Origin of the sequence: Glutamicibacter sp. NPDC127525, from assembly GCF_042672105.1 — a bacterium.
GTDB lineage: Bacteria > Actinomycetota > Actinomycetes > Actinomycetales > Micrococcaceae > Glutamicibacter.
In genome coordinates this window covers 1-56,772 of sequence record NZ_JBHXVN010000009.1, presented here as the reverse complement: position 1 = coordinate 56,772, position 56,772 = coordinate 1, and the positions used below count along the sequence as shown (strand labels likewise).

58 protein-coding genes (1 of these 58 only partly in view) are annotated in these 56,772 nt (G+C 54.8%); 35 read left to right on the top strand and 23 right to left on the bottom strand.

Annotated features, from left to right (window positions below):
* The 8 genes in view from ACFVHU_RS17075 to ACFVHU_RS17040 are tightly spaced (at most 14 nt apart) and all read right to left on the bottom strand, a layout consistent with a single transcriptional unit that may run on beyond the window.
* Positions 1-232 carry the beginning of a hypothetical protein gene (locus tag ACFVHU_RS17075; protein ID WP_388025536.1) on the bottom strand. Its footprint begins 374 nt before the window's first position, so 232 of the gene's 606 nt are visible here — the first part of the coding sequence; the start codon lies at positions 230-232; the stop codon falls past the left edge of the window.
* Positions 225-1,871 carry a M23 family metallopeptidase gene (locus ACFVHU_RS17070; RefSeq protein ID WP_388025533.1) on the bottom strand — a complete coding sequence of 549 codons (1,647 nt, stop codon included), beginning with the start codon at positions 1,869-1,871 and terminating at the stop codon, positions 225-227. The genes ACFVHU_RS17075 and ACFVHU_RS17070 overlap by 8 nt, the downstream gene beginning before the upstream one ends.
* A complete protein-coding gene (locus tag ACFVHU_RS17065; RefSeq protein WP_388025531.1) occupies positions 1,868-3,988 on the bottom strand; it encodes a hypothetical protein in 2,121 nt (706 codons plus the stop codon). Before ACFVHU_RS17065 ends, ACFVHU_RS17070 begins: the two co-directional genes overlap by 4 nt.
* Before the next feature lies 1 nt (position 3,989).
* On the bottom strand, positions 3,990-6,494 hold the full coding sequence (locus ACFVHU_RS17060) for an ATP-binding protein (RefSeq protein ID WP_388025528.1): 2,505 nt from the start codon (positions 6,492-6,494) through the stop codon (positions 3,990-3,992).
* A 14-nt stretch (positions 6,495-6,508) separates the two neighbouring features.
* Positions 6,509-7,069 carry a hypothetical protein gene (locus ACFVHU_RS17055; protein WP_388025525.1) on the bottom strand — a complete coding sequence of 187 codons (561 nt, stop codon included), beginning with the start codon at positions 7,067-7,069 and terminating at the stop codon, positions 6,509-6,511.
* Positions 7,070-7,078: 9 nt separating this feature from the next.
* On the bottom strand, positions 7,079-7,411 hold the full coding sequence (locus ACFVHU_RS17050; RefSeq protein ID WP_388025522.1) for a hypothetical protein: 333 nt from the start codon (positions 7,409-7,411) through the stop codon (positions 7,079-7,081).
* Complete coding sequence (locus ACFVHU_RS17045; RefSeq protein WP_388025520.1) at positions 7,408-8,403, bottom strand: conjugal transfer protein; 996 nt, start codon at positions 8,401-8,403, stop codon at positions 7,408-7,410. The genes ACFVHU_RS17050 and ACFVHU_RS17045 overlap by 4 nt, the downstream gene beginning before the upstream one ends.
* The gene (locus ACFVHU_RS17040; RefSeq protein WP_133834575.1) at positions 8,400-8,651 is read right to left on the bottom strand and encodes a hypothetical protein; all 252 of its coding nucleotides are present in this window, start codon (positions 8,649-8,651) and stop codon (positions 8,400-8,402) included. The genes ACFVHU_RS17045 and ACFVHU_RS17040 overlap by 4 nt, the downstream gene beginning before the upstream one ends.
* 224 nt (positions 8,652-8,875) lie before the next feature.
* Here ACFVHU_RS17040 and ACFVHU_RS17035 point away from each other — a divergent pair, with 224 nt between their 5' ends.
* Positions 8,876-9,661, top strand: coding sequence for a hypothetical protein (locus tag ACFVHU_RS17035; protein WP_388025517.1), 786 nt, complete (start codon positions 8,876-8,878; stop codon positions 9,659-9,661).
* Positions 9,662-9,982: 321 nt separating this feature from the next.
* Entirely contained in the window at positions 9,983-10,867 is an 885-nt protein-coding gene (locus ACFVHU_RS17030; protein WP_133834573.1) for a replication protein RepA, read from the top strand.
* A gap of 577 nt (positions 10,868-11,444) precedes the next feature.
* On the opposite strand, the gene ACFVHU_RS17025 is transcribed toward ACFVHU_RS17030, so the two are convergent.
* Both ACFVHU_RS17025 and ACFVHU_RS17020 read right to left on the bottom strand, forming a co-directional pair.
* Positions 11,445-12,386: a ParA family protein gene (locus tag ACFVHU_RS17025; protein ID WP_388025513.1), complete on the bottom strand. Its 942-nt coding sequence runs from the start codon at positions 12,384-12,386 to the stop codon at positions 11,445-11,447.
* Between the two features lie 712 nt (positions 12,387-13,098).
* Positions 13,099-13,422, bottom strand: a complete 324-nt coding sequence (locus ACFVHU_RS17020) for a helix-turn-helix domain-containing protein (protein WP_388025510.1) — start codon at positions 13,420-13,422, stop codon at positions 13,099-13,101.
* 107 nt (positions 13,423-13,529) lie between these two features.
* On the opposite strand from ACFVHU_RS17020, the gene ACFVHU_RS17015 reads away from it, so the two are divergent.
* Genes ACFVHU_RS17015 through ACFVHU_RS16965 form a run of 11 tightly spaced genes read left to right on the top strand, consistent with a single transcriptional unit; the run spans position 13,530 to position 21,418 of the window.
* The gene (locus ACFVHU_RS17015) at positions 13,530-14,207 is read left to right on the top strand and encodes an SAF domain-containing protein (protein WP_388025507.1); all 678 of its coding nucleotides are present in this window, start codon (positions 13,530-13,532) and stop codon (positions 14,205-14,207) included.
* Positions 14,208-14,213: 6 nt separating this feature from the next.
* Positions 14,214-15,023 carry a hypothetical protein gene (locus ACFVHU_RS17010; RefSeq protein WP_388025504.1) on the top strand — a complete coding sequence of 270 codons (810 nt, stop codon included), beginning with the start codon at positions 14,214-14,216 and terminating at the stop codon, positions 15,021-15,023.
* A complete protein-coding gene (locus tag ACFVHU_RS17005) occupies positions 15,013-16,521 on the top strand; it encodes a CpaF family protein (protein WP_388025501.1) in 1,509 nt (502 codons plus the stop codon). Before ACFVHU_RS17010 ends, ACFVHU_RS17005 begins: the two co-directional genes overlap by 11 nt.
* Complete coding sequence (locus tag ACFVHU_RS17000; protein ID WP_388025498.1) at positions 16,521-17,378, top strand: type II secretion system F family protein; 858 nt, start codon at positions 16,521-16,523, stop codon at positions 17,376-17,378. Before ACFVHU_RS17005 ends, ACFVHU_RS17000 begins: the two co-directional genes overlap by 1 nt.
* Positions 17,375-18,265: a type II secretion system F family protein gene (locus ACFVHU_RS16995; protein WP_388025495.1), complete on the top strand. Its 891-nt coding sequence runs from the start codon at positions 17,375-17,377 to the stop codon at positions 18,263-18,265. The genes ACFVHU_RS17000 and ACFVHU_RS16995 overlap by 4 nt, the downstream gene beginning before the upstream one ends.
* Before the next feature lie 12 nt (positions 18,266-18,277).
* Complete coding sequence (locus tag ACFVHU_RS16990) at positions 18,278-18,505, top strand: hypothetical protein (protein WP_388025492.1); 228 nt, start codon at positions 18,278-18,280, stop codon at positions 18,503-18,505.
* A gap of 6 nt (positions 18,506-18,511) precedes the next feature.
* Positions 18,512-18,907 (top strand): TadE/TadG family type IV pilus assembly protein, encoded by a 396-nt coding sequence (locus tag ACFVHU_RS16985; protein WP_388025490.1) that lies wholly within the window; start codon positions 18,512-18,514, stop codon positions 18,905-18,907.
* Complete coding sequence (locus ACFVHU_RS16980; protein ID WP_388025488.1) at positions 18,904-19,335, top strand: TadE/TadG family type IV pilus assembly protein; 432 nt, start codon at positions 18,904-18,906, stop codon at positions 19,333-19,335. Before ACFVHU_RS16985 ends, ACFVHU_RS16980 begins: the two co-directional genes overlap by 4 nt.
* 9 nt (positions 19,336-19,344) lie before the next feature.
* Positions 19,345-19,734, top strand: coding sequence for a TadE/TadG family type IV pilus assembly protein (locus ACFVHU_RS16975; RefSeq protein WP_388025485.1), 390 nt, complete (start codon positions 19,345-19,347; stop codon positions 19,732-19,734).
* 5 nt (positions 19,735-19,739) lie between these two features.
* Entirely contained in the window at positions 19,740-20,414 is a 675-nt protein-coding gene (locus tag ACFVHU_RS16970; protein WP_388025482.1) for a hypothetical protein, read from the top strand.
* Positions 20,408-21,418, top strand: a complete 1,011-nt coding sequence (locus ACFVHU_RS16965; protein WP_388025480.1) for a hypothetical protein — start codon at positions 20,408-20,410, stop codon at positions 21,416-21,418. Before ACFVHU_RS16970 ends, ACFVHU_RS16965 begins: the two co-directional genes overlap by 7 nt.
* An 86-nt stretch (positions 21,419-21,504) precedes the next feature.
* Here ACFVHU_RS16965 and ACFVHU_RS16960 read toward each other — a convergent pair whose 3' ends face one another.
* Positions 21,505-22,305 (bottom strand): hypothetical protein, encoded by an 801-nt coding sequence (locus ACFVHU_RS16960; protein ID WP_388025478.1) that lies wholly within the window; start codon positions 22,303-22,305, stop codon positions 21,505-21,507.
* Between the two features lie 175 nt (positions 22,306-22,480).
* On the opposite strand from ACFVHU_RS16960, the gene ACFVHU_RS16955 reads away from it, so the two are divergent.
* The 8 genes from ACFVHU_RS16955 (at position 22,481) to ACFVHU_RS16920 (ending at position 30,488) form a co-directional block, all read left to right on the top strand.
* Positions 22,481-24,292, top strand: a complete 1,812-nt coding sequence (locus ACFVHU_RS16955; protein WP_388025476.1) for a hypothetical protein — start codon at positions 22,481-22,483, stop codon at positions 24,290-24,292.
* Positions 24,293-24,517: a hypothetical protein gene (locus ACFVHU_RS16950; protein WP_388025474.1), complete on the top strand. Its 225-nt coding sequence runs from the start codon at positions 24,293-24,295 to the stop codon at positions 24,515-24,517. It begins immediately after the preceding gene.
* A 142-nt stretch (positions 24,518-24,659) separates the two neighbouring features.
* Positions 24,660-27,677, top strand: coding sequence for a LysM peptidoglycan-binding domain-containing protein (locus ACFVHU_RS16945; RefSeq protein WP_388025472.1), 3,018 nt, complete (start codon positions 24,660-24,662; stop codon positions 27,675-27,677).
* 40 nt (positions 27,678-27,717) lie between these two features.
* On the top strand, positions 27,718-28,305 hold the full coding sequence (locus tag ACFVHU_RS16940; RefSeq protein ID WP_388025469.1) for a prepilin peptidase: 588 nt from the start codon (positions 27,718-27,720) through the stop codon (positions 28,303-28,305).
* A 15-nt stretch (positions 28,306-28,320) separates the two neighbouring features.
* Positions 28,321-28,557, top strand: coding sequence for a DUF3263 domain-containing protein (locus ACFVHU_RS16935; RefSeq protein WP_388025467.1), 237 nt, complete (start codon positions 28,321-28,323; stop codon positions 28,555-28,557).
* A gap of 107 nt (positions 28,558-28,664) precedes the next feature.
* Positions 28,665-29,327, top strand: a complete 663-nt coding sequence (locus ACFVHU_RS16930) for a hypothetical protein (protein WP_388025466.1) — start codon at positions 28,665-28,667, stop codon at positions 29,325-29,327.
* Positions 29,328-29,368: 41 nt separating this feature from the next.
* Positions 29,369-29,626 (top strand): glutaredoxin family protein, encoded by a 258-nt coding sequence (locus ACFVHU_RS16925; protein WP_388025464.1) that lies wholly within the window; start codon positions 29,369-29,371, stop codon positions 29,624-29,626.
* A gap of 262 nt (positions 29,627-29,888) precedes the next feature.
* Positions 29,889-30,488 carry a hypothetical protein gene (locus ACFVHU_RS16920; RefSeq protein WP_388025462.1) on the top strand — a complete coding sequence of 200 codons (600 nt, stop codon included), beginning with the start codon at positions 29,889-29,891 and terminating at the stop codon, positions 30,486-30,488.
* 362 nt (positions 30,489-30,850) lie between these two features.
* Here the strand turns inward: ACFVHU_RS16920 and ACFVHU_RS16915 are convergent, their stop codons facing one another.
* Positions 30,851-31,462 carry a hypothetical protein gene (locus ACFVHU_RS16915; protein WP_388025460.1) on the bottom strand — a complete coding sequence of 204 codons (612 nt, stop codon included), beginning with the start codon at positions 31,460-31,462 and terminating at the stop codon, positions 30,851-30,853.
* An 81-nt stretch (positions 31,463-31,543) separates the two neighbouring features.
* Between ACFVHU_RS16915 and ACFVHU_RS16910 the strand changes: the two genes are divergently transcribed.
* A complete protein-coding gene (locus ACFVHU_RS16910; protein WP_388025458.1) occupies positions 31,544-32,530 on the top strand; it encodes a Shedu anti-phage system protein SduA domain-containing protein in 987 nt (328 codons plus the stop codon).
* A 168-nt stretch (positions 32,531-32,698) separates the two neighbouring features.
* On the opposite strand, the gene ACFVHU_RS16905 is transcribed toward ACFVHU_RS16910, so the two are convergent.
* From ACFVHU_RS16905 to ACFVHU_RS16885, 5 genes are all read right to left on the bottom strand, one after another.
* On the bottom strand, positions 32,699-32,881 hold the full coding sequence (locus tag ACFVHU_RS16905; RefSeq protein WP_388025681.1) for a histone-like nucleoid-structuring protein Lsr2: 183 nt from the start codon (positions 32,879-32,881) through the stop codon (positions 32,699-32,701).
* Positions 32,882-32,961: 80 nt separating this feature from the next.
* Positions 32,962-33,339 carry a hypothetical protein gene (locus tag ACFVHU_RS16900; RefSeq protein WP_388025457.1) on the bottom strand — a complete coding sequence of 126 codons (378 nt, stop codon included), beginning with the start codon at positions 33,337-33,339 and terminating at the stop codon, positions 32,962-32,964.
* 32 nt (positions 33,340-33,371) lie between these two features.
* Positions 33,372-33,635, bottom strand: a complete 264-nt coding sequence (locus ACFVHU_RS16895; RefSeq protein ID WP_388025455.1) for a hypothetical protein — start codon at positions 33,633-33,635, stop codon at positions 33,372-33,374.
* A gap of 130 nt (positions 33,636-33,765) precedes the next feature.
* Entirely contained in the window at positions 33,766-34,488 is a 723-nt protein-coding gene (locus ACFVHU_RS16890; protein WP_388025454.1) for an HNH endonuclease family protein, read from the bottom strand.
* A complete protein-coding gene (locus ACFVHU_RS16885; protein ID WP_388025452.1) occupies positions 34,478-34,843 on the bottom strand; it encodes a hypothetical protein in 366 nt (121 codons plus the stop codon). Before ACFVHU_RS16885 ends, ACFVHU_RS16890 begins: the two co-directional genes overlap by 11 nt.
* A 215-nt stretch (positions 34,844-35,058) precedes the next feature.
* Between ACFVHU_RS16885 and ACFVHU_RS16880 the strand changes: the two genes are divergently transcribed.
* The 10 genes from ACFVHU_RS16880 to ACFVHU_RS16835 all read left to right on the top strand — a co-directional run bounded on the left by ACFVHU_RS16880 (position 35,059) and on the right by ACFVHU_RS16835 (position 45,550).
* Positions 35,059-35,265 (top strand): hypothetical protein, encoded by a 207-nt coding sequence (locus tag ACFVHU_RS16880; protein WP_060700378.1) that lies wholly within the window; start codon positions 35,059-35,061, stop codon positions 35,263-35,265.
* A 61-nt stretch (positions 35,266-35,326) separates the two neighbouring features.
* Positions 35,327-35,821 (top strand): hypothetical protein, encoded by a 495-nt coding sequence (locus tag ACFVHU_RS16875; RefSeq protein WP_388025451.1) that lies wholly within the window; start codon positions 35,327-35,329, stop codon positions 35,819-35,821.
* 76 nt (positions 35,822-35,897) lie between these two features.
* On the top strand, positions 35,898-36,161 hold the full coding sequence (locus ACFVHU_RS16870) for a hypothetical protein (RefSeq protein ID WP_388025449.1): 264 nt from the start codon (positions 35,898-35,900) through the stop codon (positions 36,159-36,161).
* Entirely contained in the window at positions 36,158-36,571 is a 414-nt protein-coding gene (locus ACFVHU_RS16865) for a hypothetical protein (RefSeq protein ID WP_388025447.1), read from the top strand. The genes ACFVHU_RS16870 and ACFVHU_RS16865 overlap by 4 nt, the downstream gene beginning before the upstream one ends.
* 13 nt (positions 36,572-36,584) lie before the next feature.
* Positions 36,585-37,547, top strand: coding sequence for a DUF3560 domain-containing protein (locus tag ACFVHU_RS16860; RefSeq protein ID WP_388025446.1), 963 nt, complete (start codon positions 36,585-36,587; stop codon positions 37,545-37,547).
* 80 nt (positions 37,548-37,627) lie between these two features.
* Positions 37,628-37,900 (top strand): hypothetical protein, encoded by a 273-nt coding sequence (locus ACFVHU_RS16855; RefSeq protein ID WP_388025444.1) that lies wholly within the window; start codon positions 37,628-37,630, stop codon positions 37,898-37,900.
* A 481-nt stretch (positions 37,901-38,381) separates the two neighbouring features.
* Positions 38,382-38,585, top strand: a complete 204-nt coding sequence (locus ACFVHU_RS16850; RefSeq protein ID WP_388025442.1) for a hypothetical protein — start codon at positions 38,382-38,384, stop codon at positions 38,583-38,585.
* A 389-nt stretch (positions 38,586-38,974) separates the two neighbouring features.
* Positions 38,975-42,793 (top strand): P-loop NTPase fold protein, encoded by a 3,819-nt coding sequence (locus ACFVHU_RS16845; protein WP_388025440.1) that lies wholly within the window; start codon positions 38,975-38,977, stop codon positions 42,791-42,793.
* A 1,199-nt stretch (positions 42,794-43,992) separates the two neighbouring features.
* Positions 43,993-44,382, top strand: coding sequence for a DUF1016 N-terminal domain-containing protein (locus ACFVHU_RS16840; protein WP_388025438.1), 390 nt, complete (start codon positions 43,993-43,995; stop codon positions 44,380-44,382).
* Positions 44,383-44,512: 130 nt separating this feature from the next.
* A complete protein-coding gene (locus tag ACFVHU_RS16835; RefSeq protein ID WP_388025436.1) occupies positions 44,513-45,550 on the top strand; it encodes a hypothetical protein in 1,038 nt (345 codons plus the stop codon).
* A 60-nt stretch (positions 45,551-45,610) separates the two neighbouring features.
* On the opposite strand, the gene ACFVHU_RS16830 is transcribed toward ACFVHU_RS16835, so the two are convergent.
* Positions 45,611-46,930: a helix-turn-helix domain-containing protein gene (locus ACFVHU_RS16830; RefSeq protein ID WP_388025435.1), complete on the bottom strand. Its 1,320-nt coding sequence runs from the start codon at positions 46,928-46,930 to the stop codon at positions 45,611-45,613.
* Positions 46,931-47,831: 901 nt separating this feature from the next.
* Here ACFVHU_RS16830 and ACFVHU_RS16825 point away from each other — a divergent pair.
* The gene (locus tag ACFVHU_RS16825; protein ID WP_388025433.1) at positions 47,832-48,095 is read left to right on the top strand and encodes a hypothetical protein; all 264 of its coding nucleotides are present in this window, start codon (positions 47,832-47,834) and stop codon (positions 48,093-48,095) included.
* Positions 48,096-48,416: 321 nt separating this feature from the next.
* Here the strand turns inward: ACFVHU_RS16825 and ACFVHU_RS16820 are convergent, their stop codons facing one another.
* Both ACFVHU_RS16820 and ACFVHU_RS16815 read right to left on the bottom strand, forming a co-directional pair.
* Complete coding sequence (locus tag ACFVHU_RS16820; protein ID WP_388025432.1) at positions 48,417-49,367, bottom strand: nucleotidyl transferase AbiEii/AbiGii toxin family protein; 951 nt, start codon at positions 49,365-49,367, stop codon at positions 48,417-48,419.
* Positions 49,367-50,458 carry a type IV toxin-antitoxin system AbiEi family antitoxin domain-containing protein gene (locus tag ACFVHU_RS16815; RefSeq protein WP_388025431.1) on the bottom strand — a complete coding sequence of 364 codons (1,092 nt, stop codon included), beginning with the start codon at positions 50,456-50,458 and terminating at the stop codon, positions 49,367-49,369. The genes ACFVHU_RS16820 and ACFVHU_RS16815 overlap by 1 nt, the downstream gene beginning before the upstream one ends.
* A 16-nt stretch (positions 50,459-50,474) precedes the next feature.
* On the opposite strand from ACFVHU_RS16815, the gene ACFVHU_RS16810 reads away from it, so the two are divergent.
* Complete coding sequence (locus tag ACFVHU_RS16810) at positions 50,475-51,344, top strand: hypothetical protein (RefSeq protein ID WP_388025430.1); 870 nt, start codon at positions 50,475-50,477, stop codon at positions 51,342-51,344.
* A gap of 425 nt (positions 51,345-51,769) precedes the next feature.
* Here the strand turns inward: ACFVHU_RS16810 and ACFVHU_RS16805 are convergent, their stop codons facing one another.
* The 3 genes from ACFVHU_RS16805 to ACFVHU_RS16795 all read right to left on the bottom strand — a co-directional run bounded on the left by ACFVHU_RS16805 (position 51,770) and on the right by ACFVHU_RS16795 (position 55,969).
* Positions 51,770-52,930: a hypothetical protein gene (locus ACFVHU_RS16805; protein ID WP_388025429.1), complete on the bottom strand. Its 1,161-nt coding sequence runs from the start codon at positions 52,928-52,930 to the stop codon at positions 51,770-51,772.
* Positions 52,931-53,161: 231 nt separating this feature from the next.
* A complete protein-coding gene (locus ACFVHU_RS16800) occupies positions 53,162-54,106 on the bottom strand; it encodes a hypothetical protein (RefSeq protein ID WP_388025427.1) in 945 nt (314 codons plus the stop codon).
* 849 nt (positions 54,107-54,955) lie between these two features.
* A complete protein-coding gene (locus ACFVHU_RS16795) occupies positions 54,956-55,969 on the bottom strand; it encodes a DUF932 domain-containing protein (protein WP_388025426.1) in 1,014 nt (337 codons plus the stop codon).
* A 506-nt stretch (positions 55,970-56,475) separates the two neighbouring features.
* Here ACFVHU_RS16795 and ACFVHU_RS16790 point away from each other — a divergent pair.
* The coding region (locus tag ACFVHU_RS16790; protein ID WP_388025425.1) for a hypothetical protein at positions 56,476-56,772 on the top strand (297 nt) is incomplete at its 3' end.

Sequence of the window (56,772 nt, the reverse complement as noted above, 5' to 3'; positions counted from 1 at the left end):
CCGCCGAGGAATCTTGGTAGGACCAGGAGTAGTATCCCTCGACAAAACCGTGAATCGTCATCGTGATTTGAGGAGTAATTGGATTGGTGGGATCTACTTGGGGAGCTGGTGATTCCACTTCCCAGGTCGTAGAAGATTCTGACTGCTGTGCGTGATCTTTAGGAGCTACTAGCCAGATAAGCAGGAGAGCTGCAACTGCGCTTAGGGCAATAATCCATCCTCGCTTATTCATGGCCTTCAACCTCCTCAACGATTGGGGTCGCCGACTCAGGTATTAGGCTATAGCCGACCGGATTCTTTGGCAGCGGCACCTCGATTGTTCCTTTATTAGTTACGGTCACCATTGTTTGTTGATCGATCATGATTCCAACCTGGTCCCATTTCCCTTGCGCAACCTTGCCCATGACGATGAGATCTCCGGGGGCTAAATCATCTGTTTGGCGGCCGGCCGCCCACGGGTCGACATATGGAACCCCGCGGATCTCTGCTTTCTGAGTTGCCCAGTAGACAAAGCCATCGTCGTCCCATTTTTTGAATTCACGTCCGCCTCGGACATGAGAGCCACCTAGGCCCTCTTTCGCGGCATCGACTAAAGCACTGCGTACTTCGGTGAGATCTACTGTTGAACCCGCAGCGAGTGCTGTTGTTGCACCCATCGCAGGGCACTCGGTGTTGATCGGCGCTTCTCCACCAGGTGCACCTTTGAGCATCTGTGTAGCTACGGGTTCCCAATTGTCATACAGATCCGGGAATTTGCTGACCTGAACTGCCTGGGCAGCTTCCCCAAGGCCAAGCTGTTCCCAATTCTTTATCGCGAAGAGCCGCTTGATGAATTGTTCAGTGGAGTACTCCACCTGCATTAAGCTCTTCACCGGCCCCCATCCCTGTGATGGACGCTGCTGGAATAGCCCTACTGAATCATGATCATGACCTGACCCATCGTTTGGGTACCCTAACGATTCGGGAACTGTAGTATTCGCTAGAATTTTTCCCTTAGATTCCTGCAGTACGGTCATCAACGTGATCACCACAGCCCGGTCATTTCCTTTGAGCTTTCGAACGGCGCTGATCACTCCTGCAAGGTTTTTGGCTTGTTTCTCATCGGCCACATATTTTTGCCCATCAGTACGTCGGTATGTCCCTGCCAAACCTCCACCAGTCTCTGGAATTTCTTGCTTGGGTGAATCTGGATTTTCTTCTTGATTATTAACTGTCTGGACCTGTTGTGTCTCGTCAATCCCAAGATTCACCCCCTTCTTCTTCATCCATGGGACGGGAGGAGTCGGCTGCCCGTTAATACGAATCTCGAAATGTAGATGCGGGCCAGTGGCGTTGCCTGAAGCTCCCACATCAGAAATGTGCTGTCCCTTTTGGACCTTCTCGCCGACCTTGACATGAATACCCTTGGGCCACGAATGTACATATCGGCTTTGGAGCCCACCACCATGATCAATCGCGACCATATAGCCGGAATTTCCGCCAGTCGATTTGCCTGCAATTGAGACAACGCCGTCAGCCGCAGCCAAAATTGGGGTGCCATCTGGTGCAGAAATGTCCTGCCCAGAATGTACTTGAAATATGCCTAGAACCGGGTGTACTCGGCCACCATACGACGAAGTGAGTTTCCCTTTGAGCGGGTTGAGCCATTCGCCAGTGTAAGCCTGATCCGGGCTCACTACATTCGGCCCATCCCCAACCTGGCACTGGAGCCCATTGTCATTGTTCGTCCCCGACCCATTCTTGGCTGCTCCGCTGAAGCCGGCCACCATCACAACCGGGAGAATAAGCGCTGACCCTGCCAACAAGATGGCGATGAGGAAACACCCTATACCAAGACCAGCACCGGTCTTTTTAGCACTGTTATTGGTCATCTGCTGACTTTCACAGGCTCGGGAGTATGAGCAGCACGACGCTGCTCAGCTCGTTGTTTCAGAAGTTCTTCGTTGGCTTTATGCTTCGATACAACCTGTGCTGCAGTATCACGTGCCTTCTGAGCCGTTGCTAGCTTGGCCTGAACGCGCTCACGCCGTTTCGGCATATGCTTAGCAACTTGAGCTGATTTAGTTGTCTTTGCAGCCATCTTGTTGGTCAGCTTCTCCATCTTTTCTGGAGCTGATGGAGTGCCAGGACGTTGAGTATCCTTTCGCTGAGCAGTGGTCAGTTTCCGGTCGACACGATCCATCGATCGCTGGACACGTTCTTGCTTACGGTTCTTGCTATTTTCAAAACGCTCCTCACGGCCTTGATAGCGGTCTACTTTTCGCTGCTTCAGGTCAGTCTTCAGCTGTCCTGAAGATACGTGCGTTTTAGCAGCGCTAACTGTTTTACCCACCTTGCTTGCAGCCTTTCCTGCCACAGTTGCTGCAGTGACTGCAGTGCCTACGCCAGGTACGCGTTTGGCAGCTAGCAATGCTGCCGCTTTTACCTTTCCCCGTGCGTTACTTTGAGATCGACGCTCGTTAGTTTGCCCTGTGCCCGCAGGAGCGTCTTGAGGCATTTTTGATGGGGCTTCTTTAGACACCTGAACATCAGAATTTTGGCCAGCTGATCGAGCGGTGCGGGACATAGTCCTCGCGGAAGCGACATTTGAAACCGTGTGAGCGGCACTGCGCACTTTAGAGATAGCGCCGCCAACGTTTACTGGCTGGCTTTGGCCGCCACGGTCTCCGAGAGTGTTCTTCATCCGCTCAGCTAGCTTTTTAGCTCTTGTTACCAACCACGAACGGTATTTGAACAACAGAACAGCAGAAACAACGGTGAAGATCATCACGACCGTGAATTTGTTGCGTCCCAGAGGTGCCAGGAAATCTAGGAAGCCGACGATCGCTAGAAGGACAATGACAAAGAGCGCGAGGGCGAACCCAGTGAGGAACAGTCCGTAGAGGACCATGACCAGGCATTCCCAAAGGCCGCCTCGTTCGCCTCCAGGCAACAAGCCGATGAACAGCTGATACAGCAGAACACACGTGCGCCATGCAAGAAACAGGACCGCGCCGGCCAGAATGGCAAAGAAAACGATCACGAAAATTAGCATCCCCGAGAGCATCATGACTGATCCAGCCATCACGTCCAGAGTGCCGTTCGGAGTCTCTAAATAGGCTTTGGCCTGTGGGTCGCATTTAGAAATGGCATCACGAACGCGGGTGTCAGCACCGTCTCCAGTAGCTACTTCCTGGATCTTTCGAGTGAACGTTTCCGCACATTTCCCATCGAGGGTTTTACCGAATGCTACATATTGCAGAGGTTCTCGGAGCATCACGTCAGTGAGTTTGCTACCTACTGAATCTGTGATGACCTGATTGGCCGTGAGATTATCAGAATTTTGCTCTCCGTTAGTAGCGATGGTGATGGCTACTTCGTTACCTGCGTTCCGGAACTTATCGAACGCTCCATCAGTACCGAATACTGAGTTCATCGGATTAGACAATGAGCCCATCAGAAGTACGAGTATTCCGATCGTTACGGCGATATTCATCAACGCGCTTCCGGCCTTGCCTCGGATCAAAGAAATACCGTAAACGGCGCCTGAAAGCGCCATTGCGAATCCGATGTAGCTGGATTTGATGGGAGACACGACTGCAGAGATGTTGTCGGAAATCCCCTTGACAGGCGAAATTAGCCAATCGACCCATGTGAACGAGAAGACAAAGTGGATCAACCACATCATCGTTTTAAAGGACCCCGTGTAGGGACCCCACAACAGATCAATAAACCAACCGTCGATGACATGGCGCGGGTGCCAAATATCTCCGCGGTCGACGGGAGTAGTTAGATACTTTTCTGCTGGAACGCCTTGTGAGTCTTTCAGCGAGCTCATAGGGTCGGCAGGGATCTCCCCCTCAGCTGGGGTACTGAGCGGAGAATCCTCACTTGTAGCTGCTGTCGAATATGAAGGAGCCGTCGCGGCCAAGGACGAAGGCGCGCCGATTGCTACGCTGCTGATGGCTAAAAGGAGCGCAAAACTGAAAAGCATGTAGAGGCGCTTCATTCTAGCCTCCGATTCGTGCTGCTTGTGGGGTGGTGAGGATGGCTGCAGCGATCTCAGGATCTGCTGGCAGAGTGACCTTTATTTCCCCGTGGTTACCTGACTGGTCGATAATCATCGCTTCGCCTTCTCGCCCAGGAACGATTTTTCCGTCGGCTTGCTGGGGCGAGAATCCGCGCACTTTCTCCACTTTTTCCTCGTCGTCGGGATCAAGCCCAAGAAAAGCTAGGCCCTTCTTTGCTTCTTCTTCATCGGTGTGGCGCATCAAGATACGGAACGGGATGAGTCCGCGTTTGTCTCCGAACTCGACTGGATCGTGTGAATCCATCCCAAGAACAGCTTTGGCCTTTCGCCCCTCGCGGAGGAAGGAGTTAACGATTTCAAGTCCCTGAGGATTGCTGGTGAGGTGGTGGGCCTCTGAAGCCATGAAAAGAGCAAGATCCGAGTCGTCTTCAAAGCACACCTGGTGAGCGATCCTAGCGATGAGCGCATACAAAGCCCGACCGTAGATTTTCTCCAAGCTGAGCTGTTTGAAGAGGAAACCTTGGCTGAGCTCTTCAGGAGACGGAAGTTCCAGACCGTAGGTACAAAACACGATTCCCCGCGCATCTTTGTTGAGCGGTGGCAATGTCTCGTCGAATAAGACCCGGCCCTGCTTCTTCTTCGAGAAGGCCTGCATGGTACGTCCCAATCTCCGCTGTTCAGGATCATCTGTTTCTCCCTGGAGGAATTCGACGAGCTTTCCTAATGAATCGATCCCGTGCTCTTCAAGATGAACCGGATTGAGCATTTCGTTGAGGACGATCCCCATTTCGTCTGAGGGAGAGATGTTCATCAACATGGCAGCTAGGGACTCCACATGTGAGGCGCCTTCTTCAACACCGAAAACACGTAGAGGATCCAGAGAATACTCTGGTTCAACTAGGTTGATTGCGGTGCTTGGGATGCCCTTTTTATCTAATGCACCAGCCACGGAAAGCCACTCATGAGTCGCTGATTTATCGATCACCAGATAACGTCCACCACGTTCCGCAACGAATGCTGTGATCTTCTTGAGCGTCAAGGTTTTACCGGCACCGAGTTCTGCGACGACAGCGAAACAGCCAGACTTATTACCCATCACGGCGCTTTCGATATCGTGCAAAACGGGAGTACGCCGGCCGCCAGTGGTATTGATTCCCAGCATTGGTCCACGTTCAGCTCCCAATGAGTCAGAAGCGATAGGGATTGATGCTGACAGGTCATAACTGGTGGTGGGTGGCAACGCATATTCTTTGACAATTGGAGTCATCGGGGTGCCGATCATCATGGACTTCCACAGCTCTTCCATGAGCTTTGGCAAAGGGGCCTCGACGCCGACTTCCATCTGCTTGTAGAAGTCGATGATCTGCTTACCGTAGGACGTTACTTCCTCTGCTGAAGAACCACCGACGGCCAAAAGTACTGTCGGCGTTATGGAGACTTCTTTTTCATTGCGGCTCAGGGCTTGCTGGTACAACTGCAAATCACGCTGGTGGACATCGAGCTCAGCATTAGACCCCGTAACCGATTCGTCTGTTCTCTGATCACGCTGATCGTTCAGGCGTGATTCGTTAGTCGCATTTTGTTTCTTTGCTTCACGCGCATCGATCGTGGTGAATCGCCATACCCAATCCACTGGGAACGCGAGTTGGTCAATGGCGCTCATCCACTCGCCGCCAGGGAATTCGAATCCACCGAGCGGCATGGAGCGGATAGCCAGGACCTGTTGGTATGAAGGCTCGGTGCTGGCTGCCACTTTGATGTAACGACGACGGAAGATACGGTCTTTGTTCTCTTCACGCGGATCAGTTTGCGCTCCCTGATCCATCCAAGGTTCAGGAATGATCTGTGCCTGGCCCTCAACCAGGGATTTGTCATGACCATGCAGGCCGATAGCTTCGTCTAAATACAGCCCTCTCTGCATATGGTGAAGCGCCAGCCAGACATGTTCCTCTGGGGTGGCCGGCCGAGCACGGAACATCGTCGGGAGGTTTTTCAACGCTTGTGTACTCGACAAGCTGCTGGATTCTAAAAGTTTCAGGTCCGGGGACATACCAGGAAGGGCCAGGGCGTCGTGGAACTTCCGACGCAGGACAGTGCCGTGACGACGCAGTGTCTCTTTGAAGGAAGAAGACTTCAACGGAATGGACAGCCAGAAAGTACGAGTGCCGAACTCGATGTCATCCCATGATTCAAGGGTTTTAGCGACTTCATGGAACCAGTGCGGACACTGCTCTGGGTCGACGCCTTCGATCATTGCTTCGACCATTGCTGAAGGGTCAAGAGATGCCGTGATGCCCATGAGCATTGATTCGCCGCGGAGGCTCTGGAACAGGTCCTCATGAAGCTTTTTGATCATTGAGCGCTTCTTGAAGGGTGCGTATCCATATTTCTGCGGTTCTAACCGCCAAGTAGCCCAGACGGTACCAGTATCTGTGAATGCAAGATTCTCAGTGAGATCGGTATAGTGGAGGATACGCCTAGACATGATTGAGACTCCTTTTAGTGAGTGCCGGTTTGAGCAAGAAGATGCTTCAACGCGCTGGAAGCTTGTATGGGTGACTGCGAAGCTGACTGTTGAACTTCAGGCGGGGTAGGTTCCGGCAATGAGATAGGGGCCGGTTCGGGCACAAGCTCTTGATAGAGAGAAGTAGTGCTGCTGTTGATGAGCACAGTGCGTGCCCGTGCCCGAGCCGGCTTATCGAATTTCAATGGTTTCCCGCGGTATGTCCCCTGCCTGCTGAAGTACCGGGAGTTGATTGCGCCGGAGAACCCATCGAACTGTACGAAAGGGTTGCCATCGAGCTTTTCGAGCTTTCCTGCCAGAATTCCTGAGCCGAGGACTAGTCCAGCCGCGAGAAGCAGATTGATCCCGAGGGAGTCAGTCCGCCACAGCGCGTAGCTTTTGTAGAGCAACATGCTGACCGCAGCGACAGTCACGATCTGAGCTGCCGTATAGGGTCCGCCGATGATCTTTTCACCGCTGGGAAGACGCCCGATCATAATCGGGATACGGACAACCCGGTAAAAGCGTGTGACTATCCGAGGAGATTCTTCTGACATGACGTGGCCTTAGCCCAAGGAACCTGAAGGGTCATCTGCTGCGTGGGCGATGGACACAGAATGCGCTGCAGAAGGCACGGTGCCCTCCACTTCTTCCTTAACGGTGTTGTACCCGCCAACGATGTACCAGCCGACAACACCTCCCAAGACCATGGCGCTAAGCGTCTTGCCCCAAGACCCCTTGGACTGCCAGAACACGACGCCGCAGATGAGGACGATGATCACACCCACGCCGATGATGATCGTTCCTTTGCCCTGGTTGAACAGGGAGTTCACGGTTTCAAAAACGTTGCCGACGACAATGTTGGATGTCAGAGCACCGTTCAGTTCGTTGAGATTCATTGCTTTGGTTCCTTTCGTGGTGTCTGGGCCTTAGCGAAGGTTTCGTCAAGCCCAAGAGTGGAAACTTCCCATCGGCCGGCTCGTGCCGTGAGGGTCAGTTGGAAATCCCCGAGTGTCTCGGTGGTTTTGTTTGTCAGCAGCATGCGCGCGTTGACGTGTATTAGATCCCCATCAGGGGCCTTCTCTCCTGGTTCTTTGTCTCCGACCACATACTCGATGCGTGCGGAAGAGTAAGGGGCTGGAGAGATGGGAGCAATAGTTGTGCCTGGGGAAACGAAGCGCGTGAGGTCTCCGCTGCCGCTGAGATACGACTGCAGAAATCCTTCGACTGAGCTCGTGACGGCCTTATTAGCCGAGAGGTCTTTTGAGTAGCCTTCGAATTTCTTGCTTTTGGCAGCGGGGTGCGCCCTTTCGCTAGGAAACCCGAGAATCGATAATTCTTGCTTCTCTGCGGTGATGAGCAGCACGTCAAATGCCCTTGGCTGCCATTGTCCGGACGGGTCTTTTACTTCAACCGAAACAGTGACTCGGAACGTCGATTCGTTAACGAGCCCAAGTTCAGACACACTAACTTCTCTGATCTCCGAGCCCTTTTTGGGAAGTCGAAGACTGGTGGTCTGTGTATAGCGGGATAGCCGTGAGGCATCGTCCTTAGTCGCGGTCAACCAGGAAGAAACGAAACCTTGGGCTACCGACTGCGCTTGTTGAGCTAGGGCAGGTGGTACTCCTGGCTTCTGCTCAACTACCTGAGCTGCAGCCGGTGGGGACATACCTTCAGAGATTTGGTATGACACGAATGGGTAGGCCAATAGACCGACCACAATCAGACCTGACACCATCTTGTTTGAGATGCTGTGCCCCTGAGTCCAAGGTTCACCTTGGATAACTTCCGAAGCCTGCTGGTCCGCCACACCATCGGTTGAGTTCTTCTCGCGCTTGAACCGAGCGAAAAATCCAGCGTTTGGTTTCTTCGCTTTGCGTTGGGCTTTCATGGTCTTCCCTCCTCTCGGATGTATTCGGCTGCTTCTCGGCCGAGCTTCATTTCTTCTGACATCAGGAACCGTGCCAGTTCCTCTGCTGCCTCTGAACTGAATGGGCTTTCTAAGACATCGGCAACTCGTTTCTCTAAGCTCTCTTCGGCGTTGATGACCACTTCGCTGTGCTGAAAGAAGGAGTGGAGATTGTCCTCAAGAGAGGGCGAATTAGCATGCTCTGAGGCATCTCTAGCCTGATCTTTCATTGAGGTCCCCTGTCGAGATTTTCTAGTTCTGCCTATAGACAGCCCACTGAAATGCCAAAAGCGGTCAAATGATTTTCAAAATTTTTTCACTGCAAGAAGACCCAAGTCAGAAGCAGGAACTACAAGTCAGAAGAGTGCAGCTTGATGGCTGGGATCCAGAGTGATCCAGATTCGAATCTAGGGGCGCTGAGGAGCGTGGATCATGACGAAAGGACGTGATCCACATGGGTACTATCACCCGAATCAACACTCGCTTGAACTTGGAATGGGAAGCGCAGCACGCGCATGAAAAGGCCGACCATGGCACCGCCGGGTTTATCACTGGAGACGAGTATCTGGCTTTTCTCTCTAATAGCGACCAGGCGACTTTGCATGACTGCCTCCAGGACGCTGTGAGTGGCAACAGCACAGTCGAAAGAGCATTGCTTCATTACTTCCAGGGCATGGCTGTCAACGCTGCACGCACCTGCAAAGGACTGCGGTACCTGAAGAGTATTGGGCAGCAAGACGAAGCACTGACCATCGCAGTCCATGCTTTATGGGAAACCATCAAGACATACCCGCTCCAGCGGACCTCCTCCGTGACTGGAAATCTGCAAATGGAAATGCTGAAAAGAATCACCCGGTCAGTCAGCGCGAAGCTGCCGCAGATCATGGCAGAGCAAACCTACGGTGATTTCGAAATCGCAGAATCAATTCATTCTGAAAACTGCACTAGTGCCGCTATGGAAGCTCATCCCATGGAGTGCCGTCCTCATGAAGAAAGCATAGGATCGCCATGGATTGAGGTCATGCGCGTACTTGAATGGTCAGTCAAGACTCATGCCTTAAGCGTCAGCGAAGCTAAGCTCCTCGGACAGTACACGTCGGCTACTACGAAAGAACGCCACAAGCTTGCCGATGAGCTGGCAATGAGCAGCTCCGAACTCAGCGATAAGATCTCAGTCCTCAAACGACGGCTAGCACGTCGTCTAGCAAGTGCTGGTGTCGAGCGAGGATCACTGATGTGAACCGTTATCCACGAATCCACAGAACCGGGTGCCCCTACTTATGAGAATCCCCCATGTTAATTAACTTAAATGGGCCTCTCATTTTGACGGAACTGACTAGGCAAAACATAGATCAGGCGTCACCGATCGCACGTGGTTAAGCGTCACCGATTGCACGTGGAAAACTTCCCTCACTGAGATGAAGCGTCACCGATTGCACGTGCTGCATCCCTGGAATCACGCGGATTAACTCCCCCAAAGAAATATCCACACCCACTGAAATACGGGCGTCACCGATTGCACGTGGATAACTTGCTCTATCCACAGAAAGTACTTCGCATCATGTCAACTGCAGCAGAGCTTATGACCAACCGCCAGCTTCGGCTAGTTGATTTGGCCTGTGACCTTGAGGGAGAACTTTTCTCAGGGCACTACGCTTCACGGATCATGGCGCAGCTCTCACTGCCCTATAAAGACCCCAAAGACGCCCCAGAATGGGTCCGGCGAAACAATGCCCTCACCCTTACTCTCACGCCGGGTCAGGTGACTGCTCAGGACGGGTCACGTCAACGCCTCTACCCATACGGAGTGATCCCCCGGTATTTGATGACCTGGATGACTACTGAGGCTTATCGCACGCGGTCGCGACAGCTCTATCTGGGCGACTCACTGACTCAATTCCTCGCCACTCTAGGAATGAATGGATCCGGCGCTTCCGGCCGACGAGTTCTAGATCAGCTGCACCGGCTAGCCGTCGCCAATATCAATATCGAAGATGTACGTGACCAGAAGTCCAGATGGAATATCACCGGAGAAAATTTCCACATTGCATCCCGTTATGACCTCTGGTTCTCGGCCAAGGACGTACCCAACCAGGAACAGCTTCTGGGGTCAACCATTACCCTGTCAGAGCAGTTCTATGAGGAAGCCATCAAATCCCCCGTCAAACTACACCCTCAGATATTGAGAGAGCTCGCGGGATCGGCAATGAGGCTGGATCTGTATGTATGGCTTTCCTACCGGTTACGAAACCTGTCGAAGCCGACTACTGTCACTTGGTCTCAGCTAGAAGCCCAATTCGGCTCAGAGTACAAACATCAGCGCCAGTTCAAAGCAAAATTTCTCGCGCACTTACGAGAAGTGCAGATCTTCTTCCCCCACAACGCAGTAGCGGCCCAAGTCCAAGGCTTGCGCCTGAACCGGGCCGCTAAGGTACTTACCTATTAGAGCGATGAATTACGAATACTGTGGGACATCAACTTTCAAATCCAAAGCGAAGAGGGATGAAATAAGTGCACTGCGAGTTGGTGCGCCCACTTCCGCGCAGTAGACATCGTCGATCCATGCAACTTGGTCCGAAGTCAAGCGCAGCTGTATCTGCGTGCCTCCCTCTCCCCCGCCACGGCGCTTACGCAAAGGAGCGGCGCCAGGCATCCCCTCGGGCAGGCCAGAAGCTACTACTCCCCCAAAGCAAGACGCCAACTTTTCTTTTGAGACTCGACTAAGTGCACGGAAAAGTAGTTCTGTATAACTCTGCGACGCCGCAAGAGATTCTTTGCGCAGGGCCTTATATACATTGGCCGGCAAATAGACCGACGAGTGCGGCTGCTTCACATTGCGCTTCCGGGAAGACGGTGTGCCCGCGGTAGCTTCCACCTCGACTTCCCTCGGAACCTCTTCCTGGACTGCGCGATCCGCTAGTGGTGGTGCCTTGCGCTTGGTTGGCTTTGGTGGCAGAAACCCTTTTAGTGAATCTGCAGGGTCCTCTGAAGCGCCTGGCTCAAACATGCTGCCCAAATTTTTCCTAGTCATTGCTAACCTCGGCTTCAATTTCCAACAGACGGGCAAAAATTTCACGTGTCAAGGCCGTGTATTCCTTTGCCAAGTTCCCAACGTCTGTGGCTAGTAGCGCTTTATCCTCCTCGACAGCTTCACCGTTCTTGAAGGCAACGAAGCGCTGTTTGACTGATTCCTCAACAGCGGGTGAAAGCTCATGGATCAGCATTCCCCGGCGACGTGAATCAACAGCTGCAGTTTCCATGTAGCGAATGCGGGTCTCGAAGACCGGTGCTGCCTCCCCCAGTGATTCAGTGAGGCGTTCTCGTGTCTGACGTGCAATGCGGCGACTTGCCCCACCGATGCCGAACATAACGGCCCCTGCTAGTCGAAGGTCGGGGTTGAAATGACGGGCACGCATGAATTTCTTGGCGGTGTTTTCAACGGCGTCAAGGGTGCCGTCATCTGGTCGAGCCGGGATCACTAATGCTGAAGCCACACAGAGGGCACCTTCGGTGATCCATGGATCACCAGGCGGGGTATCAATGATGATCAGGTCGTAAGGCTCGGCAATTGCACCCAAGCTAGCCGACAAAAGTGAAGCGAAGGCCTCCATTGGAGCCTGACCCCTGGAGAACAAGATTCCTTGTAGGTCTCGAAGTTCCGCTCCGCCTGGAACTACATCCAGATTTGGGCGAACGTCCTTGATGACAGGCAAAGGGTGCCCCTTGCGAAGTGCATCAAACAGTCGCGCCCCATCCTCTTTGTCGTAACCAAGGTCGTTGTGCATGGCACCTACGGGATCAAGATCGATAATGAGCGTCTTGTATCCAGCGGCTGCAGCCTGACCAGCGACGTTGCATGAGCAAGAGGTTTTACCGACCCCGCCCTTGTCAATACCGAAGACTACGGCGCGAGCGATCTGCGTGATTTGCGGGCTGGTTCCAGCGAGAGAAAAAGAGCTAGACATGCTTCCTCCAAGAGATGATCTGACTTGAAGATCATAACACTATTCATAGGTAATTCAACAGTGGGCTAACTAGTTCGAAAGTAATTTCATATCTATGCGCATAACTGTGTATATAACTATGTACCTAACTAATATTCCATTAGGTAAGCAACTAGGTAACATGACAATTAAGATCATAGTTTCCTAACTATCCAGTAAGTAAGGTGTTATCTATGTGGTCTATTAGCCGCCCCGTGCTTGATGGTTGAAGCGAAGTCAGCGGGCGCTGTTGGTCTCAATCTACCGATCAGCATGACTCTAATGGGGATTACTGTCCCTGCGTGCCGGGCCGCACTGAGGCAACTAGGCGGATGCTTATGATCATCACGATGTAGAGAACTAGGTAACAAAATCTTCAGTTACCTAGTTGCACCAATAGTTGCCCAACTAGTTACGTTCATATGTATATAACCTGCGGCCCGGGGATGCTTTTGAGGCTCCAGGGTGCTTTGGCTCAAGGCCGACATCAGTTATTCGAGTAGGTGCGGTTATATCTGCCGTTTTGTGATCCCAGGTCGTCAATCTTTGCCCATGTCGGGCGGGTGATCCCATGAGGGACGCAGGGGATGGCGTGGGTTTGCAGGAATTTCGCGCAGCAAACTGGGGGAGAATGAGGTAAAGGAAAATTCTATGGCAGGTTTTCTGTCAGCACTGGGCTACCTGTAAGTATCAGTCAGTCCGACGGGAGTAAGAGGATGTTTGTTCGAAGGAGCATGAGTAACTCGGCGCATCGAGATCGTTGTGCTTGGTACGTTACTGCGGTGCTTCCTCGAAGCTCTGGCGGTATGTCCCCTTTGACGGCGCCTGCTGCTTCTAGTGCCCTTAGGTTGGCCCTTACGGTGTGTTCGTTTAGATCCAGGCGTCCAGCAAGAGTGGGGATGGAAGCAGGGCCTCGCCGCTGGAGGTCCCTGATCAGTTGCACTCGTGCCGCGGACCCAAAGGCATCAATTGCGAATTGGAGTTCTGCAGGGAGGCCTGTATCTATTTTGCGCGGCATGATCCCATCATGACTTTTCCTTGTGCTCATGACCAATAAGCCTAGATTTAAAATCTAGGCAGTGCTACCGTTTTCTTGTCAGATCATCCATAAAGAGGAGAATCCCAGTGACTACTGAAGTCACCAGCGAAGAGACCCAGAAGAAGCAGATGCCTGCGGGTCTTCCCCATCGCGGTAAGAACCCTAAGCTGCCTTCGCGCCGTAAAGGCTTTGTCGCCGCTGTATTGGCCATGGCTGTCCTCGGTGCATCTTTAGCCTGGGTGGGAACGAGGTCTACCGGAAGCCACCAGGTTCTGACAGTAAAGAATGACGTTTTTCGGGGACAAACTATCAAGCAGGAGGACCTCACTTCGCTGTCGGTGGAGGGGGAGCAGCCACAATACATCGATATCAATCGTCAAGGTGATGTCGTAGGTACTAAGGCTCAGACAAATCTGCTCGCCGGCACACCTGTGGTCGAGGGTTCGTTTGCATTTGCAATGCCGGTTCCTGAGGACATGAGCATCGTGGGACTAGGCCTGAAGCCTGCCAACATGCCAGGGCGCGAACTGGTGCCTGGTGACAAAGTTCGAGTAGTTCACACCCCAGCAGGCGAACAGCTTACAGGCGATGAGACTCTCAAAACCGTTGCGGCTGTCATAGAGAGGTACCCGACTGCCAGCGAAGATGCAGAAGGTAACAGCAACTTCATCGTAGATATACGAGTGAAGAAGGCTGATGCACCGCAGATCGTTACCTGGAGTTCATCTGGGTTGGTGGGCATCGTGTTGGACGGTGAAAAATAAATGGCTATGGTCACGCTCACCAGCATCGGTACGTCCCCGGGAATAACGACAACAGCGGTGGCCCTGGCAGTTGAATGGCCAAAGCCAGTCATCTTGGTAGAAGCGGACATTTCTAAGCCATCATCTGTGATTGCCGGCTACATGCAATGTCAGATATCAGGTAAGCGGGGACTCAGCACGTTAGCGGAAATTTCTGCCATGAGCTCTGTTGACCGAGAATCCATCCTGGGATCATGCGTGCCACTAACCAGCACGGGAGAAGATGAGGGAACCGAGAATCTACTCCTACCTGCGATTTCAAACCCGGAAGCTGGCCACGGTATCACCACCATGTGGGGAGAGCTCGCGGAGGAACTGACAGCTTTTGAAGCCTCCGGCTACGACGTGATCGTTGATCTTGGGCGTTGGACGGGAAGCAAAGACCGCCGCATTGCTTTGGCTGAACGTTCAGACGTTATGTTGTATGGTCTGCAACCTACATTCTCCGCACTTGCTGCTCTCGACTATGGGAAAAAGTCCATAGAACCTCTTCGCGATGCAGTAGGGAGGGGCGACTCTTCTTCTGCTGTTTTGTACCAGCCAGCTGTAGGTGGCTCTAGCACGCGGGAAGTCAAGAAGTTCCTCAATATGGGGATTTCTGGGGAAATTCCATTTGCTCCCAAGCAAGCCGCAGTCTTTTCACAAGGCGAACCTAGCTCGAAACGAATGATGATGCGGGATAGCTACATGTCAGCTATCCGTGCACTGCGGGCCAAGATCTTCAAAGATCTTGATAAGACCAGAGAACTGATCCAGGAGGAAAGCGATGCCGGATAACATGACTAGCGACTCTGACCAGGATCTCCGCTCTCTGCCATTTTTCGCTTCTGAATTGACGGCGCAGCCATCACTCAAAGTGCCCACTTCAGTGAAAGAACATCTCAATGCAGGACAGAGCGGGCGCCGTGCGGCGAAAATCCAAAGTGAAGCCCGAGTAGAAGGATCCCAAGAGTTCTCGGAAGAGAACGAAGAATATTGGGAAACCATTCAGCACCTGCGCAGCCAAGCAGCAGAGCTTCAATCCCAGAAGCTGATGGAGCGCCCGGACCTCGATAACGACGCCCGAGAGCAAATGGGACGCCAGCACATTAAGCAGGTGGTACTTGATCACGTTAAGCTCCAGATCCGGACCCAAGGACAAGAAGGCAGCTGGAGCGCGCTCACGCAAGAAGAAGTCGAACGTACTCTGCGTGACTACATGTTCGGGTTGGGTCCATTCCAGAAATATGTCGATGATGAAACCGTAGAAAACATCACCGTGAATGGGTGCGACGAAGTATGGACAGAGCACGCCGGGGGCGAAATGCGCCGCCAACCGCCTATTGCGCCAAGCGACCGTGTGCTGGTTGACGATGTTCAATTTCTCCTCAACCGTAAAGAAGAAGAAGCCCGCCCATTCGACCAGGCCCACCCAGACGTGGACGCCGATCTCATGGAAATGGTCCGCCTTGCGGCTGTCACGAAGCCTGTGACGACGCGGCCCGTAATCGTGCTGCGCGTCCACCGATTCCTCAACATCACTCTTGACGAAATGGTGCAAATGGGAAACCTTACCGAGTCCGCAGCACACTTCCTCCGGGCCGTGATCGCTGCCAAACGTTCGGTAGTTTTCAGCGGCTATGCAGGTGATGGAAAAACTACCATGTTGCGAGCAGTCGTCAATGAATTCGACCCCTACGAACCAGTGATCACCATGGAGATGGAACGAGAACTTCACCTCCATCACCTATCTAGCCGCGCTGTTTCCCCAATCTCGCTTCAGTATCGTCCCGCAGGCGAGGCCGGCGGCGCCGGCGAATATTCCATGTGGGCCGCCAGCCGTAAAGCACTGCGTCTAAATGCTTTCCGATTCATCGTGGGTGAAGTCCGCGGTGACGAAATCGGCCCCATGATTCGAGCCATGCAAACAGGAGCAGGAAGTCTTTCAACTGCACATGCTGAAGATCCGGAAGATTGCGTAGAAGCCCTCGTTGGCCTCGCTAGCCAGGAATACTCCGAAGAATATGCCAAGCGCCAGATCGCCCGTCATATCGACTTCATCGTGCAGCTCAACCGTGTAGAGCAGGAAGACGGAAGCAAACTTCGAAAAGTAACCCATATTACTGAAGTACTGCCACACGAAACTCATGGAGTGACTACCTTGGACCTCTTTCACCTAGATGAAGAGGAAAACGACGAACACGCGAAGTTTCTTCGCCTTCCAAGCGATTCACGAATGCGCCGCCGACTCGCACGTCACGGTTTGAAAGAAGAAGTTCTGAGGAGGGGATTCTAATGCAGCAAATGATGCTCCCCATTGGGGTTTTCCTCCTGACTACAAGCCTTGGGTTAGCGGTCTCATATTTGCTGCTTCAGCCTAAAAAGAAGCTCAAGACGGTAGCAGTTCCGGCGCGTTTCCAGTGGGTGAACACGAAATTCTCGAAAGCTGAGAAAGTCCGTACCGCTGCTGCATTCGGCGCAGCGGTCATCCTTTGCTTCTTTACCCGTTGGTTCCCTGCTCTTATTCTCTTTCCGCTCGCTGTTCTTACAATCCCAGCACTTTTCTCGAACCGCGCTGATCGGCTGGTGATGGAACGACTGGAGGCCCTGGAAGCTTGGACACGTTCGCTTTCGGGTCTCATCGGGGTTGGAACTGCGCTAGAAACCGCGTTGAAGGCTTCGCTTTCAAGTGCTGCAGAATCCATCCGCCCAATGGTGAAACGCCTCATTGCTCGACTTGAAGGCGGGTGGATGCTGAAAGATGCCCTCGAATCATTTGCTGATGAAATCGACGACCCAACAGCTGACATCATCATCATGAATCTCATGCTTGCTGCTGAACAAAGGGGAGCGGGTCTAAGCACCGCCCTGGAGAACATCGCTGAAAGCGTGCATGACGAAATCAAAGCGCGTCATCAAATCGATACAGATCGCTCCAAGACCCGCTCAGATATCCGGATCATCATCGTGGGCGTGGCAGTCATGCTCGCCATCATGCCCTTTATGCCGATGGTTTCAGAGCCCTATAAAACTACAACAGGTCAGATCCTGTATCTAGTGTGGGTAGCGCTGCTTTGCTACATCGTGTATGGGATGTACCAGCTGGCTAAGCCATACCGTGCAGCGCGACTCTTAGGAAGGACAACCAAATGATACTCATCATTCTTGGCGGTACCCTCATTGGACTAGCAGTTGCTCTATTGGCTGAGCCTCTATTTACTGCGAAACCAAAATTGGCAGTAGCTATGGATAATTTCGGTTCCGAAGTTCTCATTGACAAAGAATCTAAATTGGCCCCAGTCGACTGGAAGAGCAAGATTGGGCTTTGGGGCATGAAACTTCCACCGGTTCCAATGACCCCAAAGGTTTCAAAAGAAGACTTGCAACTAATTGGACGCACGGAGCTAGATCATTCTTTCCAGAAAATGCTATACGGCTTTGGGATTGCCGGAATTGCAAGTATTGGAGCAATTCTCTTATCTATAGCTGGCATTGAAAACACCATGTTTCCTTTGCTCGTGGTCGTCGCTTTTATGATGGGACAAGCTGTGCCGGACCGTCGAGCCCGCACCATGGCACACCATGCTCGTAAAGAGTTCGGTCGTGGTGTAGGAAGCTTCATCGAGCTCGTCGCTACTGAGGTACGACGTGGGGCCCATGTCACGGCAGCAGTCACTAGCGCTTCTACAATCAGTAACGATTCGTGGGTCTTCGTTCGAATCAGGCAAGTTCTCACCAGAGCTCAATACCAACAGCAGCAGGTATGGGATGCACTTGAAGAATTGGCTAACGAGATTCAAGTCCCGGAACTCTCGGAGGCAGCAAGAATTGTACGACTAAGCGGAAAGGACGGAGCCAGGATCTATGAAGCACTACGCGCTTCAGGCAAGAATCTCAGAATGAGAGCCCTTGCGGAAGAGCACGAACAAGCCAACCTAGTAAGCAACAAGATTTCAAGACGCGTGCAGGCAATCGTGATGGTCTTCCTAGGAATGATCCTCACCGCACTCTTTATCAATATCTCTAATTCCCCTTTTTGAAAGGAAATAACAATGCGCAAGACAATCGCAGATAAGGCAGCTCTGACAACATTGACCGCTGTAGCTTTCATGACCTCACAGCTCAAAAGTGTTGCTCCGCGCAACGAACGAGGCAGCAACGATACCTCCAACTTCAGCTGGATCTGGATCGCTGTAATTGTGGCAGCTGTTGCAATTTCCTTCATGACTGGCAAAGCCCAGGAATGGATGGAAAAGATCAATCAAAGCGCTTGGTGGTAAACCACAATGATTCATGCACCCAAGAATCAGTGGCGTTGTGAGAAAGGGAGCTCCAACGTTGGAGGGTTCGCCTTTCTCCCAATCCTCTTAGTGCTGATTTTTGGAGCCATCGAATTCGGATTAGTGGTCAACGCTGATCAAAAAGCTCATGCAGTCGCGGCGGCCGCCTATAACGTCGCCCGATATGAGGGCTCTACGGCCGCAGACGGCCGCCGCGCTGCTAATGAGCTACTAGCCAGATATCAGATGGAACTCCCGCCTGATGCAGTTACGGTGACCCGAAGCGCAACCGAAGTTCGAGTCAGCGTCCATGCTCGTTCTGACTCCATGATTCCGTTTCACGACGGATGGAAAATTGACCAGGAAGTGTCCGGCCCGACGGAAAGGATCATTGCACGATGAAAGATCTTTTCAAGAATTCCGAACGAGGCAGCCAGTCAGTCAGCACATTCTTCGCTATACCGATTATTTTTCTATTTTTCATGCTCATTCTTTATGCAGGCGTTATGGGATCCGCGAAACAGGCCGTGCAATCTGCAGCTAACGCAGCTGCTCGTGATGCTTCGCTTGCTCGAACCTCGAATTCTGGCAAAGCCGCGGGGATACAAGCAGCCAAGCGTGTAATGACACAAGGTTCAGTCAATTGCGATTCGATTGATGTTGATGTGGACACCTCACGATTCCAGGCATCTGGCACTAATTTCGGCAGAGTTGATGCAACTGTGACGTGTGACGTTGTCTTTTCTGGAATCAAGATTTCCGCTATTCCAGGCATTCAAAGCACTACAGCACACGGTACGTCCCCTGTCGATTCATTCCGCGAAAGGTAAGCGACATCCATGAAAGCTAAATGGTGGCAGAAAGAACGAGGAGAAGCCCCAGTGATCCTCATCTTCGGCATGATTCCAGTGCTTCTTATCGTCATTGGCTTGTTCATGGAGAACGGGGCGCTCATCAATGCTCAAGAACGAGCAACCTTGATTGCGCAGTCAGCAGCACGTGCTGGGGTTAATGGTGGAATCACCGCTGATACGTCGATAAATACCGAATTGGCTAGGCGAGCAGCGCAGAAATACCTAACTCAATCTGGGGCAGAAGGTAGCGTGGCTGTACAGGACGGGAAAGTAACAGTTCGCGCTGTCATTCCTTATGAACCGAAATTCCTGCCTATCGGAAACAAAGAAGGCGTAGGAATCGGCGCAGCCAGAGTATTCAAGCCAGGACAGTAGAAAGCATGAAAACCATGAAGACCAAATACATGATTACCGCATCGACCGCTGCTTTGGCCCTACTCCTTGCCGGCTGCAGCCAGACTACTGAACCAGAGGGCGGTACGTCCCCAAGCCCTAAACCTACGGCGAGCGCTTCTGTTGATTCTTCGGCCAGTACTTCGCCGGTGGCTTCAGAAAGTGAATCGGAGAGCGGCTCGGGGGAGTCGAATGATTTTGAACCGGTGACCACGAAGCCTGGTCCGAATGCATCGGTGGACGCTGCCTTCGAGACATTTCAACAACTGGTCGCTGTCAGCAACAAGCAGATGCAAGCGGGAGATACTTCTACTGAAGATTTGGCCAAGTTTGCCGTAGGGAACGAACTAAAGTCCACTCTAGACTCGTTGAAGGCCATCAAGGAAGAAAAAGAAAAAGTCTCGGGTGAAGTTGAGGTTGAGGAGATATCTGGCTATTCCGCCTCTGTAATTGAGGGGAAGAAGGAGCTGGATGATCACGTGGTTTACTTGGAAGTCTGCAACGACACCAGCGACGTCGAAGTGACGCGTGCAAATGGAAAGCCAGGAGAGAAGCCGGAGCTACTCAGAGCGGTTCTGAATGTTCAGGCACAGTACGACACCAAATTGGGAAAGTGGTTTATTAGCAAAACTGAATTCAAAGATGGCGGTGTGCCATGTTAGCCAAACGTGTCGCAGCGATCATCGCTGTACTTGCGCTTGCGCTTGTGCCTTTTACTGCTAATGCCAACATGGCGCCGATGGTAAAACTCCCTAAGGGGCTTATTTGCGATCGAATGGGTACGTGCAGTTCCACGGAGAAGAACAAAGGTGATGATGGTGATGGGACGAAGACTCGTCCTATCGGCAATACGGAGAAGCCTAAGGGGAAGAACAAAGGACCATCGAAGTGCGAGAATACCCACGGTACTGAGATTCCCTGCTCTGATAAGGAGCGTGGTGTGTGGAGTGCGGGGGATGAGTGCTATTGGCAGTTGAGGAATCCGCAGAAGGCTCCGCCTCCAGGTAAGGATCCGTCGGAGGGTGCTTGGTATGTATGTTCGCCTGCTCCCAAGGATTGCTCGCACATTGATAAGGATGATTCCATTGCGTTGAACCTTTGTGAGCAGAGCCCGAGTATTTATGCTCCGCGTTTGGAATGGCGTGATACCCCTCCCCCTGGCGTCGATCAGTTGACTCCTCCTCAGGCCGCGAAGCGGTTTATTGATACTTTCCAGCTGGAAGGTGTTGATTTCACTTCTACCATTGCTCAGAAGGATTCTGGTGCGGTGAATTTGCCGGTGTGGTTGTGGGTTCCTGCTGAGAATCAGAAGCCGTTGAATTGGGGTCCTTATAAGCGTTCGAAGACTCTTGGTGGAGTGGCGATTACTGCTGACGCCAAGGTGACCAATGTGAAGTACTCGATGGGCGACGGGGGATCGGTGTCGTGTAATGGTGCTGGGCAGCCATGGATCAAAGGTTCCGGGCGGACGGATTCTCCGAGCTGTGGTTACAGGTACTCGAAGATGAGTCCTGGCGATGGTTCACGGCCGTATGAGATTACTGCTCGTGCGACGTGGAAGGTGACGTGGACTGGTGGTGGTGAATCTGGCACTGTGACGACGTTTACTGAGTCCACGGGGAATGGTTATGTTGGTGAGCTGCATGTGCTCAACAGCCGGGATTAGTTTGTAGCGCCGGTAGGGTGTTGTTTGTGGGTCTGGTCTGGAATTGCTTGATGGGGGAGCAGTTCTAGACCAGACCTTTTGTGTTTCTATGTAGTTGGTGGCATTGAGTGGCGTGCCATGAGTTCGCCGGCATGGTTGTAGCAGGCGAGGCGGGCGTCTGTGCCGATGTCGCTGCCGCTGCGCTCCACGCGGGCTTTTGCTTCTTCCATGCAGCCTGGGGCTGTGCATGTGGCGTCTGATGGGCCTATGAACATGGTGTCGATTTTGAAGCCAGCGCTGATGCCGGCTGCCCTGAACTTATTGAGGGGTTCGGCCCAGGTTTTTGGCCAGTAGTCGTCGGTTGAAACTGCTGTGTTGGGGAAGAATCGATGGGCTGTGGCGATGGCTGTTGCGCGGGAGGCGTGCCAGGCGTCCTTGAACTTCTCTGGGGTTCTATAGATGACGTCTGCAGTATGCGGGTTCCATACTGGGGAATCTTCGGGGTCTAATAGCTGTATTTCCCAGCTTTGTGGGCGTATCAGGTGCACTAAGCCTATGCATTGTCCGTTGGGTGCCCAGATGATTTCGCGTTGGGTGTCATTGATGAGATTCGTTGTGCGGATCATTGATGCCCTGTTGATCAAATGCCAGCCGTTGGAAAGCCATTCGTAGAGTTCGGTGACTTCGTCCTCTTTGCATTCGTTGGCCCTTGTCTCGAAGAAGAGGTTGAGGGCTGCTGAGGTTTTACGGACCCCTTGAACGTTGCGGGTTTCATTGGGATTGGTGACGCTGCGAATTCCGACAACCCACCGGGAGAAGAGGCCGTCTTTGAAGTGCTGCCAGGCGCCGTTGCCGGGCGTTGTCATCAGGCCGATCTCGGGCAGCTTGGTCAAAGTGGGTTCGGGCATGAGTGTCCTCTCGCTTTGGTTGCTTCTTTTCAGCGTATCGATTGGCTCCGACTGTTAGGGCTCTAATAATCACCAAACTTAACTAAAAAATTTTTTAGCCGATATTGATTAGCTATGAATCTTTTAGATACTGTGGAGAGTGATACGGAAAACGCACCTGCCGGAAGGTAAAGCAATGGGCTTGTTCTCACGCAAGAAAGTGGCCACCAAGCTGGAAGTCAGCATTGGACGTGTGTCCCAACTGGCATCGACAGGTGCACTCATTGAGCCGATGGAAGACGATGAGAGCGGACACAAGGGATGGCCGGCAACGTATGTCGAGGAAGTGGCCGGCCGAAAGAAAGGCCGCTCCACTTCACGCAGCATCTACAGCTTTGCCCCAGCAACATCACCCGCGATCCGAGAGACCGACGGCATCATTGAGAACCCTGAAACCCATGAACAGGCTTGGGTGCAGTTCTTCAAAACCAATTCAGGACACATCGGGGTGATCACGCCACTTCAAAGGACCAAAGAAGTCGCCCCACCACCATATAAACCGGTTCTGCAACGCGCGCCCCTCTACTCCGAGCTTGGAAGTAGTGAACTGGCCCTGATGACCAACGCTGTTTCGTTGCTCAACGAGCTGACTATCTATGACGTTGCCTGGGTCTATGTACGACGCGATGACCTCTATGAAGTCGTGATTTCAGAGGCCCCAACAATTCGGGAGAACAACCCTCGTTCGTCATGGGAAGTCGATCGCAAGCTCAAAACCGAGAATGTCTCTCACCAAACGCTGAGCACAAAAATGGGAAGAAAAATTCCCTTGATTGATCTTCCAACGGCCGCTGCAGTCGAAGATTGGAATCGAGCAGACAAAACGCCAATCACCAGAGACCTGGAATGGACACGAAACTTCAACCTGGCGCTCTCCGCTTCAATTCTTACCGGCCTTGAACAAGGCGAACAAACGAAAAGCGGGGAAACGGCCCAAGCAAGAGCTGCTGCACTCAATCTTGCCGTAGCAAGGCTTGCAGCTGAGATCGAGTGGGACAGTGCCGGAGCATGGGCGATTCGCCCGCCCCAGGAAACTCAGGAGCACGTTGAATACATCGTCAAAACTGTAGAGCCCGACCTCAGTATCGAACAAGCTGCAGTCAAGCAAAGTAAAGCTGCTGCTCTAACTGCTCCCGCGGCGAAGCGACAAGAATACGCAAACGAGCTCTACGATTTGATCTACTCAAAGTACGGCAAACATGGCGATGCTCCTGAAGAGGTCACAGCCTACGCCTTGGGCCTAGGCATCACAGCGCTCTGCGAACTCACGATCGATGAGATCAAAAAAGAAGGCCCCGAAAAACAGCCACGGTTCCCAGTGCGCAATGATCTTCGCAGTTTTGAGAAGCACCAACAACGAATCTTCGAGCGCTACTGTTCAGAACTCATTGACTTGGATGAGGCGAATTCACCAGAAGCTCGCCAATTACTAGACGTACTGACGGCAGAAGAACGCCGAATCCTCGTTCGAGGCCATGGGAACTACGAGTTGAAGAAGGACCGCGACGGCAATCCCGTGCTTCTTCAGGCCAAACAGACGTATGACGGTGATCCCTACACCAAAGTTTCGGTAGTTGTCCCAGTGACCATGCACCATAAAACTTCCCGATACGATCACCTCAAAAACTTCGATTACATCGTTATCCTCCCGTATCTACAAGACGGGCCAATATTCATCGTTGTGGAAGACACCTTGCATCTAATGCCATTCGCCGAGGGGAATCCAGGTGGATTCACCCACGGCTACCGTGGCACCGGCCCACAGAACCTGCAGAAAGCGCTCATCGGTTTCCTGCAGTGGTCACAAGGCGCCCAAATGACTGACGAGGGCATGGAACGAATTGCCAGCCTCATTGCCAACGCAGATCAGTACAGCGCACTGCAAATCACTCGCGAACAAGTCGTTCGTCCCGGAATGTATGCGGCTTCGTTAGACCAGGAACAGTAGATGAAAAATCAGCGCAAGCTTCCTGAAAATCACCAGTTACAGCCCTGGCCACCGCAGAACAGCAAGGCACCGTGGCGAGGGATAAATAAATTTTCGCCAACTGTGACCGGTTTTCATCCAGAGAGGGGCTATCCCCTGATGGAAGGCGTTGTTTGCGTTTCACAAGGTGGTACGTCCCCCTTGGTACAAGGATCGAAGATTGAGGTCAACGATGAAATTAGTTAAAGGCCTAGCGGCCCTCATAGTCCTTCTTGGGCTCATCGCGGGTCTGCCATTTGCTCTTTTCGCTGCAGCCGGCAACCCACTAGAACGCCTGCCCGATATCCTTCAGCTAGCATCGCGCCCAGACTACGGGCTCATCATCACGATGAGCACAATTCTCCCGCTACTTGGCTGGGGCTTCTGGCTCTATTTCATGCTCTCGGTGCTGATGGAGCTACCAGCAGCCATCAAGGGGATCAAAGCCCCACGCATCAAGGGCTTCGGCTCCGCCCAAGGGATCACCGGGGCATTGCTGGCAGCCGTGATCGGCATCTTCGGTATCGCCGGCCCAGCCAACGCCGCCACGGTAGACACCTCCATGAGCAGCCACACGGTGATCTCTGCTCCGCAAAAATCCGGCAATGTCACCATCGACCAAAAGGCAGCTGCGACCGCAGCACAGAAAACCGACGTCCCGGAAACGTTCAAACACACTGTCCAATCAGGCGATACGCTCTGGGGACTGGCAGAAAAGCACCTCGGTGACGGCGCAAAGTACAAGAAGATCCTGGACTGCAACTCAGACATCACCGACGCCGACGAGATCTACGCCGGCACCACCATCAACATCCCCAAGATCAAAGCGTCCACTGCGAAATCCGCACCGAAACCTGTCAAGACAGCACCCACCAACGAGTCCGTTCAACAGACCCAGAAAGACACCATAAGCTCCTCTGAGCAAGACCACACCAATAAAGATGTCTCCGAGGCACTCAGCGCTCCAGCACCTGTTGCTGCCCCAGAAGTGCAGGCCGCAGACGAAGCTCCCGCTGTTGAAACCTCCGAGGGAGATCAAGCAGATGACAGCTTCATGGGCAATCAGCTGCTCCAGACCGCTACCGGCATTGGTGGCCTGCTCGCAGCAGGAATCCTGGCACTACTAGGCCGCCGCCGCTTGCACCAGCGCCGCATTCGCACCGCAGGGCAACGCACAGAAGCAGTGAGCGAAACAGCCGCGCGAACCGAACGCGAACTACGCGATGTCGAAGACCCGCTAACCCAAGCCACCATCGATGCAGCACTACGCTTCCTCGGATCCTGGGCCAAAGAAAACGGTACGTCCCTCCCCAAGATCTTCTGCCTCCGCGCAGCCACCGGCAGCTTGACGTTCTACCTCTCAGAAGCCGCAGAACTACCTGCGCCGTGGACTAAAGACGACGTCGACGGAACGGTATGGAGCCTAGCTCCTGACGACGTACCAGACGCCGAAGAAGGCAGCGAAGCACCGTACCCGGCCATGGTCACTTTGGGCGAAGACACCAAAAACGCCCAGATCCTCGTCGACGCCGAGTACATCGGCGCCCTCGGCGTGGAAGACCACCACAACGGAACCAGCCACGAAATCCTCACCGCACTGGCCGTAGAGATGGCCTGCAGCCCATGGGCCGAGCAACTGACCCTGAGCCTTTGCGGAGTTGCAGATGACCTCCCATCAGCCCTCGGTACCGGACGAGTCACCAGCTACGAGAACATCCCAGAACTGCTGACCATGCTGGAAGGCAAAGCAGCTGACGTCAAAGCTGCCATGGAAGCCGCCGGTACCGAAACCATGCATCAAGCAAGGGCGCTCTCGGGACAATCCTGGATGCCAGAAATAGTCCTACTGGGAATTGAACCCACCGACCGGCAGCGTCACCAACTACTGAACCTCGTTGGCCAGATCCCGCGCCTGGGCATCGCAGCGATCACTGCAGGCTTCACCCTGGGCGACTGGAAGCTCAATGTCGACGATGACGGCTATGCCACCCTCGACCCCTTGGGTCTATCGCTGAAACCACAGAAGCTTGACCCAGAACAACAGCAAGCTGTCATGGAACTGCTGGCCAAGAGCAGCAAGCAGCCACAAGCACCAGAAAACGGTACGTCCCCTCAGAAGGAATTCAACGACGAAGAGTTCGTCGTTGAGCTTCGCGCCGTCCCCGAAACAGATGAAACGCTCGTTGAGCCTGGGACAACTGGCCAAGCAGAGCCGGAACAGCAGGAAGTCCCTGCAGAACCAGTTGGCTCCGAACAGCCGGCAGAAGAGGCCGCCTCACCTCAGATCGAAGCAACCGATGCCATCGCACAGGAACACGAAGCTACCGAAACGATTGCGTCTGCAGCCGAAGAAAACGCGGAAAGTCCAGATAGCTCACTAGAGCCAGAGGCTCTAGATGCTGCTGGCACAGAAGACGCGCAGACTACCGTCAGTGACGAAGCCAAACCAAGCCTGGAGATCGTCAAAGACCAGGAGCCTGCAGCTGTTCCCGCATCCGGTATGTCCCCTGTAAACAGCGACGAGCTCGATAACCCTGAAGCTGAGCTGGATTCAGAAGCCCAGCAGCTATTGGCATCCCTCGCTGAAGAAAAGGTCCCAATGATCCGTCTTCTGGGCACCGTCGATGTCCTCAATACACGAGGCAAAATGCCGCTTTCGCCAAATAGTGGAAAAGAATCACCAGGTACTGCAGCCCGCTGCATCTCACTACTGGCCTATTTGGCCATGAACCCAGGAGCAACCACCGAGCAGTACAACGAAGCCTTCTGGCCAGGAACACAACCTTCAGGAGCCAAAGGCGCGCAGAACCGCAACAAGCTGGCCAACCTCACCCGTGACTATCTTGGCCAGGATGAAGATGGCACCATGCTCTTCCCGCACGCCCGCAACGAGCGATACAGCCTCGACGAACGAGTGATGTGCGACTGGACCATTTTCACCAAGCTCATTGGGAACAACGTCTACACTGTTTCCCTGCCTCGACTCATCGCCGCCATAAAGCTGGTCCGCGGTGCACCATTCGAAGGAATCCGCCCGAAGAACTACCTCTGGAACACCGAGCTGCAAACCGAAATGATTGAACTGATCACGGAAGCAGCGCACGAACTAGTAGACCGCGCCATGGCCATGAAGAACCCAAAGCTTGCCCGCCTCGGAGCCACCGTAGGACGTACCGTCGACCCTGCCAACGAGCAAGCCTGGCGAGACGCGTTGAACGCCGAGTACATCGCCAAGAACCGCAACGCGGTACAAGAAATCGCTGACAAGTTGCAGGACTACCTGGGCGCCTACGGAGATGACGACGAGCCAGCTGACGAGACTCAAGAGCTGATCAACCAGCTGCGAGAGGTCGGATATGTCGCCTAACCCCGGAACCCCAGGCACCAGCCGTGGTGCGGTGGCCTTCATGAAAGCAGAAGCAGCGCGCATGAAAGCCAGCGATGGTATGTCCCCGGCCGTAAGCATTCCCATCAGCGTTGCCAGCACACTGCTCCTGGTACTGCTGATGCAACAGACCATCCTGCTGTACCAAATGCCAGCCATGGCACTATCGCTAGTTTTCGGTGCACTGGTCAGCATCAAAGACCTCAAACAGCGCCGGGTCCCAGATGCCTACACTCTGCCTTGGACCGCAGGGCTCCTGGCAGCATTAGCCATGGTCATCGTCTTAGTACCCCAAGGATGGTCTATTGCCGGGCAAACCCTGGCTCTTACCGGCGTACATGTCGGCTTCTACGGTCTACTGCTTCTCGGCAAGGCCACCAGCATGGGAGACCTCAAGCTCAGCTTGCCACTCGGCCTACTCCTAGCTCCCTTAGGCCTCGGCCCCATGATTTGGGCTGTCGCCCTGGCCGGAATCACCGGGCTAATCCATGGCTTGGTACTCAAACGCCAAGGCCGCAGCTCATATCCGGCAGCTCCCCATATGGTGGTTGCCGCCCTACTTGTTTCCACTCTGGCGATTCTCGCCGAGCTTTCTCAAGTACTTCTCTAACCCAAGGACGAGACCATGGACAATGAAGAGCAGCAACTAGACGAGCTATCCCAAAAAATCCTGGACTTCGAAACCAAGCACTGGAAATACGCGGGCGCCAAAGAAGCGGCTATTACCGAACAGCTGGGCCTGCAGCCAACGCACTACTACCAACTGCTCAACCGCCTTATTGAATCAGACCAAGCCCTGGCCCATAATCCCATGCTGATCAAGCAGCTTCGCGGTAAACGCAGCACCAGGCACCGACTGTAGTTCAAGCAAAGCTGGCCATACAGGAACCCACATGGCTGAAATGCCAGCCGTTGGCAACCGGCAAGCTAAGCCACTACCAATCAACGAATTCCGGAAAGATTAGATTCATGAGTTCCCCAGCAACTGGCCATTCCCGTACCGTCAACGAGATCTCCAAAACTCCGTGGTGGTATGTCCCCGGAGCTGCAGGAACCATGGCGGCGGCCTTCTCCCGGCACGAGCCAGGAGCAGGATTGATGCGCGTGATCACCTACCCGGTTTACCTTTCCCTTGCCTTCGGAGCGAAGCTTCGTGGACGGCTCTATCAGCAGAATCATGCGGTAGGTATCGTCAATGACCTCAAGCCATCAGCGGCCCATAGACTAGCCAACATGCTCGGCCTTCTAATCGTTTTGACCTCACCTTTCTTGGTGGCATCGCTCTTTGATCCTTTCGGTATCTGGTGGGGCCTGGCATTGGCCTATGCTTTCGTGCCGGTCCTTGCCGTCCGTCGGCAGGGAAGCCGGAGTGCTGAACGGGAAATGAGCCGGAAGAAGCTCGCTAAAGATCTTGGACCGAGTGGTGTTGAACTCAGCTGCATTGCCCGCGGAAAAAAGTCGGTTTCTGGTGACGGAAAACTTCTCATCCTGGGGCTAGCTCATCAATACCAGCGGAACCATACTGTGGGGTTGGTTGCTCATACTGACAAGCACCTGACGTTGTATGCGCTCATGGGATTCAAACGCATTGGAACCACGCTGGCCATGAAGTATCCAGCTGCAGGGGAGTAGCGACAACCGCGGTACGTCCCCTCGAGAAGAAGGGGACGACCATGCTAGAGCTATTTTCGAAACCACACTGCGGACCATGCACCGGAGTAAAAAACTACCTGGAGAGCCGCACCGCCGATTTCAAGGTCCACGACGTGACCGCTGACCCGCACGCACTCCAGCGCCTGAAAGATCTGGGCTACATGCAAACCCCTGTCGTCTTCGATACCCATACAGGCGATCACTGGTACGGATTCGATCCCACCAAGATCGATGCAGCTATCGCAGCTGCAAATGCCCTGGCATCAGCGGACCACTAGACGGTATGTCCCATGGAACTGAACCAGCTCACGGACTCCGCACACACCCTCATCCTCACGGTGGCCCTCCTCGGAAGCCTCGCCTGGTTGCCTCGGCCAAGCTTTCTTCGGAAGAAGAAACTGACCAGCGCGGCCGGTATGTCCCTCACTGTGAACCGCCGGCGCATCCATAAGCGCCGGCACGCACCGCGACAAACCGAAATCAAGAAGCAGACGCCTCGCGTGGGACCAGGATCGAGCACCGCGGGAGAGGACTAGCGCCATGAATTTCAGTACTTCGCTCAACGGCACCTTTGGCACTAACGAGAGGTCAACGGCCTCATGGCTCCATCACCGCACTGGGGGATATACCCTTTTCCTGCCACGGAGGAATCAGCAGTGGTACCCGGATCTTCTCGAAGGAGTGTCAAAGGGATTCCTTCTTCGGCACAAAGAATGGAGTAGCTTCTCCAAGCTCACTGGATTTCTTTGCCTGGCATTCATAGCTGCATTACTCGTTTCGGCACTGTTAGCTATGGTTTCGGGCTACAGCGCGCGTCCTGAAGTTCGCTCAGCCTGGTCGGGGACAGCATGGCTGACAGGCCTGATTCTCATTGTGTGGGCAATTTCCCGCGTCACACGATGGCAAGTGGCGAAAAAAGAAGCTGTTGCTTTAGCCAGAGCGAGTGAAATAGATTGCGCCACAGTCCATGTGCAGACCGAATCGCTATCGGAATGCGAAGCAATACTGCAAGCCTGGGATGCTTCGAGCCGGGCCAGCCAACAGAGCTTACTCGCGGCACATGAGGGGTCCGGAGGAAGCCTGAAAGAAGAAGAATTCAGGATCCTGCTGGCCAGAAGCGACCGGACCTGCGCAGGTTAGCTAGAACCAGCGTAAAATTCGTACTGAAGATGTGATTGTGACGTATGAACTCGGTGATGTTGTCGACCGGATCACTGTGAGTGGACCAGAATACTACCTTGCCAAAGAGCAAGCCGATAACCAGGTACCTGAAGGTGCCATCAAATTGAATACGCGGGTTCTCAGAGACGTTGACCCGACGACGTTCGGCTAGCTCTAACCAGCTAGTTTTAGGCAAGAGAAAAGCGCCCCGGAGAAGAGGTTGATTGTCAGATCATTCCTCGCAGCTTCACCGTAAAGGGAAGCCTCGCGAACGGGGCGCTTTCATATAAATTGTAACAGGCTAAAAGCCTTGCAGACAGGCCAAACTGGTATGTACCCGACTATTTACCTGCCAGCAATTGCTGAATGCGTTGGGGAGTCATTCCCATTGCAGCAGCGATCTCATTGTTTCTCCAACCGGCTTTGACCAAGCCCCGAATCCCTTCCAGCCGATGCTGTTCCGCCTTCAGGCGTGTAGCTTCTGCCTCGGCTGCGAGCTGGCGCCCTGTCTCGAAGTGCGCAGCTTGTTCAGCGGGGAATTCAACGGTGACGTCGACAACCAGATCTTCCAGCTCGATCCCTAGTTTTTCCGCAGCTTTCATGCGACTCAAGGCCCAAGCCCGCTGTAAGGTGTTGGCCTCTACCAGGATGGATGGATCTTCAACGGAAACAGTCCATCCATTGCCATTGGTAGTCCTGACTGCTGTTCCAGCCACGTGCGTCTGCGCATCGGTATCTTCTGGAGCGGAAGTCCTCTCAGACGCAGGCAGCGGCTTCCCGTTCTTTATCCAGGCTGCAAGCTTCTGCGGGCTATACCGGCGAGCGCGTTCGCCTGGTTCTGGTGGGGTGCGTAGGTCGAGGTTGGTGCCGTTGAGTTGGGACATGAGGTAGCGGAAGTAGGCGGGTTTGATGCCTGCTTTGTCGGCTGCTTGTTCGAGGGTGAGTCCGCGCATTGGGGGCGTCCTTGGGTGAGGTTGATCTGACGTTCTTAATTGTAGCAAATTGGATTTTACTAAATTGTTGCCTGGGGTCGCGTGACGCTGGACTTTAAGCAGCATTGGCCGGTTGTCGGCGATTCTGTGGGGCTCGAATATGATCTCTTCATGACTCAAGTTGACCCTTTGGCGGTTCATGCGCCTGATAATGACCCGACGCGTCCTCAGCCTATGGCTTGGGAGCAGTATTCCTACGAAGTCAGGGAACAGTGGGTGAAGCTATTAGATTCTAATCCTGAGGAAAGCGCGGTTCAGAGTTTTCTAGAACTTCATCCTGCGATGATTCCTGGTGGTAGCGGGGATATCGGTCCGGGTGGGCATCATGGGTCGCAGCTGTCGGCAGTTTTTCGCCAGCCGAAGCTTTCGGGGGCTGGTCCACTTTATGTTCCTGATTTCATGTGGGTGACGAAGTCTTCTTCCCTCATAACGCCAATTTTGATCGAGATCGAGAAGCCGTCGAAGCGTTGGTTTAACAAGGATGGGACCCCAACTGCGCATTTTACTCAGGCGAAGGATCAGCTTGATGAATGGCGTTCATGGTTCGCTGAAGGTTCGAACCCTTCGCTTTTTCGCCAGAAGTATATGTTTGGGGACCAGCATCTTAACCGTCAGTTGCAGCCGCATTTCTTGTTGATCTATGGTCGAGCGTCTGAGTTCACCTCCGATGGAGGTCATCGTAATCCTGATGTTTTGCGTCATAAGAGAGGGTCTAAGTATGCCCCTGACGAGACGTTTATGACTTTTGATTCTGTGAAGCCTCGGTATGATCATCAGAACACTATTACCGTTTCGATGACTACTAATGGACCTGTGCCGTTTGCGTTTTCGCCTGTTTTTCACACGCACGGTATGACGGGCCTGGATGCTCAATTTCTTGGAGATCCGGAAGTTGCTTTACAGCGCTCGGTGATGATGAGCGCTGAGCGGAAGGCATATTTGTCTCAGCGATGGGGGCATTGGAAAAGCATTGGCGCGCAGCGGCGGGATCCTCACCAGCCCTACGCCACCAAAGGTGGTTTGGAATAGCAGGTGTGATTCTTGAAAGAGGCCAGGGTGGGGACATACCGTCCCCGCCCTGGCCTCTTATTGCGTGGTGTCTAGTTTCGGCCGGCGGCTTGTTTGCGTAGCGAGTTGTAGTACTGGTCGATGATTTCTTGTTTGATGCGGCCGCGGGCGTTGACTTGGATGTTGTTCTTAGCGGCATTCGCGGATTGCCTGGGAATCTGTTGTCGCCTGCTGGGTGTTGTGCTGGGCTGAATCGATGTATGGCTGGAAAGCGGCGCGGAAGGCTGTGGCGTTGGTCTCGTTGAGGTCGATCTCGTAGCTGTTGGCGTTGATGGTGAAGCTGATGGACTCGGTCGCTTCGGTGCCGTCAATGTCGTCGATGAGGGTGATGCGGGTTTCGCGGGCTAAGTGGGCTCTCCTTAGTGGTGGTATGTCCCCGGATACGGGGTGGGTTAGTTGATGATGCTTGCGAAAGATGCGGGCAGGGTGATGTTGGGTGGTGCATTGCGAAAGAGTGGGGCGACTTGCTCAGCCGTGAGTCCTGCAATGCCGGTGCCGATCGGGGTGAGGAGGAACATGAGCTCCTGATGCTCCGTGGCATAGTCGATGAACTCTTGGACCTGGTGTTCAAGGGTAGGTAGTCCGCTCATTGAGTCGATGGCGTAGCTTTGCCCATGGTGGCCGGTTCCTTTGCCGGATTTCGCCCCGAATTTGAGCCATGCGGTGCGGGCTGCGCCACCGAGGTGCCGCCCTTTAGCATTCGAACCGAAGACGAACACTTCGTTTGGGGCTAATCGGGTGATGCGCTCAGGGGTGATGGTATGTCCCATAAGTGTTCCTCCAGAAGACCGTTGTTCACGGATTAGCTGTCGCATGGCTTGATCTGCAGCAGGGCCAGCTGCGCTTCGAGATCAAGCTTGCGACGGGTAAAAACAGTGACCACGACCGCAGACATCGCTGCAGCCAGGGCCAGGAATGCGTAGGTAGGCCAAGCGACGGCAGCACTCTGATTACTCAGGGCACTAGTCAACCCATTATCTGCCCAGAAGTAGGCCACCAGGAGGGCAATGGCGAACAAAATAGTCCCGGCAAGGCCCCACGCCATCTTCAAGAGCCGGGAATTCACGACTAATCCTGCTTTGATTGTTCGGATCTCATGAAGTCGAGAAGCTTCAGACACGGTATGTCCCTCCAATATTGCTGAATCTCTTCTTCCTAACCAGCCTACAAAAAGTCGAAGCACTGCCTAGAGGCCGTTACGTGCAGCGCTCCAAAATCCTCTTGATAGCTTGATGCTCAGCAGGAGTCATCCACACCCCATATTTTGCTTTCACCTCTGTCTGCCTCGCCACGTAATCACACCGAAACTCCTTATTCGGAGGCAACCAGGTCGCAGCGTCCTTATCTCCCTTGGCCGCATTAGTGGGACCATCGGAGGCCAGCAGATTCAACGGGTCATTAGCGAACTGCAACCGCTTCTCACTACTCCACAGCTGGGCGCCCTTTTGCCAGCTGTCAGACAAAGCAACGACATGATCAATCTGCACTGCAGTGCTCGTGGAAGGACCGCGCACGAAATCAATCTGCTCTCCCGTGTACGGATCAGTGAAAATCCCCGAGAGCACCGTGCACTGCGCCGATCCTGGCTTGAACTTCGCCTCATGCAGGTCACGGGTCAGCACATCATTGCGCGCATCGCACCCATTGCGGTCAGGGTCCTTCCAGCCTTTACCGAACTGATCCCGCGCATACCCAGTTTTCGCGGTGCGTCCCTTCACCTCAACCTGATCCAGCTGCTTCAACGCCAGAGCATAGTCCTGCTTCAGCGAAGGACTCACCGATGCGGCCGAACTGGAATGCCACGACGAGAGATCCACAGAATCCACCGCCGAACAACCACTCAAACCCAGACCAATGATCAGCGCCGAGACCCCTGCCCACCGCAGCTTGCCACGCAACAGCGCACCACTACAGAACATAGCGATCCTCCAATCCAGCGAAGACCTGAGACCGTGAAGCGGCATCCAGCTCCAGGGGGCCTAGAAAAACCCTCTCCAGCTCATCGAGCACCTCACCAAACGGAATCCGCGCCTGCTCACTAGAAGGCCACTGCACCAAAGGGAGCCGAAACCGCCCCTCACGCAACACCATCACCAAATAGGCCCGTGGAATTCCCGCTTTTTCAGCGTGCGCCTTGTTGGACCAGGTAAAAAACCGCACATACTGGTCATCGCCATCACGATGCACGCGATGAAAACTATGGAAACCGGGCTCCTCGACATACGAGAAGCCATGCCGACCCAAGGTCGGCTCCAACTGCTTGCGTGAAATCATCACATCCCTTTCTCTTCCACGGCGCTCGCCGGGCATCAAGTCTGTCCTGATTGCTCAGGGGATAGCTCTGTCTGGATCGGCTTTCTGTCACGGATTCTCGAATGGTCGCCGAGGCCACAATCAGTGCCTAGAAAATAAATCTAGACAAAAGGTTGTCACGCGACAAGTCTTTTAGTAAAGTTGTATTTGTCAGATCAAGAGAAAGAGGTTCGCAGATGCGACACGAAAAAAAGGTTCGCAAGCTCATACCAGAACTTGAACGCCAAGGATTCCGAGTCAGGGAAACCAAGTCAGGCTGGATGATCTACCCACCCAACAAAGACCAGCTGACCATCGGAACCCACCGGACACCGAGTGATCACAAAGCATGGAAAAACTTCATGGCTGATCTCAAACGGCAGGGATTCATCGAACCGCAGTAGGTCGCAAGGCCGCCGGGAAGCCCCGGCGGCCACCCTCCCCACCACTAGAAAAGGAACCACCATGACCACCTGGCATATCTACACCAAACTGACCCTCCCACAGCCACTGCACGAAGACGCCGAGCTGCTTGATCTCACGGCGCATCTCACTGACCACGGGGTCTCAGCAACCATCGATCCAAAGAACCTCGCCAGCATCACCATCTCGCTCACCCTCGAAGCTGCCGAACACCTCGATGCAGCCCAGCAGACTACAGAACTGCTGACCACCGGCCCCCTTGCCGGAGTCGAAATCACCACGATGACACTACGCACAGAAAAGGACTTCGACGCCGATTACGCCACCGCGCAAATTCCCGATCTGGTCACCCTGACCGACATCGCCGCCCACGCGGGCATTACCCGCCAGCGCGTGCGCGAACTATCCCGGAAAGACCCCACCTTCCCGCCGGTAGCCCTCAGCACCAACACCGTTGCCCTCTACCTCAAAGCCAGTGCAGAAGCCTGGGTCCGGAACCGCAACACCACTACAGGCCGCCCAAAGGCTCAACGCTAAAAATTCAGACTCCCATGACAGGAACGGCCCCCACACAGAGCTAACTACCGCACAACAAGCAGAACAGGATGCCCCGATGACCCACTCACTGGCCCAGCACACCGAGAAACTCGCAGCAACGAACAACCGCGAAGCAACCGCTTACCTCGCCACGCTCACTGCAAAAGAACTGACCGGGCTGATCAGCGCCTGCCAGCAGGCCATCGAGGAAGAAACCGTCCGCACAACAGCAACTAACGAGCGCCCCAGCTGGGCCGCTTGCTCCCACCAGCAACTCATTGACCAAGCCACCAGCGTCCTAGCCCGCCACCAAGACAACAAGAAGGAGAGCGCACCATGAGTACCCCGGAGCACACCACCCTCACCCTTGGGGTCCTCCGCCCGGCAGACAACCCCCACTACATCCACACCGGGCTCAGCGCCATCTATGACGAGCTAACCCTCGTCGGCTACTACGCAGAGGAGCAATGGGAAGTCCATCACCTCACCGAGGGCACCACCACCCAGCACGAAGACATCGAAGCTCCCGTGCTACTTCGCACCAAGACGATCTACGGACAGACGGAAGCCAACCTCATACCGGCCCACTGGGACACCACCAGCAACACCTGGAAACCAGATCATGAATGGCACACCAGCGGGGGAAACCACGCCCACACCAGCGACTCGCGCTATCTCCGGCTCATCCAAAACCAAACGGGCCATAGCTATAACGGAGCGCTGGCAGTCTACGACCGCACCAAGCACTGAGAAGGACAAGGCAATGAGCATCACCATCACGCACACCCCAAGTGCTGGAACACTGCTCGAAGGTACATCCCGCGGGGACGGGGCCAACGAGATCCTTAAAGCCCACGGCTGGAAGTGGGGTCGAGGATTAGGGAAATGGTATGTCCCCCGGTCCCGCGACAACACTCCAAAGCTGCAGATCATCGAAGAAACCACGAAAGCACTCACTGCAGCACACCACGCTGTTCACGTACAACTCGACCACTCAGTACGGAGCACGACGGAAGTTGAAACGGACCTCGCCGAACGCGCTGCCCAGCGGGCGCAGCACTTGCAGGGCGTCGCAGAACGTAAAGCGCACGAAGCCAACGAGGCTGAACAAGCATTCTTCGCGGCCCACCACCGTCTGCCAACTGCCGGAGAACCAGTCAAAGCTGGCCACCACTCGGAAACACGGCACCTGCAGGCTATCGACAAGGCAAACACCGACTGGAAGAACAGCGTTGAAGCCGACCATGCAGCACTTCAAGCGCTCGAAAAAGCCGAAGCCGCCCACCACGCCACAGGCGCGCGGAATAACCCGCAGACAGTAGCCAACAAGCTCGAAAAGCTCACCGCACAGATGCGCCAGCTCAAGCGGTCCATCGACGGATACACCGCGAACCGCGCCACACCCTATCAGCGTGAAGTCCCACCAGCATCAGGGGAAGCCAAAACCCGCGCCCAGGAAGAAATAGCTGCACTTGCAGAGCAGATCCAGTACTGGCAAAGCGTGCAGCGTGAACACCTCAAAGCCGGACGCATCGGCAACTACAGCAAAGACACCATCAGCCCGGGCGACTACGTCCTGATCGGTCCTCACTGGCACCAGGTACTCCGGGCCAACGCTAAAACCGTGAGCGTCGATAACACCGGCCGCACTGGCAAAGCTCCATACAGCTCCATCAAAGGCCACCAGACAGCCGAACCACCAGCTGACCAACTACTCAGCAGCTAACCCCTCATCAGAAAGCAGGTTCCACGATCCAACTCATGAAACTCATCCCACGACCACCACCACAACGAATGGAAAGCATCATGTACACGCACATCAAGATCAAGAAGAACCCCTATGTTTGGCCATCCTGGCTCGTGTCCTATGAGGGACATATCATCGGCTCATCTCACAGCCTGCAGATTTCCCGCATTGCAGCGAACTTTGCCCAGTCGCACGTCAAAGAGATCAACCCAGTAAACCTCTGTGCCAGTTACCTCATCACCCACGTCGCCGAAGACATGAACCACAGCGAGTACCAGGAATTCTGGACCCCTGCACCGAATCGCCTTCTAGCACTGGCGCCGGCCGCCTGAACACCACCCCACCCGAAAACTGAGTATCCCCGGTTATGACTATCCAGAAAAAGCTCAGGGGTTCAGCCAGACCATCGTTGAAGATCTCAAAGGTGCTGAGAGTATTGCTGGACGGGTGCTCAGCTTTCAACGAAAGAAAGCAAAACGCCAGCAACGGGGCCTACCAACCCCAAGCGCCACCGAGCACGAGAACCTAACTTCGCTGTGGGTCACCATGACCTTCTGGACGATATTGAATCCGCACATCACAATTTGACCAGAAAAGAGGTCCATTTGTTGACAATACTCGGACTAGCCGCTTTAGGAATTTTCAGCTTCTGGCTTCTAGGTTCAGAAGCTCCCATGATCTTCTTCCAAGACAAAAAAGGGGGATTCTCCATCAGGGCTGTCACCCTGATGCAGTTGTTCCTCACGACCCTGGCCATCGGCTCCCTTAGCTCAGCGATACTCCTTGCCGCGACATAGGACGTCAGGAAATGCGATGAACGAGGAACTAATACACCTAGTCAGCGATCAACTATCGATTCCAGGTTTCACCTTTGTCGATAGCTTCATCGCCCGCTGTACAGCACTCACCGCATCAACTACCTCCAACATCAAAAAAGTGACCTGCCAGCACTGCCTCAGGGCTGTCGCAGAAAAAACCTCTGGAACTGTGACCGGTATGTCCCCTGATCGAGGTTAACTACACCTACAGAAGGACATGCTTTCACGTCTCTCGGTCCCGATATCTGCAAGACAGCCTGAGCAAGACTTCCGGGCTCGAATAGGTAGCGCTAGTGGCGGCGAGTCTGGTTCGGCTATGTGGCGATGTTCCTGCCGCTGATGAGACAACTATGTTTCGCCTGCCCGTCGGGCTCGTCTTCGCCGAAGACAGGAGACGCGATTTCAGCGAACATTGTTACTACCGCTTTAAGTCAGGGGAAGCGTTGAACACACCACCGCCAGGAGCAACGACGTCATCGCTAGAACCCGACTATTATCAAATGCATCCTGGCTTTCCGTATATCTGCCTGCAGTTATCACAACTGGAGGTGCGGATGGCTTTTTATTGGCGGGAAGGTACGGTGTTAAATGAGCGCACAAGTGCGCCCAAGCGGGAATTGGTTTGTCGTTGACGCGCCAGTTGGTGAAGTGTCTCAAGACGCATTCGGACATGATGACATTGCGGATAATCTACACCGCATGGTGACCGAACCAACGAATCATCGGCGCATGATTGGCCTACTAGGCCAGTTCGGCGTGGGCAAGAGCACGATCATCGAGCTACTACGTTCGAAACTTCAAGGCGACAGAAATCTTGGCTTAATCAGGATGTCGGCAGAGCGTCACGAACCGGTGGGCTTCCACCGTGCAGCCGTATACGCATTTGCCGAGGCCCTCGTCGCTTCCAAACAATTGTCCTCTAAGGACGCTGACGAGATTCTAGAGCCGCTGCGAAGTGCGCAATCAACAACCATTTCAGACTTTGCGCTTTCACCCCTCGGACGAATTGCAGCTCAACTACAGGAGAAGCTGCGATTATCGCGTAGCAAATTCCTCATCTATATAGCACTGGCTATGGTCGGCGCGGCTGCACTAATCGGGCTGTTGTCTTTCCTAGTCCCACCGGAAGTCTGGAAATCTATCTCAAGTTTTGTGATCCCTTTCGTCACAACGGGTGCATTCTTTGGTCCATTCATTTGGCTCGGCAGCAGCATCGACATCGGATCTGTGAACCTTCGAGGACTATTCGCGTCAGGAGCGCGGGTGACGCAACGAGCAAAGGTCGAAGCAGCAGACGAACAAGAACAAGCGTTCGCAGCACTGGTTGAGAAAGCTAAAACTCGGCTCGTGGTAGCAGTCGATGACATCGACCGACTCTCAAAAGAGCAGATACTTGCTGCGTTGAACGCGATTCGCAGCTTCCAACTCACATGCAAGAAGGGCAAACAGCCGATCTTCATTGTCTCCATCGATGAGGAGATCGTGAGGTCTGCCATCGAGGCTGGCAACGGTGCGAGCACCGCGGATGCACACGAGTTTCTCAACCGATTGTTCACCTTGAGGCAGCAAGTTCCAGTTCACGAGACTTTCGATCTACGAGACTTCGCGCGGTCATTGATCAACGAGCAGGCGACCACCCTCGCAGAACGAGTAGGCCCGAAGATGGACGATGTGATCATGATGTTGATTCACGATGATGTGAGGGATCCTCGTCACGTCGTTCGACTCCTTAATGCGTTCAGTAGCGACTACCGACTTGCACACGCTCGTGAACTACGCACAGGCTCCAGATCTCTGCGAGATGGGATCGTTACGAAAAACCTCGATGTACTCGCGCGAGTGGTAGTGCTTAAGACTGACTATCCGGCGTTCTTCCGAGCTGTGCTCGACGACGTGGACCTTATCGAATTGGGCTCCCGTGCTTCTTCAGTTGACGCTTCTGATAAAGAGATCGGTGCGCTCACGGAAATGGGCTTCAATATTAGCGACCCACGGAATGCGCCATTGTTTCGGTATCTTGCCCGGACGGCAGGGTGGGGACCTGAAGACGTGGACTATGTGCCCTTCCTCTATCTTGGACAGGATCGCTTCAGTCAATTGCTCGGAAACTTACATGCGCGAGCTTTGCGGCAGGCTCTTGCTAATAACCAGTCCGCAGAGCTAGCGCGATTGGCAGAGGAAGCACTTAGTGGCGGTGTGGAATCCACCGATTCGTTCAGAGAACTCCTTGCAGCAGTGCTTCGCGAACTAGTCCCAGCTGAGCAAGACAATGGCGTTGCCGCGCTCCTAGCCGCAGTATCGAGAAACGAAGCCCTGCGAAGCGCAGAGATCGCAAGAGTTGTTGGCGCAATCGTCAGCCAAAGGCCACATGCCCTTACAGATGTTGCCGGGGCGATCGCGTTACTGGGCATCGCACCGTCAGGATCAGCAAATCTACTTGGGCGGGCAGTCCTCAACGCGAGCGAGGAAATCAACGACGGCGAAGTTTGGAAAGCACGTGAATTGATTGCCGCCGCAGTTGGCGATGATGGATTTGATGCATGGGTGGAACGGCGAATCGAAGCCATCGAGTCCTGGGAAGCCTATGCTGTCTGGGACCATGAGAACCTGGATGCGCACACCGCGAGCAGTCTTCTCTCGAAAGCGGTTCAGCTTGCTGCAAATGATGACGATGATCTCTCCGCGGATGAAGAAGATCTCACAGCAGTCGAAGACATTGCCAGTCACATTATTGAACCCGCCGAACTCATGGACGAATCAGTCTTGTTCGCAGCTCTCAGCAGAGCTGCCGACACTTACGACTGTGCGATCGCGTTTGTTGCAATTGAAAAGTTGGAGCTGACGGACAAGCAACTGTCACGCCTCACATACACCTCCCTCCCTGCGAGTGCCACAGCTGTTGAAGATGGCAGTGAACCAGTCGCGAGAGTACTCAGTGGAGCTGTGGCTCTGGCGGTCCGAGCCGCGTCCAGAATTCAAAGTTGGGGTTCGGGCGATGGGGCGAAGCGTGTCTATTCGACAGGACGCACCGCCGACGTGATTGCTGGTTGGGTTGAAGGAGGTACGTTTGCTAGTTCGATGGCTCTCCCCGTGATTGAAGCGATGGTGGAACATGGAGCTAACGGGCAGGTGAAGCTTGTTGAGGCGATTTTCACTTCCTGGTCCGAAGACTGGGATGGAACAGATAGTGCTGGCGTCGATCTTGCTGACTCTGCAGTCCGCATCGCCACGATCGCTGGGCGACTTGAACCTGCCGCGCGAGAGACAATCCACGACAAATGGGTTTCCCAGTTTGGGGTCTCGGGATCTCCGGAAGCTGCTGACCGCCTCACGGCAACATTGTTCTCGACTGACGAGCTCAGAGAATGGGCTGATGATGCGGTCGCTGAAATGGTGCCTTGGTTCAGCACCAACTATGATTTCACTGGCGGTGCGACCACCGCGGCGGCCGATGTTATTGGGACGGGGCACGTCTCTGATGCCACTCAACGGGAAGTGGTTAACGCTCTTGTCGCGGTTGCGGCGCACGGGGGTACACATCGCCAGCGTGCATTGGTAACAACAGCGAAACTCCCATGGTCTGCGAAAGTCATACCTGAGGTCAACAGTAACTTCGCGCGCCATGTCAATGAATTTGAGTCGGCAGATTTCTGGGCGCTGATTGATCTTCAGTTTCTCCGCACGGAGGTTTCTGAGCAGTTCATCACCCGAATCGATAACTTGATCTCTGAAGAGGGTCCTGATATCAGCACAATCAAACGTGCTGATGCGCTTGCGGATCACCTCGAACTAGACAATGCCGTCACGGTTGCGCTAGAAAGCGCATCAGGCGAAGCGATGAAAGCCGTTGCTGGGCGTTACGATGCGTTGGAATCGGATCAAGCTAGTTCGACTTGGGCCGGATATTTGGATCAAGCAGCCGAGGCATCGGTTTCAGCCACTTCCCGGTCTACATTCGCGAAAGCTTTGGCAGAGGCCGAGCCAGGCCTGTATGCCGATGCCGTTCGAACGGTCCTCGATGATACGCTCGACAGTGCTTCTGAGAAGCACACCACCAAGTGGTTGTTCATAACTATCCCGCTTGAAGCTGACACGCGAAACGAGGTGAGAACCGTTTTGCAACCTCTCCTAGTGGGATCCGTAAGAGACGCGCTCGGTGCAGCTATCGTGCTCCATGCAACACGCACTGATCCCGAGTTTGACCGCTTGGTCGCTAACGATGTCGAAAATGCACTCGAGCACTGGATCGTGAAAGAGCCTAACGGCAAAGTGACAGCAGCTATCGCGAGAGCAGTGCGGGGGAGCAAAATAACCGATTCACTGGCGTTGTCTGCATGGAAGCGCGGGCCTAGGAATTCAGAAAAGGCAGCCGCATACCGGGCGGCCCTAGAAGCTCTGGGGCGCTAGCATGTGAACGATACGGTAAAACGGTCCCCAGAAAGGGACCTGTGAGCTAGATTCCCCTTTAGACGCGGGCCTAAAGACGCGCTGTGAGGGTTTAGAAAAGGTGGGTGCTCTGGGAGCCTCGGTAAGAAGCCCCCAGAGCAAGGTCCCTAGATTCCGAAAGCGTCAGCGATTGCTGCTGCCGCTTCCAGAATGATCAGTGCCCCATGGATCAGAATCCACAGACCAACGCCGATAATAATCAAGGTGCGCATCTTCATGGCGGTCCTTCTTTCTTTCGTGGGTGGATGAGTCTCAAGAACTTTTGGACTCAATTCCACCCCCGGGTCAGCTGTGCTGACCCCCGTTTTTTAGTTCATTGGCACCTGCGTCAGCGATCGGTATCAGCAGGACGGGTTCTCCCATGGCCAGTGCTTCAAGAACGGGTGAACAGGTACTGCAATATGGCAGCGCGCTGGGGTCATTATCGAAGTCTATGATTTGGCCCGAAAGCAATCTTTCAATTACGGCGGGTATTGGCCCAGTAGAGACCAGGCATTTGGCGCTGGCTTTATTCGGAGCCAAATAAAACCGCCGTCATCCTCTTGGTAGATAACTTGCTATGCAACCAGCGGCCTTGATGCGCTGCCAGGCACGGTGGGGACATACCGTTACGCGGCGCCCGAAGAGTGGATCCACTCCTCGGGCGCCATCAACGAACCAGGTCTTCGCTCGACCCGGTCCGGCTACTCATCGACGGTAGGTCTCATCCCGGGCCCTGGCCCTGGGGCCGAGCTCAGGCATCCACCCCAGAACTCAGCAAGCTAACCCGCTGCCAGGATCGGCGGGGACATACCACCACACGGCCGCCTGGCAGCAGATCCGGCCGGCGCATCTCATCAGTGAGGTCCCCTGGCGGTACGTCCTTGGCCCCCTTTCAACAGCAGAACCCTCGACGACCACGCCAAGCCCCGCTGCGCCCTGGGACCCGACGAGAGGGCGGTACGTCCCGCCCGGCACTACCGCTGCCTCGCGCGCTCGCCGTACCTCCTGCAACAGAACAGGACCCCTAGGCCCAGAGTCATACCGCTTGGTTTCGCAAGGGACCTGAACGAACTGCCAATATTGCCCACCAGATCCCCGCTGCACGCCAAGCCCCAGAGCAGAGCATTCCTGGCACTACATCCTCCTCCCTGTCGTGCGGGGCGGATAAACTCGGTGGTATGCCTCCCACCGATGCCCTGGCCCCAGAGGGCTACGCCCAGTTCCTCGCGGACCTCAAAACACAAGTGTCCACGGCCCAGCGCCAAGCTCAACGCGTCGTCAATACAGCGCTCATCGACTTGTACTGGAATATCGGGCACCGCATCCTGAAGGAACAAGAACGCCAAGGATGGGGCAGCGCAGTCATCACCAGATTGTCTGAAGACCTGCATCGGGCGTTCCCAGAGATGACGGGGCTATCTCGCAGCAATCTGCAATACATGCGCTCTTTCGCCGCCACCTGGCCGCAGTGGGATCCAAATGTCCCACAACCTGTGGGACGATCAACTGCCGCCGCCGTACGTTATTTTGTTTGCCGGCGTAAAGCTTTCCAAGAGTTGGCCGCTTGATACTGGCAAAGGTTCGCTCAATCCCGGCGGGAGCCCCTGGATACAGATCTTCTGACTGTGCTGAAGCAACTGGAATCTGTCCCGCACTCAGAAGAAAATACAGTAGCTGGTGAAGGAGCCAGACCGATACATGAAGAATCTCGTGAAAGCTTTGCCGGTAACTTTGCTCGTCATTGTTGGCATTGTGGTGTTTGTCGTCGGTGGTGGCTGGTTCGCCAACATGCTGAGCTCTGAACCCTGGTACTTCTTTCCCAGAGCTGCTGCCGATTGGGCCGCCTGGGGTACCTGGGTCGGGTCCCTGGCGACGGCCAGCGCGTTGGCCTACGCGGCCTTAACGTTCATCCAAGACACGCGTGAACGCCAAAAAGACATGGATGCCAGAGAAAAGGCACGTCTTGAGGAGGCCCAACGACACGAACAGCTAATCGATCAAAAGGAAAAGCACTGGCTCGAAGACCAGAAGAAAGCCGATGAAAATCATCGGCAGCTGGTTGAAGAAGCGCGTAGTGAAGCCTACGGCAAGGCAAGCCAGGTCTCTTGGGAAGTAGGAGCCTTCAAACCTGCCCTGGACGAAGTATACGCGAGTGTATATTACGAAAATCTCCAGGCCCAGCATCCTATTACCGATGATGGTTCCGCCAATGCTCACCAGGAAGACTACTGGTCGAGATCGTACGAAAGCGAAGAACTGCATGTAATCGTTAGCAACCGGTCCAAAACGGATACTTTCACCGACCTGTCCCTGCAGGTGTTCACCCCTGTAGGGCCCATCGCTTTACTCAACAAGAGAATCAGAAGCCCACTGCCTCCAGAGGGACGTCCCGGATCGGCTGCGGGAGACCCGTCGCCATGGACAGACGAAGAAATAACCGCTCTCGACCAAACGAAAGCGATGGAAAAACAACTGGGAGACCTCGCGCCCAACACCCAAATGCACCTCACTTTCTCGACCGCGAATAGCCACTATATAGGCGACTGGGCTCCTCCCTGGGAAGGACCCGACGACCAGTACGTATTCCCTTCAGGCGAAGCAATCCTGAGATACTCCGACGCCCAGAAGCGCTACTGGTCTCAAACAACCCAGAGCCTAGGGCTGATGAGAATCTGGGACCAGGAAAACAACCCAGCTAGAACCCAAACAGGTCCAACCCAACCAACGACAAAATAACGAATAATCCAGACAAGAACCCGGCGAATGCAGAAACCTGGTGCGCTCGCCGGGTGTTTGCTAGTCGTTGAGGATGATCTCTCGTTCGAGCTCGTTGGCGGTGGGGCTGGTGTGGTATCCGAATTGTGCGTTGAGGTCTTCGAGGAGTTCGGCTGCTGACTGAAGGAGTTGGTGTCTGCCGTATTGGGTGATGATGGTGGCGTCGATGGGTTGGTGGTTGGGGATGCGGTGTTCTACTTCGAAGGGTTGGTAATGCCCGGTGAGGTGGGGGTCTGGGCGTAGGAAGGCTTGGGTTGTCGGTTCGACACTGACTCTGACACGATAATCGCTGAGCACAGTGTGGGATTCGGTGGCTTGGAGGATCAAGGCGATGAGTTCCTTGGCATGGTTTTGAACATCATCGATGGGGACGAATTTGGGGCGCCTGACGTTTGCTCCTGTCACGCCGTCGCGGGTGAAGGCGATGGCAAGGGAGCCGTTGCCGTGGATTTCTATGCGCGCTTTAATCGTTCCGTCACCAAGTGGTCGTTTTGCGGTGAAGTGGAAGTGCCGCAATCCTCGCTTCGGGCCAGCGTTCGCGCGGGTAATTTCATAGAAGGCTGATATCCCTTGGGCCGGCGGGAAGTAGTTCCTGATAGCGGTGTCGAGGAATCTTCTGGCGCTAATGCCTGAAAGTCGGCGGTCGTTTTCTACAGGTTGGATTGGCTGGGCGACCGCGATAACCCAGCAGGGGCTGCCAATGTTGGTGGTGCCGAGGGTTTTGAGGAAGTTTTCGTAGAGCTTCTCGAAGTCCTGGTACTTTTCATGGCGTCGTTGCTCTCGCTGGCGGTAGGCATCAGCGAGCTGGCGTTCATTCATGTAGAAGGTATCTGCCCCATCGCGCCAGGGAGCTTGGAACCATCCTTTGTCGTCCTGGGCGCCTTTTGGATGCATGAGATGCGGGGTATCCAGTGACGGGGTGACGAGCGCGGCAAGGACCCCGTTTTCCGGCTGGTCGGATGGAGCCACCGGGATGAGGCGCAGGGTAGTGACTGGCGGGTAGATGCGGTTGTTGGCTACTTGCCGAATGGTTTTCAGGACGTCTTCACCGATGGACCCTACTGGTTTGATTTCTTCGGCGGCCGATCTCCCGCCGCCTTTTTCCTTGACTCCGTAGACGATCATCCCGCCGCCAGAGTTCGCCATGGCCGCGATGTCTTTGGCCAGCTCCATAGCCTGGGCCTCGCGGCCTTCTTTGGCGGCAGCCGTGAGCGGCAGTGCCGACTTCCAATCAAGATCTGTCCGTTCCTCGATCCCTTCGGCGACAGCCTGTTCGATCAAGGCAAAAGTGAATTCGGTCCCGGTTTCGCCGAGAACTGCATGTAGCGGTGTACGTGGCATGTTCTGAGCATATCGATACGGAGGTTCGAGACGAGCCAGCTACGAGCACACCTCTCCGCTTCACTTCGGTAGCGCTCGCCGTGGCTCTAGCGCCAGGAAAAAGCTCACCACGGACCTGAGGCGCACGCGGCATGATGTGCTGCCAGGCGCGGTGGGGGACATACCATCACGCGGCTGCCGGCAGCGAGGGCCGGCCGGCGCATCTCATCAGTGAGGCCCCAGCCTCTCCGGTGGTGCGTTCTTTGGTTTCCTCCAACTGCAGCAGATCCGACGACCGAGGGAGATCCCTGCGTCCTAGGAGCTGACCCGCTGGCGGTATGTCCCTCCCGGACAGGCATGGCTACCTCGCAGCAACCTGCACTACATGCGCTCTTTCGCAGCCATCTGGCCTCAGCGGAATCCAAATGTCCCACAGCCCGCGGGACATTTGCCGTGGGGCCATCTCCGATTTCTGCATGAGGAGCACCTCGTCGCGGCCCTGGACTGGACCGAGCCCGTAGAAGAATAACGCTCCATGCTCCTGGGCCACGGCTACTGCAGCGACCCAGGAGGGGGGACATACCACCGGGCCAGGCCTGCAGCAGGTCCGTCGACCGCCTCCAGCGCTGTCCCAAGGAACACCCCTGTGCCACCGACGGTATCCCCCGGGGCCGCAGCTCCAAGAGGCGGAACCCACTATGGAGCCGAGACTAGGGCTAGGTCCGTCGTAGACAGTACGACTTGCTTTTACTGCTCGGGCATGGCTGCAGGCAGCGGTCACGCTCGTCACTATTCGAGGTCCGCAGTTGGCGGTACGTCTTGCGTTTCCCGGGCAGTTGCACGCTGGCTCTACTTCGCCCCGGTTCTGCGCTCGCCGAAAGCTTGGACCTGTAGCAACACAGCCTCGGAAGGGGAGTGTCTGTTGGGAAAGCCTGTGTACACGGTCGAAGCTGAACCAGATGGCCGCTGGCGGTCTTTGCAGTGCGTGCAGGCCCTGGCCGTGATCAGCCAGGTCTCAGACCTGAACCAGGCAGCCGAAACGATCCGGGAGGCCATCGCCTGGATCGAGGGCATCGGTTCGGGGCCTTTCGAGGCCCGGGCTCATCGAGAAAGGCGCCGGCGGCAGCTAGCGGTGGTGGTATGTCCCCTTGGCGGGTGCCAGGCGCAGCCTCTTTCAGGGGAGTAGCACTTCAAGGTCCCAGGCCCCGGCGGCAGCGTAGTGGGTGTCCTGGGGTGTTCATGCATGCCGGTTGCCTGTTGAGTAGCGCTCGTTGTGGTGTTTGCCCTGGTTGTTGTTTTTTGTTGCTGCGTAGCAACTTTTTGACCAGTAGCGGATGTCGTTGCTGCTAGTGATCCTACGTGCTGTAGGAGAGTTGACTTGGTTTCGTCTGTTATCTGCTGTCCTTTGGTTAGTGGTTAGTGGTTAGTGGTTAGTGGTTAGTGGTTAGTGGTTCTTGGTTCCTGATTGGCGGTTAGTGGTTAGTGGTTCTTGGTTCCTGACTGGCGGTTAGTGGTTAGCGGGTTCCCATTGCTGGTGTTCGGGGTTCCACCGGCCTTCGGTGCGGGTGTTGTTGAGGATTTCGTTGAGGCAGGTCCCTGCGTAGTCCAGTGCTTTGTCCAGGGGCAACAGGTGCTGGGGGTATTGGGCGAAGGCGCGGGCTGCTTTGGGGTATTCCTTGTTCCATGAAGGGTGCGGGGAGACCAGCTGGTCAGGGAGCCGGATTTTGCGGCGTTGTTGTTCGTGCTTGAGCACGAGAATGAGCTGTGCGGCATCGAAGGGGACATCTTTGACGAAGCGGATCATGTCGGCCAGGTCGCGGTATCGGGTGGAGGGGCGTTGCTTGGCGCCTTGGTGTGTTTCGTAGAGGGCGCAGATTTTGTCGGCGAGGTGGTTTTCGGCCTGGACGGTCGGGATCGCAGGCAAGCCGGTGAGGGCTGCGTCGTCGAGTGCTGGTTTGAGCTGGATGCGTTCTACAGCGCTGGTGATGTGTTTTCGGCTGGTGATGTCGATGGAGAACGTGTCGAAGGGTTTGCCGCCGAAGTCTACGCGGACGTTGATTTTCGCGGTTTTCGAGCCGTACCCGTAGTTGTCTGGTTCTGAGTGGGCGATGGCCTTGGTGATGGTGAAGCTGAAATCGTCAAGGCGGTCGCCTTCGGACAGCAGGGCTTCGAGTTCTTCTTGGACATGGCTCAGGTCCTCCCATTGCTCGTCTCTGGACAGGTCGACGTCTTGGGTGAAGCGTCCGTACCCGGTGCGGATCAGCAGGGCGTTACCGCCCAGGAGGGTCCAGCGTGAATCTTCCTGGGAGAAGACGCGTTGGAAGAACAGGTTGAAGGCAACCTGTTTGCGGATCAGCTCTGCGGTGGTGCCCTGGTCCTTTGCGGCATTGCGAATTTTGGCATCGCGGGACCTGCGCTCGCGGGCAAGCTCAATACTTGATTTACCGCTGGCTGTCATTAGTCTTCTTCCTGATCATCGTGGCCGTCATCATGATGATCCTGTTTATCAGTATCTTTCGCGGAGCGCTCAAGGGCGAACTTGGCCCACTGCGCAGCTGGGATGGAGACAGCGGGTAGATGGGGCTTAATAGCCGCGCTCATAGCTTTTGCAAGTTCAGGGGTGAAGTGCTTCTGGCTTTCGATGATGGGAGAGAAAGACTTCTGCAAGTTCTCACTGAGCGCTCTGGCAACTTCGGGTGTGAAACTCTTCTGGCTCTCAGTGATTGAGGAGAGCGAATCCAGAAGGGTCCCGCTGAGCGCTCTGGCAAGTTCAGGGGTGAAGTGCTTCTGAGTTTGGGTGAGTGGGGTGAGGGACTTCAGCAAACCCTCGCTAAATGCTGGAGTGACGAACACCTTGGCCAGCTGATTGAGCTGCTTGAGGAAACTGGAAGACAGTCCCACGGAGCTGAGGTCGAGCCCTTGCCTGGCGAGCATTTCCTCCAGTAGATCCTGGCCGCTGGCATGTCCCTCTTTCCGCGCTCGCCGATCCAGGGCCTGTGCCAAGCCGGTGACGCCGGTTCCTGGTAGGCGGGCTGCATCAACGACGAGGGTGGTGAGGTGGTCCAGATCGGTGGGGGCCACACTCAGATCATGGATGGTCCGCTCGACGGTCGTGACCGGTAAGCCGTCCATCATCACGACGTCTTCTGCTGTGAGAGTGCGTCGAATTAGCTTCACGTCTGATTGCTTGCTGATGCGCCGTAGCGGGACGGAAAACTCGATATAGGGCGCCAGGAGATCACCAATTTTATGCAACTCGGCAGCACTAGCTCCCGACACCACGGCAGGCCAAGCAGCCTCCTCACTCTCTGGTTCTAGGGTGGTGGTCGAAACGCTGAGCCAGGCTCCCTGAACATCCCGCAGAGGCCCTGGCTGGGATGACGGCAAAGCATAGACGCCGTGCCTTAAGCGCTGCAGGACTCCACGGGCGTTGAGCCGTTGCAACCAGACCTTGGAGATCCCGTTTTCCTGAGCCTGGGCAGAGGTCGCCAAGCCCCACTGGTCAGCACCGAGCAGTTCAAGGCTTTCCAACGCTTCAACAGCATCCACGGGACACCTCCTCATCATGGCTAACACTCCAATTATGTCACCGAAAGTATCAACAGTTGATACTTTCGGTGACAAATTAACATCTAGTAGCCCCTCCTGGTACCTGTTTACAACACCAATGGCCATAGCCAGCTATAAATGTTGGCGCTCGCCAGCGGCTCCTGGAGCCGGTTATTTCGTGGGCTCGATCAGGCAATATGGATCATTGATGAACTCCAGGCGCGGATTGCCTGGAACTAGGCGGGGCCTTGACGGCCGGATGATCTTGTTGAAAGAGAAAGAGCGGGAGATGAAATCTTCGAAGCAGCCGGTCTGGGCTGTGATTGCAGCAGCGTTGTTGGTTCTGTTGGCTCTAGGCGCGGTGGTCCTGCTGCTTCTTTGGCTTGCGGATGTGGTCAAGACATTAGACGCTCCCAAAGCGGCGATATTTGTTTCTCTAGTCGGCATCTTGGGTATTTTTATGACCCAGTCATTGACCGGGTACTGGAACCGGAAGCTAGAAAAGGAGCGCGCCCAGCTTGCCCGACGAACGGACGTATATGAAAGCCTCGTTCGCTCACTCACTGGCATGCTGACAGCCCAAAGTGACGAAGGGAAGAGGGATGAGCACTTTCAAAAGATGCTCGATTTTAGCCCGCAAGTGATCGTGTGGGGATCAGGCCCTGTCCTGAACGCTTGGAACCATTTCCGATACAGACTTATGAGAGTTAGCGAGGAACCGTTTCGGGAAAATGAGTTCCCCAAAATCACTGCTGACCTTCTCAAAGCAATGAGAGAAGACCTGGGACACAAGGACAAGAACAAGGTTTTCGACTCAGATCTTCTGCGCCCGTTTATCAACGATGCAGAGCCTGGCCACAACTACTCCATAGCGCCCTCGGAGTGAACCGAACGAAGAGGAACATCCTGGAAAATATCTGTCCACTAGCGTGAAGAGCACGAACGGTACACAAGAACGCCTCGGGCATCTAACCACCTTCACCGCGGCGAGTACTGACAACAGGAGTTGTTGGCGCTCGCCGAGCGGCGGTAGCTCCTGTGAGAGGGGGCCTGTATTGCATACCGATCAGCATCCTTCTGGAGGATGGGCGAAGCCGGAGGTCCTTTCAGAAGTGGGAGAGCCTATAAACAGCGACAATCCCACAAGCACGAAAAAAGAGCGCTGCCCTGCATGAATTGCTAGTGAATCCATCGAAGAACTCATGGACGATCCCGGTGCCGTGCAGCATCTGTGAGCTCATGGAACTAGTAAGCATAGAGCATGCAGTTTTCCGGATCAGCCAGGTTTGATTCACTCTTCTTCATGCTCACCTATGCCTCCGTTTCGTCATCGGCAACAACACGGACATTACGCATCTCAGGACCAGTAAAGTTCAAAGGAACAAACACATCGCGAAAGGCGATTCCAGCAGGGCGCTGCACAGCTCCGCCGCCGGGAGGCGTAGTGAGAGGAAAACGCATCCCAACCGGGGCCTTTGCTGAAATATGTTCTGGTCGTGGGCCGCCCAGTGGATAACCAGGATGCTTTGGCGCTTGCAGATAATCTGGAAGCTCTTGCCGCCCCTCCAGATACTTCTCGGAGGCAACGTGGAACATGGCGCCGTGGGTCCACGCGATCATGTAGGCCTCGGACAGCATCGCAGGGACATCCACCCTAAGCTGTGTGAGCTCCAATCCTTGACGGTGGCCCTTGGCTTTGGGAGCTTGCGCGAGAACTTCGATCACAGGACGGTCAAAAATGTCCACTGCCTCAGGTCCCGTCAACGCACTGAGCGGTATGGTTCCGTCTGAGCGAGGAGGAACGGTGGTAAACGATACTTTGAGGTCATCGCGAGCACGCACAGACAAGCCATGCTTGACCTTGTTGTGGGCCGCGTTGAGGTGCAGCTCGTGCCCCATGAGCAGGTCGATGGAGAACTGGAACCAGCTGGCAAACACATTGGAAGCCGAAGCAAGTTCTTCAGTTATCTCACCTTGTAGGTCCTGCTTCCTGAGAACCTTTCGAGCGAAATTCAGTCCAGCATCCTGAGCCGAGATGGATTCTTCGAGTTGGCTGATCACCTGCTCAAGCTGGTTCGGCCCCGTTGATAGAGACTCCCAGAAACATGCTGTGGAATCCTCTGTTCGAGGCAAAACGACCGCGGCCAAGCGCACCAGAGCCTCAGCAGCATGGTGGCGCAGGGCATAGGCGTCTGTAGCGACTTGAGTAGAGATGCTTCTTGAAGAAGCCGTGAGCGCAAAATCAGGAGCCCGTCCCAAGAACCGGGAGAACTGCTCTCTGCTCTTCGACGGTTGCTGGTTACTGTCAGACGGAACAGTTGGACTTGTTTGCAGTCCCCTGGAATCAGCCCATTGAAGGATCATATTGATCCGGGCACTGAAATATTCAAACGGATCAGAGGACAGGAACGTGTCGTCGAGTCTCTGGCGTTGTTCAGCCGTCAGAAGCGGCCCAGCCGGTGGAGGGTACATTCAATAAGCTTAGGGCCACCAAGCCAAGCTGGCTGATTCTGCGTGCTGCATTCGCGAGGAAAATCAATGTATAGACAGTGCCTGTAGCGGACCCAGGGAGGGGACATACCGCCCCGCGGGATCTCTGCAGCAGATCCGGCTGCGATACTTTGAACTTCGGAAGAGCATCAAAGGTGATCCGTGCCCCGCCCTGATGGAACACTTCTGCCCCCCTGCGCTCGCCGTAGAGGTTTAGCCAAATGCCCCTGACATGGCCAGTTCCATGAGCGCACTTGCGGATCCCTCGACGGCAGCTATTAGGGCAGCACCGCCGGTCCGTTCGGCTATTTTGCGTAGCTTCCCGACTTCTTTGACCACATGTCCTGTATCTGGGGCCGGCTGCGAAACGACGGTACGTAGTTCTTCGATGGCTTCAAGTAGCTCGGCTTTGTCCTCGTCGTCCACTACTTTGTCAGAGGCAACAGATCGCGCAGCATCAAGCAGTTGGACCGCTTCTTCTATAGTGATCCCATTGGTGCTGGCTTGTGCCTTGTTACCTATTGCCGTGGGCCCGTGTGTTGCATGAATAGTCGTGTTGTACTGTGTACCAATCCGCTGGCTAACAGCCGAATCAACTTGTGCTTTCTTCGGTAACTCATCCAACGGAATATCAGATGAGAGATCGGCAATAATCTCGACAAGTTGAGTCCGAACCTTGCTCATAACGCCTGCAAGCGTTGAGCCAGCAATCGTATAAGACAAATCCAGTATTTGCTGGAAATCAGAATCAAGTGACCTATTCCAAATGATCTTCGCAAGATTGAGCTCTGGGGCAATGAAGGAAACAGATTTGCTTGTCGAAATTTGTTCCAGCTCTCCAATGGGCTGGGTGATATGGAACTGATCAGGAATAACTTCAGACGCTTTTGCCGGCAACTCAAACCGATGAAGATGTTGCCCTTTTGAGAGGTAATTCCCGCTCACCGATGACATCACAATTGGCGGAGTAGGGAGCACTCGGTATTCAGGAATCGATTCATCGCTGCTGTACCCGTTCAGTTCACTACGCGCCCAGTCCCGAAGCGCATTTGAACCTGTTTCTGCCCCGAGAAGTAGGCACTTTCGGAGAAGTCCATCAAGAGGTTCTGACTCATCCAGAATTCGCTCTCGGATTGATCTCAGCAGAGTGTTAGTCATGATGATCACGATAGCCGGAATACGTATTTCCAGAGTGGGATGCCTAGCTTTCTGCCCAGCATGCATTTCGAGCCCAGGGAGGGGACATACCGCTCCGCGGGATCCTGCAGCAGATCCGGCCGCGGGCACCATCCTCAACCCGGTCCACGGCCATCGACTGATACCGCGGTACGTCCTGCGCCTCACCGCCCAGGCCTACCAGGAAGACATCATCCTCCTCAGGCACGGCCGCCAACGGTACGTCTCTCACCACACCGACCTTCCACGCCGGCACCTTGACCACCTGGTACCCAAGACCTACCACTTCGACGGCGCTCGCCGAGGTAGCCAGCACCCTGGTACCTGGTCGCTGCACGCCGGCGCCTTCTCATCATGGACGGTATGTCCCAGGCTTCGGACAGCCAGGTGCAACACCGAGCAAAAGATCCATCAGACAAATCACACCCAAGAAAATCACCAGATGATGAACCATAAAAACCTTGAAAAACCAATAAATATCCCCTCAGGTTCTAGATTTAAAATCTAACAACCCAGCACGCCAAACAAAGCCCGACTCACCCCCCCACGAGCGATACCCCGCACACCTGGCAAAGGTACCCAAGACATACCGCCACGGCGCGCAGGCACCGCACCTGCAGCAGATCTCCGCCCTGGCCACCCTCTGGGGGGACATACCGCCCGGCGATCTCGCTGCAGCAGACATCAAGAACCAAGACCCGACCCACCGCACACATCAGCAAGGCCACAGAACACCCACAGAGCCACGCTCGCGCTCGCCGGTAGGTGGCTTGGTGCTGTGGGCATGGCTAAGGCCGGGAGACGGTGGTTTCCCGGCCTTGTGTGTTGTGTTTAGGCGTTGGCGAGGGCGAATGCTTGGTGCTTGAGGTTGACGGAGTTCTTGCCGAGGCTGGAGAGCGCGCGGGCGGTGTTTTCGTTGTCGGCCCACTGGTTGCGTTGGGTTGGTGCGTAGTGGTCGATGTATTCGGTGACGGCTTGGTATCCAGCCCAGCGGGTGCCCCGGATAGGGGCGTTGGTGCTGGCGTCGGTGAAGAGGAAGTCGAGGGTGTTGCGCTTCTCGCGGTAGGTGTCGTGGACGCGGGTGGTGGCATCCTTTGAGGGGGCAGGGAAGAGCTTGTCGATGTATGTGCGGAAGTGGTCTTCTGCCATGGTCTGCTGGATCATTTGCTCGGCTGCCAGCTGGAACTGGTCTTGGAACTTGAACGCGAGGCTGAGGGCTTGGCGGGCTGCTTCGATGTTGTTCTTGGCGCTGCGCGTATGGCGGATGGAGAAGGTGCTGACCGCGTTATTCAGCGCTGCGCGTTGGGTGTTGGCGCAGACTACGCGGATTGGGGTGACAACGAAGCGGAATGGAGCGGAGCCGTCGTGGCTGTTCATTGCTGCGATGTAGAGGTCGACGCGGTCGACGTCGCCGACGAGCATGTGCTCGGGCAGTTTCATGGTGACGAAGACTTCCCGGCCACCGCGTAGGGAACCGGCAGTTTCGAAGTGGGCGCCGGACTGGTCTACAAGCTGGTTGAGCAGCTCGGTGTGTTCTTCGTTTTGGATGGGCTGGTAGACCTTGCCGACGACGCCCAGGGGCTCGCGTTGGCCGTTGAAGGGATTGGTGCGCACAGTGGCGTATTTGCCGTTGACGGGCAAGTGGAGGTCGTTGCCGTTGGAGTCGGTGCTGGTGGCGGTCAGTGGGGCCTTGTGTACGTTCCAGCCGGAGAGGTATGCCAGTTCGAGGGCTACCTCGGCTGTCTGGGCTTCTACAGTGGTGGTTCCCAGCGCGTGCCATGCGGATTTGCGGGCTGCGAAGAATGCTGCGCGGCCGTCTGCTGCGGTTTCGATTTCGTGTGCCATGAGCCTATCGATTCTCGGGTAAATGATCTGACATAAACCATCATATGCTGAGAACCATATTTAGATCAAGTTAGACTTTACTAAATTTAAATTCTGGCCCCTAAACGCCCATAAGCAGCTCCACCAGAAAGCCTATGAGTGCAGCAACGCCATATCGTTTTTGAGCCTCGCCCAGGAATGCGCAAGTTCCTCCCTGATCGGGCGTGCACAGCCACCAGGACAGAGCCCCAGCGCCCCCGAAGCCAACCTCAGATCACGGCAGGGCAGGCCGGGATGAAGCGCCTCGGGCGCGCGGGGCCTAAGGCTGCGCAGTAGGGGGAGCCTTAATGAGCCTCATATGGCACAACATATGTTTACAACTATGTAACATCATAGGTAAGATCATAGTGCGATATCACCAGCGCCGATTGAAAATATCTTGTTTGACATGGTGAAACATGATAGAATTCTAGTATCTACAAAATCAACGGAGACATACTAGCAGGCACGCGGGGGAGGGGATTCCAGTGAAGCAGAGCAACACACAGGCTGAAGCAGTCAAGCCCAGCTGGCCAGCCGCCGGCCCGTCAGCAGGCATCGCGACCGAGGCGACCCCCACCTCGTCCAAAGCCCTCTCCGTAACCACCAGCGCACCCGCAGCTGCCCGACGTGGCGACACTCCGGCCAGTGAACAGCGGCGCGTCAGCGACCGCCCGAAGGCTAACAACGCGACGCAAGCACGACGAGACCAGGGCGCCCGGCAGGGCGGCACCCAGTGCGCCAGCACTGGGAAGGAGCGGGGCCGCCAGGCCCCTAGCTCGCTG

Coding starts and splice junctions, on each gene's coding strand:
- ACFVHU_RS17070 (WP_388025533.1), bottom strand. CDS start 1,871: ATGACCAATAACAGTGCTAAAAAGACCGGTGCTGGTCTTGGTATAGGG.
- ACFVHU_RS17065 (WP_388025531.1), bottom strand. CDS start 3,988: ATGAAGCGCCTCTACATGCTTTTCAGTTTTGCGCTCCTTTTAGCCATC.
- ACFVHU_RS17060 (WP_388025528.1), bottom strand. CDS start 6,494: ATGTCTAGGCGTATCCTCCACTATACCGATCTCACTGAGAATCTTGCA.
- ACFVHU_RS17055 (WP_388025525.1), bottom strand. CDS start 7,069: ATGTCAGAAGAATCTCCTCGGATAGTCACACGCTTTTACCGGGTTGTC.
- ACFVHU_RS17050 (WP_388025522.1), bottom strand. CDS start 7,411: ATGAATCTCAACGAACTGAACGGTGCTCTGACATCCAACATTGTCGTC.
- ACFVHU_RS17045 (WP_388025520.1), bottom strand. CDS start 8,403: ATGAAAGCCCAACGCAAAGCGAAGAAACCAAACGCTGGATTTTTCGCT.
- ACFVHU_RS17040 (WP_133834575.1), bottom strand. CDS start 8,651: ATGAAAGATCAGGCTAGAGATGCCTCAGAGCATGCTAATTCGCCCTCT.
- ACFVHU_RS17035 (WP_388025517.1), top strand. CDS start 8,876: ATGGGTACTATCACCCGAATCAACACTCGCTTGAACTTGGAATGGGAA.
- ACFVHU_RS17030 (WP_133834573.1), top strand. CDS start 9,983: ATGTCAACTGCAGCAGAGCTTATGACCAACCGCCAGCTTCGGCTAGTT.
- ACFVHU_RS17025 (WP_388025513.1), bottom strand. CDS start 12,386: ATGTCTAGCTCTTTTTCTCTCGCTGGAACCAGCCCGCAAATCACGCAG.
- ACFVHU_RS17020 (WP_388025510.1), bottom strand. CDS start 13,422: ATGCCGCGCAAAATAGATACAGGCCTCCCTGCAGAACTCCAATTCGCA.
- ACFVHU_RS17010 (WP_388025504.1), top strand. CDS start 14,214: ATGGTCACGCTCACCAGCATCGGTACGTCCCCGGGAATAACGACAACA.
- ACFVHU_RS17005 (WP_388025501.1), top strand. CDS start 15,013: ATGCCGGATAACATGACTAGCGACTCTGACCAGGATCTCCGCTCTCTG.
- ACFVHU_RS17000 (WP_388025498.1), top strand. CDS start 16,521: ATGCAGCAAATGATGCTCCCCATTGGGGTTTTCCTCCTGACTACAAGC.
- ACFVHU_RS16995 (WP_388025495.1), top strand. CDS start 17,375: ATGATACTCATCATTCTTGGCGGTACCCTCATTGGACTAGCAGTTGCT.
- ACFVHU_RS16990 (WP_388025492.1), top strand. CDS start 18,278: ATGCGCAAGACAATCGCAGATAAGGCAGCTCTGACAACATTGACCGCT.
- ACFVHU_RS16985 (WP_388025490.1), top strand. CDS start 18,512: ATGATTCATGCACCCAAGAATCAGTGGCGTTGTGAGAAAGGGAGCTCC.
- ACFVHU_RS16980 (WP_388025488.1), top strand. CDS start 18,904: ATGAAAGATCTTTTCAAGAATTCCGAACGAGGCAGCCAGTCAGTCAGC.
- ACFVHU_RS16975 (WP_388025485.1), top strand. CDS start 19,345: ATGAAAGCTAAATGGTGGCAGAAAGAACGAGGAGAAGCCCCAGTGATC.
- ACFVHU_RS16970 (WP_388025482.1), top strand. CDS start 19,740: ATGAAAACCATGAAGACCAAATACATGATTACCGCATCGACCGCTGCT.
- ACFVHU_RS16965 (WP_388025480.1), top strand. CDS start 20,408: ATGTTAGCCAAACGTGTCGCAGCGATCATCGCTGTACTTGCGCTTGCG.
- ACFVHU_RS16960 (WP_388025478.1), bottom strand. CDS start 22,305: ATGCCCGAACCCACTTTGACCAAGCTGCCCGAGATCGGCCTGATGACA.
- ACFVHU_RS16955 (WP_388025476.1), top strand. CDS start 22,481: ATGGGCTTGTTCTCACGCAAGAAAGTGGCCACCAAGCTGGAAGTCAGC.
- ACFVHU_RS16950 (WP_388025474.1), top strand. CDS start 24,293: ATGAAAAATCAGCGCAAGCTTCCTGAAAATCACCAGTTACAGCCCTGG.
- ACFVHU_RS16945 (WP_388025472.1), top strand. CDS start 24,660: ATGAGCACAATTCTCCCGCTACTTGGCTGGGGCTTCTGGCTCTATTTC.
- ACFVHU_RS16940 (WP_388025469.1), top strand. CDS start 27,718: ATGAAAGCAGAAGCAGCGCGCATGAAAGCCAGCGATGGTATGTCCCCG.
- ACFVHU_RS16935 (WP_388025467.1), top strand. CDS start 28,321: ATGGACAATGAAGAGCAGCAACTAGACGAGCTATCCCAAAAAATCCTG.
- ACFVHU_RS16930 (WP_388025466.1), top strand. CDS start 28,665: ATGAGTTCCCCAGCAACTGGCCATTCCCGTACCGTCAACGAGATCTCC.
- ACFVHU_RS16925 (WP_388025464.1), top strand. CDS start 29,369: ATGCTAGAGCTATTTTCGAAACCACACTGCGGACCATGCACCGGAGTA.
- ACFVHU_RS16920 (WP_388025462.1), top strand. CDS start 29,889: ATGAATTTCAGTACTTCGCTCAACGGCACCTTTGGCACTAACGAGAGG.
- ACFVHU_RS16915 (WP_388025460.1), bottom strand. CDS start 31,462: ATGCGCGGACTCACCCTCGAACAAGCAGCCGACAAAGCAGGCATCAAA.
- ACFVHU_RS16900 (WP_388025457.1), bottom strand. CDS start 33,339: ATGGGACATACCATCACCCCTGAGCGCATCACCCGATTAGCCCCAAAC.
- ACFVHU_RS16890 (WP_388025454.1), bottom strand. CDS start 34,488: ATGTTCTGTAGTGGTGCGCTGTTGCGTGGCAAGCTGCGGTGGGCAGGG.
- ACFVHU_RS16885 (WP_388025452.1), bottom strand. CDS start 34,843: ATGATTTCACGCAAGCAGTTGGAGCCGACCTTGGGTCGGCATGGCTTC.
- ACFVHU_RS16880 (WP_060700378.1), top strand. CDS start 35,059: ATGCGACACGAAAAAAAGGTTCGCAAGCTCATACCAGAACTTGAACGC.
- ACFVHU_RS16875 (WP_388025451.1), top strand. CDS start 35,327: ATGACCACCTGGCATATCTACACCAAACTGACCCTCCCACAGCCACTG.
- ACFVHU_RS16870 (WP_388025449.1), top strand. CDS start 35,898: ATGACCCACTCACTGGCCCAGCACACCGAGAAACTCGCAGCAACGAAC.
- ACFVHU_RS16865 (WP_388025447.1), top strand. CDS start 36,158: ATGAGTACCCCGGAGCACACCACCCTCACCCTTGGGGTCCTCCGCCCG.
- ACFVHU_RS16860 (WP_388025446.1), top strand. CDS start 36,585: ATGAGCATCACCATCACGCACACCCCAAGTGCTGGAACACTGCTCGAA.
- ACFVHU_RS16855 (WP_388025444.1), top strand. CDS start 37,628: ATGTACACGCACATCAAGATCAAGAAGAACCCCTATGTTTGGCCATCC.
- ACFVHU_RS16850 (WP_388025442.1), top strand. CDS start 38,382: ATGAACGAGGAACTAATACACCTAGTCAGCGATCAACTATCGATTCCA.
- ACFVHU_RS16845 (WP_388025440.1), top strand. CDS start 38,975: ATGAGCGCACAAGTGCGCCCAAGCGGGAATTGGTTTGTCGTTGACGCG.
- ACFVHU_RS16840 (WP_388025438.1), top strand. CDS start 43,993: ATGCCTCCCACCGATGCCCTGGCCCCAGAGGGCTACGCCCAGTTCCTC.
- ACFVHU_RS16835 (WP_388025436.1), top strand. CDS start 44,513: ATGAAGAATCTCGTGAAAGCTTTGCCGGTAACTTTGCTCGTCATTGTT.
- ACFVHU_RS16830 (WP_388025435.1), bottom strand. CDS start 46,930: ATGCCACGTACACCGCTACATGCAGTTCTCGGCGAAACCGGGACCGAA.
- ACFVHU_RS16820 (WP_388025432.1), bottom strand. CDS start 49,367: ATGACAGCCAGCGGTAAATCAAGTATTGAGCTTGCCCGCGAGCGCAGG.
- ACFVHU_RS16810 (WP_388025430.1), top strand. CDS start 50,475: ATGGCTAACACTCCAATTATGTCACCGAAAGTATCAACAGTTGATACT.
- ACFVHU_RS16805 (WP_388025429.1), bottom strand. CDS start 52,930: ATGTACCCTCCACCGGCTGGGCCGCTTCTGACGGCTGAACAACGCCAG.
- ACFVHU_RS16800 (WP_388025427.1), bottom strand. CDS start 54,106: ATGACTAACACTCTGCTGAGATCAATCCGAGAGCGAATTCTGGATGAG.
- ACFVHU_RS16795 (WP_388025426.1), bottom strand. CDS start 55,969: ATGGCACACGAAATCGAAACCGCAGCAGACGGCCGCGCAGCATTCTTC.